Source organism: Kribbella sp. NPDC002412 (assembly GCF_053592935.1).
The window spans coordinates 168,776-223,977 of sequence record NZ_JBSFBL010000004.1; the positions used below are offsets into that span (position 1 = coordinate 168,776).

Sequence of the window (55,202 nt, forward strand, 5' to 3'; positions counted from 1 at the left end):
ATCGACATCGGGCTGGCCGGTCTCGGCGACCGGCGTACCGGCCGCACAGCTGACCGCGGACGGCACGTGGTTCACCGGCCCGGACGGCAAACTCTGGGGGTACGACGGCTGCCACCTCGTGCGCGTGGATGCGCCAGGACGGGTCACCGTGATCGCGGGACCTAGGCAAGGTGTGCCGCAGGCCGCGGACCAGGTGACCGTGATCGGCCAGGCGCTCTACTTCCAGCTGGGCAACGACCTCATCCGCCTGGAGACGGCGCGATGACCGACTTCCCGGACGAGGAGCTCCCCCGCCGGCTGGACGCCGCCGAGGCCGAGCTGGCCCGGTCCGAGCACCGATGGTTCGCTCGAGCGACCCTGCTCGTTGCGATCGCCACCGGCGGGACGCTCTTCCTGCCCTGGACCTACAGCAGGCGCTACGGCCTCTCGGTCTGGCAGCTGGGCATCGAGGTCCAGCCCACACTCGCCTTCACTTGCCTGGCCGGCGTCATCACCTCTGTCATCGCCTTGCTTCTCAAACCAGGCATCTGGACGCAGACAGCCACTGCCATCACAGCCGTCGTCGCGATCGTCGGTCTGGCCACGGCCTGGCAAGCCACCACCATCGACACGCTCACCGACAGCTGGCCCGGACCGGGTCCCGCGTTCACCCTCGCCACCTCCCTGCTCTGGCTCCTCGCCGCCACCGCCGAACTGGTTGCCCAGAACAACCACCCTGATCGGCCCACCCAGGCGGCCGTTTCCGACGCGATCAGCCGGCTGCGCCGTACGCGCTGATTCCCCCGCGGGAGGGAGCGCGAACACTCTCGCGGCTGAAGCGGGTGCGGGCCCTCCGGCCGGACAGTGAGAGCACTGACGGCTGGAGGAAGCGATGGGCGTTGTGGAGACGCGGGACCGGACCAAGAGTGTCTTGCCGGTTCTGGTGGCGGTGTTGTCGTTGGCCTACGGGATCGCCGGTGTCGCCTGGCTGCTGGGAGCCGGTGGGTATGCGTTCGGGCCGGTGCCGCCGGACGACGAGCGGTTGTCGCTGCTGGGGCACTTGCCGGACCAGATCGGCGCTGGGCTGATCGCCGTACTGGGTGTGCTGGGAGTTCCGGCGGCGGTCGCGCATGCGCGGACCGAGTGGAGTGCTTCGGCGTACCGGCCGCTGCTGGTCTTCACGGCGGTGCAGGTGGTGCTGTTCGGGCTCCTGGCACCGAGTGTCACCGTCGTGGTCCTGGCCGGGTATCTGCTCGTGCTGCTCGGCCTGCCGGCGGGCGTTGTCTGGTTGATCGTCGGCGCGTGGAAGCAGCCGGCGACGAGGGTGCTGCTGGTTGGGGTGGCGGCGGCCGTGGTCGTGGTGGAGCTGACCACCGGGCTGTTCAACTGGGCTGCGTTCCGCGAGCTGGCCGAGGGGCTTGCGGGTGTGCCCGCGAAGGTCGGGACCACGCCGCTGTTCGTGTCCGGCGCCTTCCTGCTGGGCTCCGGCTGGGCCATCCTCGGCGTCCGCGGGCTGCGCGGTGCCCGTGGCAGGTGCCTGCGCTGTGGCCGGCCGGGCGCGAGCTGGACGCGGCCGCAGGCGGCTCGGCGGTGGGGGTTCTGGGCCACGATCGTGGCGGTGCTCTGCCCGATGCCGTACGCGTTGCTGCGGATGACCTGGCTGCTGCCGAACCCGATCGGTTTCGACGCCGACGAGCTGAACGCCGAGCCCGGGCTCAAGCTGTTCGGCCTGGGACTCGGGCTGATCGCGCTGACCTCCGGCATCGTCACGCTCGGGCTGATCCGGCCGTGGGGTGAGGTGTGGCCGCGGTGGATCCCGATCGTCGCCGGCCGGCCGGTGCCGCTCCAGGCGGCCGTCGTCCCGGGCGCGGTGGCCGCCACCTTGCTGCTGGTCGCCAGCGCCTCGCTGGTCGGCCTGCTCTGGCGCCCGGACTCCTCGACGGTCGAGAACCTCCTCGACCTGCTCGTCCTCCCGTTCCCGCTCTGGGGCGCCTCCCTGGCCGTCGCCACGGCCGCGTACTACTACCGCCGCCGTACCGCCTGCTCGACCTGCCACCAAGGGTGACGAACGGCAGAAGGCCCCCGCGCGGTCTGCGCGGGGGCCTTCTGTGGGTTGGTGCGGGTTACGAGTCCTGCAGGCCCGTGGAACCGCCGGCCGTCAGGTCGGTCAGCTCCAGGTCGGGCGTGGTGGACTTCTGGTTGCCGACGAACGTGAAGTACTCGGCCAGGCCGTCCTCGTTCACCGTGCCCTCGGGAGCGACGTCGACCAGGACGATCTGGCCGGGCCGCAGCTCGCCGAACAGGATCTTCTCGGCCAGCACGTCCTCCACGTCGCGCTGCAGTGCGCGGCGCAGCGGGCGGGCGCCCAGGACCGGGTCGAAGCCCCGCTTGGCGACCAGTTCCTTGGCCGCCGGGGTGAGCTCGATGCCCATGTCCTTGTCCTTCAGCCGCTCCTCCACCTGCGCGACCATCAGGTCGACGATCTTCACGATCTCGTCCATGCCGTGCTGGTGGAAGACGACGATCTCGTCGACGCGGTTCAGGAACTCCGGCCGGAAGTGCTGCTTGAGCTCCTCGGTGACCTTCGCCTTCATCTTCTCGTACGAGCCGCCGGTGTCGCTGGCCTGGGCGAAGCCGAGGCTCACCGCCTTGGCGATGTCCTTGGTGCCCAGGTTCGTGGTCATGATGATCACGGTGTTCTTGAAGTCGACCACGCGGCCCTGGGCGTCGGTCAGGCGACCCTCGTCCAGGATCTGCAGCAGCGAGTTGAAGATGTCCGGGTGGGCCTTCTCGACCTCGTCGAACAGCACCACGCTGAACGGCTTGCGGCGCACCTTCTCGGTCAGCTGGCCACCCTCTTCGTAGCCGACGTAACCAGGAGGCGAACCGAACAGCCGGGACGCGGTGTGCTTCTCGGAGTACTCCGACATGTCGAGGCTGATCAGCGCGTTCTCGTCGCCGAACAGGAACTCGGTCAGCGCCTTCGACAGCTCGGTCTTACCGACGCCGGACGGGCCGGCGAAGATGAACGAGCCGCTCGGGCGGCGCGGGTCCTTCAGGCCGGCGCGGGTACGCCGGATCGAGCGGGACAGCGCCTTGACCGCGTCCTCCTGGCCGATGTACCGCTTGGCCAGCTCCTTCTCCATGTCGAGCAGCCGGGACGACTCCTCCTCGGTCAGCTTGAAGACGGGGATGCCGGTCGCGGTGCTCAGCACCTCGGCGATCAGCTCCTCGTCCACCTCGGCGACGACGTCCATGTCGCCGGCCTTCCACTGCTTCTCGCGCTCCGACTTGGCGTTGATCAGCTTCTTCTCGTCGTCGCGCAGGCTCGCGGCGCGCTCGAAGTCCTGCGCGTCGATCGCCGACTCCTTCTCCCGGCGCACGTTCGCGATCTTCTCGTCGAACTCGCGCAGGTCCGGCGGAGCCGTCATCCGGCGGATCCGCAACCGGGCGCCGGCCTCGTCGATCAGGTCGATCGCCTTGTCCGGCAGGAACCGGTCGGAGATGTAGCGGTCGGCCAGCTGCGCGGCCTGCACCAGGGCCGGGTCGGTGATCGTGACCCGGTGGTGCGCCTCGTACCGGTCCCGGAGGCCCTTGAGGATCTCGATCGTGTGCGCGATCGAGGGCTCGGCCACCTGGATCGGCTGGAACCGGCGCTCCAGCGCGGCGTCCTTCTCGACGTACTTGCGGTATTCGTCGAGGGTGGTCGCGCCGATCGTCTGCAGCTCACCGCGGGCCAGCATCGGCTTCAGGATGCTCGCCGCGTCGATCGCGCCCTCGGCCGCGCCGGCCCCGACGAGGGTGTGGATCTCGTCGATGAACAGCACGATGTCGCCGCGGGTGCGGATCTCCTTGAGCACCTTCTTCAGGCGTTCCTCGAAGTCGCCGCGGTAGCGCGAACCGGCCACCAGGGCGCCCAGGTCGAGGGAGTAGATCTGCTTGTCCTTCAGCGTCTCCGGGACGTCACCGCGGACGATCTGCTGGGCCAGACCCTCCACGATCGCGGTCTTGCCGACGCCCGGCTCACCGATCAGGACAGGGTTGTTCTTGGTACGGCGGGACAGCACCTGCATGACCCGCTCGATCTCGGTCTCGCGCCCGATCACCGGGTCGAGCTTCGATTCGCGGGCGGACTGGGTGTAGTTCCGGCCGAACTGGTCGAGCACCAGGGAGCTGCTGGGAGCACCTTCGGTGGCCCCGGCTCCGGCCGACGCCGTCTCCTTGCCCTGGTACCCGCTCAGCAGCTGGATGACCTGCTGCCGGACCTTGTTCAGGTCCGCTCCGAGCTTGACCAGGACCTGCGCGGCGACACCCTCACCCTCGCGGATGAGGCCGAGCAGGATGTGCTCGGTGCCGATGTAGTTGTGGCCCAGCTGCAGGGCCTCGCGCAGGGAGAGCTCCAGCACCTTCTTGGCGCGGGGGGTGAACGGGATGTGCCCGCTCGGTGCCTGCTGCCCCTGGCCGATGATCTCCTCGACCTGGGAGCGGACGGCCTCGAGCGAGATACCCAGGCTCTCGAGAGCCTTGGCGGCGACACCCTCACCCTCGTGGATCAGGCCGAGCAGGATGTGCTCGGTCCCGATGTAGTTGTGGCTGAGCATCCTGGCCTCTTCCTGAGCCAGGACGACTACCCGACGGGCGCGGTCCGTAAATCGTTCAAACATCGCCAAAGCGCTCCTTGCCTCAGAGGAGTCGGACGTGCCGTGTAGGCCGACCCCCGTACATGCATGCTAGTCCCCGGTGCCGACAGGCTCGCTCTCGGCGAACAAATGCTCACGGCTCGACCGGCGGCCGGGGAGGCATCACAAGGGAACAACCGCACAGATCACCAGCGTGTTCCCGCCCGGGGCGGATCGGCGAGCATGTTCGCCACCAGCGAATTCCTGGAGCTGCCTGCCGAGTCAGTCACCCACGGCCGAGTCGCACACACCTGACTGTCCACACTGTGAAACAACCGGAATGCGGACGGTCCCGGCACCCTCAACGGGGCCGGGACCGGCAGTCCGAGCGGAATTACTTGGCTTCGTTGTACGCCGCGCGCACCTCGGCGGAGATCCGGCCCCGCTCGCTCACGTCGTACCCGTTCTCCTTGGCCCAGGCCCGGATGTCCGCGGAGTCCGACGCCGACCGGCCACGGCCGCGCCCCCGGGCCGCGCCGCCGCGGCGGCCGGACACCCGGCGCCCGGCGCCGACGTAGCCGGAGAGGGCGTCGCGCAGTTTGGCGGCGTTCTTCTTCGACAGGTCGATCTCGTACGTCGTCCCGTCCAGCCCAAAGGTCACGGTCTCGTCGGCCTTACCACCGTCGAGATCGTCCTCGAGAACTACCTGCACCCTTTGCGCCATCGATGACAGTCCTTTCCGCGCCCGTCACCGGGCCGCAATCCCCCTGCCGTTTTGTTTGCACCTGATTTGTACCGCACAAACCGGGTTCGTGTCATTCACCGTCCACAATATGCGGGAAAGATGTGACTAAACCCTCCGGATCACGAGGGGTCCGAGCGACGCTGTGCAGCGGTCGTGACCTTGAGTATTCGCAGGCCCTGAAACCGGCTGGACCGGAATAATTCGGCCCCGGGATTCAAAGTGACAGTCCGTTGTGCTATGCAACGATCCTGCGACCGAATCGCGGAATCACTCCGGGCGCAGCAACGGGAACAGAATCGTCTCCCGGATACCGACCCCGGTGAACAACATCACCAGCCGGTCCAGGCCCATCCCCATACCACCGGCCGGCGGCATCCCGAACTCCATCGCGCGCAGGAAGTCCTCGTCCAGCTCCATCGCCTCGGGGTCGCCGGCGGCGGCCAGCAACGACTGCTCCACCAGGCGTTCGCGCTGGATCACCGGGTCGTTCAGCTCGGAGTAGGCCACTCCCAGCTCGACCCCGTTGATGATCAGGTCCCAGGCCTCGACCAGCCCCGGAATTTCCCGGTGCGGCTTCGACAACGGGCGCACGGACTCCGGATAGTCGCGCACATAGGTGGGCTGGATCAGAGTGTGCTCGACCAGCTTCTCGTACAACTCCAGCGCGATCTCACCGGCATTCCAGCCCGGCTGCAGCTCGACCTCGTGCTGCTCGGCGAGCTTGGTCAGCGTGGCCACGTCGGTGGTCTGGTCGACCGGCGTGCCGACCGCTTCGGAGACCAGCCCGAAAAGCGTCGCGTGCCGGAACGGCTGGTCCAGGTCGATGGTCGAACCGTCGCGCGCAGTGATCACGGTACGACCGATCGCCCGGGCCGCGTTCCGGATCAGCTCCTCGGTGAGTTCGGCCATCGAGTCGTAATCGCCGTACGCCTGATAGGCCTCGATCATCGAGAATTCCGCCGCGTGCGTGGAGTCCAGGCCCTCGTTGCGGAACGTGCGGCCGATCTCGAAGACCCGGTCGACACCGCCGATCATGGCCCGCTTCAGGTCCAGCTCGAGCGCGATCCGGAGCTTCATCTCCTGGTCGAACGCGTTCAGGTGGGTGGTGAACGGCCGCGCCGCGGCGCCGCCGTTGGTCAGCTGCAGCACCGGCGTCTCGACCTCGAGGAAGTCGTGCGAGTCGAAGGTCTGCCGCAGCGACTTCAGCACGGCGGCCTTGGCCCGGACCATCTCGCGGGCCTCGGCCCGGACGATCAGGTCGACGTAGCGGAGCCGGACCCGGGCCTCCTCGTTCAGCGGCTTGTGCTCGTTCGGGAGCGGGCGCAGCGTCTTGGCGGCCATCTGCCAGCCGGTCGCCTGCACCGACAGCTCACCGCGACGGCTGGTGATCACCTCGCCCTGGACGGCCAGCAGGTCGCCGATGTCCACCAGCGCCTTGAACCGGGCCAGCTCCTCCTCGCCGAGATCGGCCAGCGACAGCATCACCTGGAGCTCGGTCCCGTCACCCTCGCGGAGCCGGACGAAGCACAGCTTGCCGGTGTTGCGCAGGAAGATCACCCGGCCGGCCACGGACACCTGCTCGCCGGTCCGGGTGTCGGGCTCCAGCTCCTGGGCGTCGTACTTGGCCCGGAGGTCCTTCAGCAGGTGCGTGCGCGGCACCGAGATCGGGTACGGCGACACACCCTCCGCCAGCAGGCGGTCACGCTTCTCCCGGCGAACCCGCATCTGCTCGGGCAGGTCGTCCTGCCCGCTGTCGGGGTTCACCGGGTTCACGTGTGCGTCAGTCATGGCTCAAGGCTAGTGAGTGAGCACCTTTTCGGCCGAATCGATTGTTCCAGGAGCCGGCCGACGGCCGGGAGCGGCGTGGCGGGCGGCGGGTCAGCAGGCTGCCGGCCGTCGTACCGGCGGGGAAGCCGCCACAAGAAAGCTGAACCGTTAGGTCAACTTCGGCGTATCCGGAGGTACCTTCGAAAAGAGAGGTACTTTTCCGCCGCCGGGTGGTCGCCATGCAGTCCTGGTTCCTGTGGTTGATCCTCGCCGCCGTCCTCGGCACGGCCGAGTTGATGACGGCGACCCTCGATCTGCTCCTGCTCGCCGTCGCCGCGCTGGCCGCGGCCGGGGTGGCCGGCCTGGGGCTCGGGATCGGGTTGCAGCTGCTCGCCTTCGCCGTCACCGCCGCCGCGATGATCACGCTGGTCCGGCCGGTCGCCCGCCGGCACCTGATGTCGTACCCACAGCTGCGGTCCGGGGTGGCCGCCCTGGTCGGGCGCGAGGCCGTGGTGCTGCGCGAGGTCGGCCGGGAGCCGGGCCGGGTCCGGATCGGCGGCGAGGAGTGGAGCGCGCGGTCCTACGACCCCGACCTGGTCATCCCCGAAGGGACCACGGTCGACGTCTTCGCCATCGAGGGGGCCACCGCCCTCGTCCATCCCCGGGAGGATCCATGGCCGAAATCATCTTCGGGCTGATCGTCGCGCTGCTCGCCGTCGTGCTGGTGATCCGGACGGTCCGGATCGTGCCGCAGGCCCGGGCCAGCAACGTCGAGCGCCTCGGCCGGTACCTGCGCACCCTCGAGCCCGGCCTGAACATCGTCATCCCGTTCATCGACCGGCCCCGGCCGCTGATCGACCTGCGCGAGCAGGTGGTCTCGTTCGAGCCACGCTCGGTGATCACCGAGGACAACCTGGTCGTCCACATCGACACCGTGCTGTACTGCCAGGTCACCGATCCGCGGGCGGCGGCGTACGAGATCGCCAACTACATCCAGGCGATCGAGCAGCTGACCGTGACCACGCTGCGGAACGTGATCGGCAGCCTGGACCTGGAGAAGGTGCTGACCTCGCGCGAGCACATCAACTCCACCCTGCGCGGGGTGCTGGACGAGGCGTCCGGCAAGTGGGGCATCCGGGTGAACCGGGTCGAGCTGAAGGGCATCGAGCCGCCGCCGTCGATCAAGGAGTCGATGGAGAAGCAGATGCGGGCCGAGCGCGAGAAGCGGGCCGCGATCCTGGCCGCGGAGGGCCAGCGGCAGTCCCGGATCCTGACGGCCGAAGGCGACCGGCAGGCCGCGATCCTGCGGGCCGAGGGCCAGGCGAAGGCGATCGACACCGTGTTCGAGGCGATCCACCGCAACGACCCGGACCCGAAGCTGCTCGCCTACCAGTACCTGCAGATGCTGCCCGAGCTCGCCAAGGGCCCCGGCAACACCTTCTGGGTGATCCCGTCCGAGGTCACCGCGGCCCTGCAGAACGTGACCAAGGCCTTCAACGGCACGACCCCGGAGGTCAGCAACGGCAAGAACCCTGAAATCACCCCCGACTAGGGCCCTGAGCACCTAAATCGGTTGTCGGCGGGTGCAAACATGGAGGCATGGGGGAACTCGCGCTGGCGATCGCCGTCCCTGCGGGTGGGATGGCGATCGTTGCCTATCTGGTCGTCGGGCTGGTCATCGGGGTCGAGAGCATGGGGGTGCCGTTACCGGGTGAGACCACGCTGATCGCGGCCGCGCTGCTGGCCTCACAGGGACACCTGCGCCTGGAACTCGTGATCGGCGCGGCCGCCGCCGGGGCGATCATCGGTGACTCGATCGGCTACTACATCGGCCGCAAGGCCGGCCGCGGCCTGTTCGACCGGCTGGGCCGGCGGTTCCACCACTTCTCCGCGGACCGGATCGTCCGCGCCGAGAGGTACTTCCAGCGGTACGGCGTCTGGACCGTCTTCTTCGGCCGGTTCGTCGCGCTGCTGCGGATCTTCGCCGGCCCGATGGCCGGGACGCTGCGGATGCCCTACCCGCAGTTCCTGGCCGCGAACGCCGGCGGCGGGATCGCCTGGGCGACCACGATCGGGATCGTCGCGTACAACATCGGCGACAACGCGGACAAGATCTTCGGCCAGCTGTCGATCTGGGCCCTGGTCGTCCTGGTGCTGGCCGGCGTCGCGGCGTACACCTACTACAAGATCCGCCGCAAGCAGCCGGCGCCCGGGCCGGTGCCCGAGCCGGAGTCAGCGGACGTTCAGGGGTAGCTGCGGCGTGATGGTCCCGCCCATCGGCCGCCCGAACATCATCGCCCCGGGGATGACGAACCGGTACGAGAACGAGCCCGCCTGGGACGCCTTGAACAGCAGCGAGGCCTGGCCCTTGCGCATCGCCACCGCTTTGAGGTTGACCCACCTGCGGGTCTGCCGGTTCCAGGACTGCAGGACCACGGTCGTGTTCATCGTCGGCGTGACCGTCGTGTAGACCATCACGTTGTCGCCGCGCCGCTTGGCCGGACCGCCGACGAACCCGGCGGTCGCGACCCGGACCACGCTCTTGGTGTACACCGGCCGGTCGCTCGACGGACCGGTCAGCACGCCGAGGCGGGTGTACTCCGGCACGGTGATCTTGTACGGACGGCTCGGCCCGTTGACCATCGGGATGTCGTAGTGCCCGCCGGCGGTGGTCGAGCCGCGGGCCGCCGGGGTCCAGCGGGCCCCCGGGGTGACCTGGGTCAGCACCACCACCGGCACACCCGCCGGGGTGGCCCGTCGCTGGACGCACGGGTTCTCAGCCGGGCAGACCGTCTCCTGCAGGACGACACGACCCCGGACGTGCACCTGCACGCTGTACTGGGCCAGCGCCGGCACGACTCCGTTGACCGAGCTGGTCAGGCCGAGCACCTCACCGCCGAGCCGGGTGCTCCACTCGTTCTGCGCGCTGAGCTGGAACAGGTACGGCGGCTTGATGCTCTTGATCAGCTGCCGCGTCGACGTCGTCCCCGGGCCGATCGCCCGCATCAGCTCGCCCGGCCGCCCGATCATCGGCACGTAGCGCTGGGTCTTCGGGCCCTTCACGTCCAGCGGGTCGTTCGGGGTGAAGTCCTGCGGCGCCGCGGGCACCGTCCACTTCATCAGCACACCCCGGCCGATCGGGGTCGCGCTGGCCGCGCCCGGGCGGACCGGGCCGTCGGTGTCGAACACGTCCGAGCGCGCGACCTTGCTGGTCACCCCGCCCTGCGACGTCCCGGTGGCCACCGCGACCCGGTAGTTACCGTCCGGCGGGAAGACCGAGGTCGGGATGTCGAAGGTGTTCGGCTCGCCGGCCGGGATGTACTTCACGTACGACGGACTGCTGCTGAGCACACCCTCGATCGTGATCCGGTTCGGCGCGTTGTCGTCCTTCCAGCTCACCTGGACCGCGGTCCGGCCGTCACCGGCCCAGGAGACCGCGACGTCGGTCGGCATCGGATCCGACTGACAGGCGGTCAACGCCGTGGTGCCCACCAGCACCGCCAGCGCCACGGCGAACGAACGCCGCACTGCGACCACCTCGATTCAGCTGCCTCACAACCGACCCGGGTGAACCATACCCAGTACCAGGTACCCATCCCGCAGCGCCGTTGCCGGATCGGTATGCCGCATCTACCGTGAAAGTGCCACGGAGGGGGAACCGGCATGGCCTACATCGACTCGCCGTCGGACCAGGAATTCTTCGACAGCAACCGGGCACCGGCGGGCCACGTACCGAACTTCGTCAGGACCTTCGCCGCGCGGCCCGCGGTCTACGACGCCTGGAAGCAGCTCGCCGGGGCGATCAAGGCGTCCATGGACCAGCGCCGCTACGAGCTGGTCACGCTGGCCGTGGCGACCGCGCTGAAGTCGAGCTACTGCAGCCTCGCGCACGGCCAGATCCTGGCCGACAAGTTCTACACGTCCGAGGAGGTCGCCGCGCTGGTCGAGGAGCCGGCCCTCGATCCGGTCGACCGCGCGGTGATGGCGTTCGGCCGCAAGGTCGCGCTGGCCGCCGACACCGTCACCCAGGCGGACGTGGACGAGCTGAGGTCGGCCGGCCTGAGCGACGCCGACGTCCTCGACGTCACGGTCGCCGCGGCCGCCCGGTGCTTCTTCTCCAAGACCCTGGAGGCGACCGGCACCCCGCCGGACGCCGCCTTCAACACCCTGCCGGAGGCGCTCCGCCAGGCGCTCACCGTCGGCCGCCCGATCGAGCGGGCTCACTCCGGCTGATTGCTCGCCGACCCGCCGAGGTGGAACTTGGTGTTCACGCCGCTGTACATCAGGTGCGTCACCAGGCCCTGCGCCGCGTGCGGCAGGTTGTGGCAGTGGTCCATCCAGATGCCCGGGTTGTCCGCGACGAACGCGACCTCGTAGGACTCGTCGTCCTCGACGTTCAGCGAGTCGGTCCACCAGGGGCTGCCGGTGGCGGCGACCCCGTTCCGGCTCAGGACGACGACGTGGTGACCGTGCAGGTGCATGGGGTGGACCTGGCCGGAGGAGTTCTTGATCGTCATCCGGACCACGTCGCCCTCGGTCACCATGAACATCGGCACGTCCGGGTACTGGTGCCCGTTGATCGTCCACCACAGCCCCGGGCGCCCGTCCAGGAACCCGGGCCGCCGGCCGATGTCGTAGCGGAACACGCGGGTCGCCTTGGCCGGGTCGAACCCGAGCTCGCCCGGCTTGCCGTAGGACAACAGGTCGACCCGTTCCCGCGGCTCGGCGCCGGCCGGGGCGTTGCCCTCGCCGATCACCAGTGACGTCGGCCCACCGCCGAGCGCGATCCGGACCGCCGACCCCTGCGGCATTGTCACGAGCAGATCGACCCGGCCGCCCGCGGTGACCAGCACGGACTTGTCGCTCACCTCCGGAGGCGCGTTCACCTCGGTCCCGTCCACCGCCACCACTCGGTACGGCGCTCCGTCGACCCAGGCGGCCCACGGTCCGTTGTCGGTGTTGATCAGGCGGACGCGGACCGTCGATCCAGGTGCTGCCACCCGGCGTTCGCCGTACCCGCCGTTGACCGTGCGGACCTTGTCGTACGTGTGCACCGCGGCGACCACGTCGGCGGCCGTCGGTTCCACGATCAGCACGCCCCACAGGCCCTTCTTCACCTGCTCGTGGGACACCTGGTGGGAGTGGTACCAGTACGTGCCGACGTCCTTCGCGACGAACCGGTACACATGCGACTGCCCGCGCAACACCGCGTCCTGCGTGACCCCGGCGACACCGTCCTCAGCCGCCGGTACGTCGACGCCGTGCCAGTGCAGCGTGATCCCGTCGGGCACGGACTCGTTCTGCAGCGTCACCTGGACCAGATCGCCTTGCTTCGCGACGATCTCGGGCCCCGGGGACGTGTGGTTCAGGGTGATCCCGTCCATCGGGCCACGGCCGGGGATGTCGAACCGCTCCTGCCGGGCTACGAGATCCACGACCACGTCGGCCGGACCGGTCGGGCCTTTGAGCGTGCTGACGTCCTGGCCGTGATGGGCGTGCGTCGCCGGCCCGCCGCCGTAGTCGGCGAACCCCATCTCCATCGCGGACAGGTCCCCGGGCACCAGGCTGCGTTGCCAGAACCACGCGATCGGCGCCAGCACGACGATCGTCGCCAGCACCGCGATCGCAGTGCGGCGACGTGGCCGCCCGGCCATCAGCCCGCGGCCACGCGCACGTCAGTTGCCAACAGCATCTACCTGGCCGCCTCGGTCGGCGTCGCCGGCGTCTCCGCCGCGACTGCCGGCGGTGGGCCGGACGCCTTCCGTACGGCGACAGTCGCGGCCCAGAGCAGCGCGAAGGCGTTCAGACCGTGCAGCGCGCCGACCGCGGGGGCGCCGAAGAACGCGACGAAGGCCAGCGCGATCTGCAACGCGACCAGCCCGACAACGATCAGGGCCCACTTGATCCCGCCGGCCACCCGTGCGAAGAACGACACGATCAGCAACAGCAACGCGAGGGCCGGGATGACCATCATCCCGATCAGGCCGTGCATGCTCTGGCCGAAGTTGAACTCGGTGTTCTTGTCGATGACGGCGCCGTCGTCCAGGTCCTTGATGGCCGTGAACCACCCGAGCGCGACCGACATCGCCTGGAGCAGCACACCGATCGCGATCAGGCCCGCGAGTACGCGATAAACAGACTTCATATTTCCCCCCACCCCGGAAGTCGTTCACCTCATAGTGATCCCGGCCACATCAGCGCACAAGGGGTTTTGCCCGTTAGGGCATTTTTGGCACCTGGGGGTCTAGTTGTTGCGGGCAAACGCCCGGTACAGACCGTGCAGTGTCAGTAGCGGTTCGTTGCGGACCGGCGTCACCAGCTGCTCGGCGATCAGCGGAGCGAGCGCGCCGGTCAGCACCACCGGGGTCTCCGCGGCCAGCGACTGCTCGGCCCGGATCCGGGTGACCAGGCCGTCGACCAGCGCCGCGAAGCCGTGGATCGCTCCGGACTGCAAGGCCTCGACGGTGTTCTTCGCGACCACCGACCGCGGCCGGACCAGCTCGACCCGGCGAAGCTGCGCCGCCGCGTTGCCGAGCGCATCGGTCGCGGTTTCGATGCCAGGGGCAATCACTCCCCCGACGAAGGCGCCGGCCTCGGTGACCACGTCGATGGTGATCGCCGTGCCGACGTCGACGACGAGGCAGGGAGTGCCGTACAGGTGGACCGCGGCGAGCGCGTTGGCGATCCGGTCGGTGCCGACCTCACGCGGGTTGTCGACCAGCACCGGCAGCCCGGTCTTCACACCGGGCTCGACGACAACACTCGGTACGTCGTGGTAGTACCGGCCGACCACGTCGCGTAGCTCGTGCATCACGTGCGGTACGGCGGAGCACACCGCGATCCCGGACACCGGCGACTCACCGCTCAGCAAACCCTGCAGCAGTACAGCCCACTCGTCCGCCGTACGGCGGGGATCGGTGCCGACCCACCAGTGCCGCTTGACCGTGCCCTCGAAGACCAGGCCCACCAGGGTCCGGGTGTTCTCGACGGCCACGGCGAGCAGCATCAGGCCTCCTGCAGGTCCAGCGCGATGTCGAGCACCGGCGCGGAGTGCGTCAGCGCGCCGACCGCGAGATAGTCGACGCCGGTCTCGGCCACTTCCCGGGCCCGGTCGAGGGTCAGGCCGCCGGAGGCCTCGAGCTTCGACCGGCCGGCCACCTTCTCGACGGCTTCGCGCAGCGACGGGACGTCCATGTTGTCCAGCAGGATCAGCTCGGCGCCGGACTCGACCGCGATCAGCGCGTCCTCGACCGAGTCCACCTCGACCTCGACCGCGAGGTCCGGGTACGCCTTGCGGACCAGGCGGAACGCCTCGGCCACCCCGCCGGCCGCGATCACGTGGTTGTCCTTGATCAGCGCCGCGTCGGACAGGCCCATCCGGTGGTTCTTGCCGCCGCCGCAGCGTACGGCGTACTTCTCCAGCGACCGCATCAGCGGCATCGTCTTGCGGGTGTCCCGGATGACCGCGCCGGTGCCCTCGACCGCGTCCACCCAGCGCCGGGTCAGCGTGGCCACGCCGGACAGGTGGCACAGCAGGTTCAGCATGGTCCGCTCGGCGGTCAGCAGCTGCCGGGTCTTGCCGCGGATCGTCATCAGCACGTCACCCTTGGCGACGCGGGCGCCGTCGGTCACGGAGTACTCGAGCTCCACCTCGTCCGGGGCGGCCACCAGCCGGACCACCAGCTCGGCGATCTCCAGGCCTGCGACCACGCCGCCGGTCCGGGCGATCAGCTCGGCCACCGAGACCTGGTCCGCGTCGACCGTGGCCGTGGTGGTGACGTCCACCCCACCGGCGAGGTCCTCTTCGATCGTGGCCCGCACGAGGTCACTGACCCATTGCCGGTCGACAGTGTCATCCATGCCGGTCATTCTCCTCGGTTTCGTGCGGTACAAACGTCGTCCGCGGAACTGCCTGGCCGTTCTCGGCGGGCAGCGTCAGGTCCAGATTGCCCGACCAGTGGCGATCGTCGCGATCCGGGTGGTCCTCGCGCCAGTGCGAGCCGCGGCTCTCCTTGCGCTCGGTGGCGGCGGCGATCAGCGCGGACGCGACCGTGACCAGGTTGGTCGCCTCCCAGCCCGGTGTACCCGGCTCACCGGCCGGCTGCTCGATCAGCTTGCCGAGCGCGGCACCCGCCTCGGCCAGTCCGGCCGCGCTGCGGATCACGCCGGAGCCGACCGTCATCACCCGCTGCAACTCGGGTACGACGTCCGCGTCGACCAGACCGGGGACGCGGGTGTCCGGGGCCGCCTCGCGCAGCTCGGGCAGGCCGTGTTCGAGGTGCGCGGCGATTCGGCGGGCGAAGACGAGCCCTTCGAGCAGCGAGTTCGACGCGAGGCGGTTGGCGCCGTGCACGCCGGTGCAGGCGACCTCCCCGCAGGCGAACAGGCCAGGCACGGACGTCTCGCCGTTCAGGTCGGTCCACACACCGCCGGACGAGTAGTGGCAGGCGGGAGCGACCGGGATGAGTTCGCGGACCGGGTCGATGCCGTGCGAACGGCAGGAGGCCAGGATGGTGGGGAACCGCACCCGCCACTTCTCGTCGCCGAAGTGCCGGGCGTCCAGGTACACATGATCATTGCCGGTGGCAAGCATCTGCCGCATGATCGCCTTCGCCACGATGTCGCGCGGCGCCAGGTCGGCCAGCTCGTGCTGACCCTGCATGAACCGGTTGCCCTCGTGGTCGACCAGGAACGCGCCCTCGCCCCGGACCGCCTCGGACACCAACGGCTGCTGGCCTTTCGCGCTCTTGCCCAGCCACAGCACCGTCGGGTGGAACTGCACGAACTCCAGGTCGCGCACCTTCGCCCCGGCCCGCAACGCCAACGCCATGCCGTCACCAGTCGACACGCTGGGGTTGGTGGTGGCGGCGTACAGCTGGCCGATCCCGCCGGAGGCGAGGATCACCACCCGGCTACGGATCGCGCCGACGCCGTCCAGCTGGCCCTCACCCATCACGTGCAGGGTGACGCCGGCGACGGAGCCGTCCTCGGCGGTCAGCAGGTCGATGACGAGCGCGTGCTCGATCAGCCGGATGTCGTCGGCCCGCTTCACCGCGGCGACCAGCGCCCGCTCGATCTCCGCGCCGGTCGCGTCCCCGCCGGCGTGCGCGATCCGGTTGCGGTGGTGCCCGCCTTCGCGCGTCAGCGACAGATCGCCGTCGACGGTGTCGAACCGGGCGCCCAGGTCGATCAGGTCGCGGACGGCGTCCGGCCCTTCGGTGACCAGCGCCCGTACGGCGTCCGGGTCGCACAGCCCGGCGCCCGCGACGAGCGTGTCCTGGAGGTGCTCCTCGGGCGAGTCCTCCGGGCTGAGGGCGGCGGCGATCCCACCCTGGGCCCACTGGGTCGAGCCGGACGCGACCACGTCCTTCGTCACCACCAGCACGGAGCCGAGCTCACGGGCCTTCAGGGCAGCGGTCAGGCCGGCGATACCGGATCCGATCACCACCACGTCGACGGTGTCGGTCCAGCCGGGCTCAGGCGCGGCCAACCGTTGCGGGACAGCGGGACCGGTCACGGGGCCTCCCGGCCTGGGCTGAGGAGCGGAAGGAGCGAAGCGACTGGAGTGACGAGGGAAGGCCGGGAGCCAAAGCCCCGTGACCCGCCGCGCCGGAGGCGTGGCATCAGCACGGTCATCCCGCGACGGTATCAATCGATTTCATCGGAGCGTGATGGAAATGTTGTCAATGAGACGGGTGGTCCCGACTCGCGCGGCGATCAGCATCCGGGCCTCGCCGGGGCCGATCACCGGGCCGAGGTCCGGCGCCCGCAGGGCGAGGTAGTCGATCTTCACCGACGGGACCGCCTCCAGCTCCGCCTGGGCCGCGGCCATCACGGCGTCCGGGCCGTTCATCCCCGCCTTGGCGCCGGCGGTGAGCGCCCGGTACAGCACCAGCGCCTCGTCACGCTCGGTCTCGTCCAGGTACCGGTTGCGTGAGGACATCGCGAGACCGTCCGCCTCCCGGACGGTCGGCACCGGCACGATGTCGACGTCCCAGTCCAGGTCGCACGCCATCTCGCGGATCAGCGTCAGCTGCTGGTAGTCCTTCTCACCGAACAACGCCAGGTCCGGCGCGGTCAGGTGCAGCAGCTTCGCCACCACGGTGAGCACGCCGGAGAAGTGGCCCGGCCGGAACACCCCCTCGAGCTCGTCGGCCAGCGGACCCGGGTGCACGGTGATGGACGGCTCGTTCGGGTACAGCTCGTCGCGGGACGGGTTGAACACCAGGTCGACGCCCTCGTTCTTGGCGATCGCCAGGTCGCTGGCCAAGGTGCGCGGATAGCGGTCGAAGTCCTCGGACGGCCCGAACTGCAACGGGTTCACGAAGATGGTCAGGACGACGCTGCCGTCCGGGCCGACGCGTTCCCGGGCCTCGGCGAGCAGGGCCGCATGGCCTTCGTGCAGGGCGCCCATCGTCATCACGACCGCCCGGGGCCGGATCGCGGCCGCCGCCCGCAGCTCGGCCTTCGTCTGGGTGAGTCTCATCGCGGTGCCTCCCCTGTCCGATACCGCTCGCCTGGTTCCCCGTTCAGCACCTTCTGGAACCGTGCCGCCGTGTCCGGGTCCAACCGTCCGTCCGCCGCGGCCAGCTCGACCGTCGCCCGGGCCAGCTCGGCGTACGTGCTCGCCGTCCGGTCCTGCAGCCCGGCCAGGTGTGCCGCCACCGTGTCGACATCGCCCCGGGCGATGGGCCCGGTGAGCGCATGATGACCGGATCGCAGCGTGTTGTCGAGGGTTGCGGTCACCAGTGGCCGGAGTGTCGCGGCCGGATCCTGCACACCGGCCTCCCGCAGTACGGCGAGGGCCTGCGTGACCAGCGTTGTCAGGTGATTCGCGCCGTGCACGAGGCCGGCGTGGTAGTGCGCGCGTTGCTCGTCGGCCACCCACTGCACCTGCGCCCCGAGGGCCTTCACCAGCCGCTCGACCAGCTCTCTGGCCTGGTCCGGTGCCGTCGCCGTGAACATGGCGTCCTCCAGCCGCACAGCGCCGCCGGGGAACGTCATGGCCGGGTGCAATGCCACTGGGATCGCCTCAGACCCTTGCAGCGGCTTCAGGCCGTGTGCCCCGGACAGGTGTACGACGTACTGGCTGCTGGTCAGAGGCAGTTGCTGGACGACGTCCTCGATCAGGTCGTCGGGTACGGCGACCAGCACGACGTCGGCGCGGGTCGCGACCTCGTCGGCGGTCAGCACCGGCACATGGGGAAGAAGCCGGGCGGCGCGGTCACGTGACGCGCCGGACCGAGCGGTGACACCGACCAGGGGATGCCCGGCTGCCGCCAAGGCTGCTCCCAGGGCGGTTCCGGCCCGGCCGGCTCCGATCAAGCCGATCCGTTCCATACTCACTCTCTTCGTTCCAGTCCCACGGCGGGGTACCAGACGATCCAGCTTTCAGCGTAGGTGATGAGAGCATGCCGTGGTGAGCGATGCATGGGCTGCGAAGACCGGATTGTCCGCGATTCTGATCACAGTGCCCGAGCTGGCCGACTACACCGACCGCTGGCGCTCGGTGTCGCACTCGACGGCCCGTCCGCACGTCCCGTTGACCGAGCTGATCCCACCGCACGTCACCGTGCTGGTGCCGTGGGTCGACGAGCCGGGCGGTCTCGCCGTCCGGCGGCTCGAGGACGCGCTGTCGTCGTTCGAGCCGTTCGACCTCAGCTTCCCGACGGCCGGACAGTTCCCGAACGGCACGGCCTGGCTGCGGCCCGAGCCCTTCGACACCGTCCGCGCACTGCTGCTGGCGGTGTTCGAGGCATTCCCGGAGTGTCCGCCCTACGGCGGTGAGTTTCCGGACCCGCATCCGCACCTCACCATCTCGTCGGCCGCCCAGGGCGGGCCGGACGTCGTCGCCGAGGCGACAGAAGCGCTGGCTGCCGCACCTGCGCCCACTGTCCGGCTGACCGAGGTTGGGCTGTGGCGTGAAGGCGAGGACGGTGTCTGGCGGCAGATCGGCGCGGTTCCGTTGTGATCAGCTTCCGGGAGGGCTGGGAGAACGCGCTGTACGGCCCTGAGGGCTTCTACCGGCGAGAGCGGCCGGCTGCGCACTTCCGGACCTCTGTGCACGCGTCAGAGCTGTTCGGCCGTGCGCTGGCGCGGCTGGCTCGCGCGGTGGGCGCATCGGAGGTCGTCGACATCGGCTCGGGGTCGGGTGAGCTCGGCAAGGTGCTGCGGTCCGAGGGCCTGACGGTCGTCGAGTTGGAGCTGGACGACGAACTGCCTGCATCCATCACCGGTCTGGCAGTCGCCAACGAGTGGCTGGACAACGTGCCGTGCGAGCTCGCCGAGCTGGACGAGGACGGCGTACCGCGCTATTTGCTGGCCGACCTGTCGTTGGGTGCGGTTGTCTCGGGCAACGATCTGCAGTGGCTCGAGGAGTGGTGGCCGCTGCAGGAGCCAGGAGATCGGGCGGAGATCGGCCGGGCTCGCGACCTGGCGTGGGCATCGGTGGTGGAGCGACTTGCCGAGGGCGGGATGGCGGTCGCGATCGACTACGGGCACGAGCGGGCAGGGCGACCGCCGTACGGGACTGTCACGGGCTTCCGGGACGGCCGCGAGTGTGACCCGGTGCTGGACGGCTCCTGCGACGTGACGGCGCATGTCGCGCTGGACTCGCTGGGTGGATCGCTTGTGCTGCAAAGGGACGCGTTGCGGGCGCTGGGCGTGAGCGCGTCCCGTCCGAGCCTCGTGCTGGCTCAGACGGACCCACTGCGCTACGTGGCCGAGCTGTCGTCGGCTGGTGAGGCTGCGGAGTTGCTGGACCCTTCCGGACTCGGCGGGTTCGGGTGGGTCTGGACAGCAATCGGCGAAGGCACCGTACGACGAGCCTCGCGAGCCCTGTCCGCCTGAGCCTCCAGCAGCTGCCCGGCCTCGAACTGGTCCCGGTGCAGCGCGATGGCATCGGTCGGGCCGAGTGGCGTGTCCACGTGCACGTTTGCCAAGCCCAGCCGCCGCTGCAACGGCCCCTGCTCCAGCCGCACCGACTGCGTCTTGTGGTGCAGGACGATCGACGTACGGCGGCTCACCCAGCCGCGCGTGGTCACGAGCACCTGCCCGTCGAAGCCGTACGACAGGTAGCGCCAGCCGATCGGACGCAGCCACTTGGCCCGCTCCGGTGCCTGGTGCATCTGGATCTGGGCGAGGTCCAGGCCGGGCAGGATGCGGGCCAGCACGAAGGCCACCTCGCCACGGTCCCCGACCGGCAGGAGCTGTGCGCCCTCGCGGTCGTCCTCGCCCTCGGCGGGGTTGCCCGCGACGCCGGCGATGTCCAGGTCCACGCGGGACCAGCCCAGCAGCCGCCAGATGATCGGCTCGGTGATCAGCAGGCCCTGCACGCGACCAGGCGGGACAGTCTGCCGCTGGACGTCGAACAGGCCACGCTTGGTGCGCAGCCCGTCGTGGCTCTCCGACAGCGTGAAGCCGTGGTTGCCGACGACCTGCTTCCAGATCGGCTGCACGACACCGAGCAGCAGCGGCAGACCGGCGAACAGACCGATGTGGAATTCCAGCACGGTGGTGGCGATGATCAGCCAGACCAGACCGCCGGCACTCGCGATGACTGTCGAGGACAGCAGGGTCGCCCCGAGCAGGCGGTTCGTCGGGACGGTCAGGATCGGTTCCGGCTCGGGCTGCTGGGCGGAGTGCTCGACTGCGTGCTCGCCCTTGGCCCGGACCAGCAGGATCGTGCGCAGCTTCACGGCTTCGTCGAACGTGAAGTAGCTGAGCTTGCCGTCGCTCTTGCCGCCGCCGGCCACGTCCATCCGCAGCTCGGCCATCCCGAACAGCCGGGCGACGAACGGCTGCGCGACGTCGATCGCCTGGATCCGGTCGAACCGGATGATCCGGGTCCGGCGGAACAGGAACCCGCTGTCCACCCGGATCGCGTCGTCGGTCAGCTGCCACTTGGTGAACCACCACGACAGCGCGCCGAGCAGGATGCCGCCGACCAGCACCGCGACCAGCCCGAAGCCGGCCAGCGTCAGGTTGCTGCGCAGGCTCTCGTTGTTCACCATCGCGATCGCCGCGACGACGAAGTACCCCCAGCCCTTCACGAACGGGGTCAGCGGGTGCAGCCGCGCACCGGACGGCTCCGGTGGCGGCTGGACGGGTGGCGCCTGCACAGGCTGCGGCTGCTCGGTCACAGGCCCCACGCCTGAGCCTGGCCGAGGGCGGAGAGGCGGTCCCGCAGGCGGCTCGCCTCGTCCGGGTGCAGCCCGGGGATCTTCGCGTCAGTGGCCGGAGTCGCGGTGTGCAGCTCCACCGTCGCGATCCCGAACGCCCGCTCCAGCGGCCCGGCCGTCACGTCCACGAACTGCATCCGCCCGTACGGCACCACCACCAGCTCGCGGAACATGATCCCGTGGCTGACCAGCAGCTCGTCCTCGCGCTCGGCGTACTTCCAGGACCGCTGGTTCCGCCCGATCAGCGCCCACGACCAGCCGAATCCGGCCGCGAACACGACCAGCGCCAGGACGCCGTACACCCAGCCCAGCGTCAGCCCCAGGATCAGCAGGGCCGCCAGTCCGAGCACACCGAACGTGATCGCCGCGTTCACCCGCCGGACCGACGCCAGCTTCGGCGAGACCGGCGTCCAGCTGACATCCGAGGGTGCGAAGAGGTCATCCACGCACCAAGCCTGTCACGAAAGTGCGCCGTGGGTGGTGCAGGTTGAGTGCTGCTGGCGTCCAGGCAGCGCCAAGCTGCGCCGCCCACGGCACACTAGGGTCATGAGTACCGAACGAGTGGTGGGTATCGGCGCGGGGGCGGCCGGATTCGACCCTGCGTACGAGCGGGGCGGGACCGGGACCGGCTCGGAGCTGGCGACCACGGACATGGTGCTCAACATCGGCCCCCAGCACCCGGCGACGCACGGCGTGCTGCGGCTGCGGCTGACCCTGGACGGTGAGCGGATCGTCGGCTGCGAGCCGATCGTCGGCTACATGCACCGCGGCGCGGAGAAGCTGTTCGAGGTCCGCGACTACCGCCAGATCATCGTGCTGGCGAACCGGCACGACTGGCTGTCCGCGTTCAGCAACGAGCTCGGGGTGGTGCTCGCGGTCGAGCGGATGATGGGCCTGGAGGTCCCGGTCCGCGCGGTCTGGCTGCGCACGCTGCTGGCCGAGCTGAACCGGATCCTCAACCACCTGATGTTCCTCGGCTCCTACCCGCTCGAGCTCGGCGCGATCACCCCGGTCTTCTACGCGTTCCGCGAGCGCGAGACCCTGCAGGCGGTGATGGAGGAGCTGTCCGGCGGCCGGATGCACTACATGTTCAACCGGGTCGGCGGCCTCAAGGAGGACCTGCCGTACGGCTGGCTCGGCCGCGCCGCGGCCGCCTCGGCCGCGGTCCGCAAGCGGCTGCCGGACATCGAGGACATTGTCATGGGCAACGAGATCTTCCGGGCCCGGACCGTCGGCGTCGGCCGGCTCTCCCCCGAGCTGGTCGCCCAGTACGGCGTGTCCGGCCCGATCGCCCGCGCCTCCGGCGTCGACGCCGACCTCCGCCGCGACGAGCCCTACCTCGCGTACGACGAGTTGCTGCGCGACGGCGTACTCCGGGTCGTCACCCGGCCGGACGGCGACTGCTTCTCCCGGTTCTGGGTGCTGCTCGAGCAGGTCAAGGTGTCGCTGGACCTGGTCGACGCCTGCATCGGCAAGCTGTCGGCGCTGCCCGCCGGGCCGGTGAACGTGCGGCTGCCGAAGATCCTCAAGGTCCCCGAAGGCCAGACCTACGCGTGGACCGAGAACCCGCTCGGGATCAACGGCTACTACCTGGTCTCCCGCGGCGACAAGACGCCCTGGCGGCTGAAGCTGCGGTCGGCGAGCTTCAACAACATCTCGGCCCTGCCCGCGCTGCTGCCCGGCACCGTCATCCCCGACATGATCGCCATCCTCGGCAGCATGTTCTTCGTGGTCGGGGACATCGACAAGTAGGTCAGCCGGTCGCCTGGGTGATGAGCTCCAGGACCGGCTCGCGGATCCCGGCCGCGACGGCGAAGGTGCCGCGCGACTCCGGGCTGTGGTCCGAGCCGTCCAGGTCGAGGACGACGACCCCTGCCTCGCGGGCGATCGCCACGCCGGCCATCGTGTCCCAGGGCTTGTTGGAGAACATCACCATCGCGTCGAAGTGCCCGGCCGCGACCCAGGTCAGCGCGGTGGCCGCCGTACCGATCATCCGGATCCGCTGCACCCGCGGGTAGAGCAGCTGGGTCAGTGCCAGCCGCTCCGCGTTCTGGGCGGCCGCGTCCGGGCCGACGGCAAAGTCGCCCACGGCAACCAGCGCGTCGGCGAGCCGGGTGCACTCACTGCCCCGGATCGGCGTGCCGTTGCAGGTCGCGCCGAGCCCTTCGGCGGCGGCGTACCTGGTCCGGAGCGCCGGGTGGTCGATGACGCCGGCGATCGCCCGGCCCTCGTGGATCAGGCCGAGCGAGATCCCCCACAGCGGGGCCCCGTGGACGAAGTTCACCGTCCCGTCGATCGGGTCGAGGACCCACCGGGTGCCGCCGGTCGCGCCACCCTCCTCCTCGCCCAGCACCCCGATGCCGGGCGTCTCCCGCTCCAGGAACGCCCGGACCGCGCGCTCGACCGCGAAGTCCACCTCGGAGGCCATGTCCCGGTCCCCCTTGGACGTCAGCTCCCCCGGCGCCCGGGTGTCGGTCACCTTCCGGCCCTCGTCGACGGCGGCCTCGGCGACCTTCAGCAGTTCGGAGATATCCACAGGTCAGAACCTACGCGACCTCCTCAAGCCGGGTCAGGCGAGTCCGATCTGCGGCGCCAGGACCGAACCGCCGTGAAGACACCGGCCGCCAGCACCCCCGCGGCCGCGGCCTGGCCGGCCTTGCGGCGGCAGCCGACGCTGCGGCACTCCGGGATCGGGTACGGCTGGCCCGGGTTCAGCTCGTGCGTCTCGTCGGCCGAGACGTAGGCGGCGGACGCCGGGTAGTCCCAGCCGTCCGGGTTGAGCAGCCGGTACCAGTACGCGTCGTTCCACGCCTCCCGCAGGCAGGTCACATTCACCGACGGTGACTCGTACGGCGTTGGCCCGAGCCGGCCGATCGGGAAATGGTCCTGGTCGTAGACCGTGACGTGCCCGTTCGGGTCGTTCATCGTCACGGCCGGATAGTTCGCGTCCAGCCCCATGGACATCACCCCCACACCGCAGTATGGGCGCGGAGTCAGGACGCGGCCAGACCTCGCAGCTTGAGGTCGACGACGGTCGGGGCGTCGGCCTGGGAGTGTTTGTCGCCGGCGGCAACGACCGTGGCGACCTCCTGGTCGATCTTGTCCAGCCGCTGGTCGATCTTGTCCAGCCGGCGCTGCATCAGGTCGACGAACTCGGCGTTCTCGACCACTCGGGCACTGGTGATCCGGGAGTACTCCTGGGCCACCTGGGCGCGTTCCTCGGAGTGGGCCAGGCGTTCGACCAGGAGCTGGTGGCGGACCAGCAGTGAGGCGCCGACGGCGACCAGGACGGCGACGACGGCGGCCGCGCGCAGAATCCACTGGTTCTGCGAGAACAGGGCGATCGAGACGCCCACGCAGACGACCACCAGCAGTGAGTTGGCGACGGCGAGAACAGTGGCCCTGGTTCGACGGCGGTTACCCCTTGAGCCCATGGGTCGCCATGTTAGGGGGTGTCGTCCGGGTCCTCGGGAATACGACACGCGCGTTCGAGCAACAATCCGGCCGTGACGACCAGCACTGAGACCACGGCCGCGGCACCGGCCATGATCACACGGTTACGAGGCCCTGAGGAGCCCACCGCTTCCAGGAAGGATAACGCGAACCCTGCGTAGACACCGGTGCACAACGCGCCGACGAATGCGCTCGCCTTGCCGATCAGCAGCAGGAACACCGCGCGGGACGGCTCGACCCGTTCCCGCCGTACCTGGATCCGCTGGTGGGTGTTGCGGGCGGCGACGAACAGCAGCGCGGCCAGGAAGGCCCACGCGACCAGCGTCAGCCAGGACACCGCGGGCGCCACCCCGCCGCCGGACTCGATCGCCTGGACCATGGTCAGCCCGATCGCCGCCCCGAGGACGGCGATCGCGACCAGCAGCCAGCGCGAGGTCGGCCGGACCGAACCGGGGCGCGGCGGCTCCTTGCCAGGCCCGTTGCCGGGCGCCCGGCCGGACTCGGGACCGCCGGACACCACTACTGCAGCTCGATGTCGAGCTTGGTCACGCCTTCGGAGCCGACCTTGGCGAGCAGTTCGCTCACCGGGCCCCGGCCGGGCAGCACCGCGTCCGGCTCGATGTCCAGCCACGGCGCCAGCACGAACGCGCGCTCGTGCGCCCGCGGGTGCGGAACGGTCAGCTCCTCGGACTCGATCGTCTTCTGGCCGTAGGTGATCAGGTCGACGTCCAGCGTCCGCGGCGCGCCCGGCACGCTGCGCTCGCGGCCGAACGCCTGCTCGATCGCGTGCGCGCGGTCCAGCAGCATCTCGACCGGCAGCGTGCTGTCGGCGAGCAGCACGATGTTCAGGTACGGACCGGACTCCTCCGGCCCGCCGATCGGCTGGGTCTCGTAGACCGGGGAGACCTCGACCACGACCACGTCCGGGGTGTCCCGCAGCGCGTCGACCGCGCCCTGCAGGTTCGCTTCCCGGTCGCCGAGGTTGCTGCCGAGCGACAGGATCACCTGGCGGATCGGCTTGAGGCCACCGCTCAGGGTGTCCGCGTCGATGACGTGGGGACTAGGGGTCTCAGTCACGAGGATTCTCCGGCTCTGCGCTGCACGGTCAGGACAACGTCGTCGAACGGCACCGTGATCGGCGCCGAGGGTTTGTGGATCGTCACCGCGGTCGCCGTCACCCGCCGGTCGGCGAGGCACAGGTCCGCGATGCGCTGGGCGAGGGTCTCGATCAGGTCCACCGGGTCACTCTCGATCGCCTTGTGCACCTGCTCGGCCACCACCCCGTAGTTCACGGTGTCGGCCAGGTCGTCGGAGGCCGCGGCGGGCCGGGTGTCCAGCTCCAGCCGGACGTCCACGACGAACTCCTGCCCGTCGGCCCGCTCGTGCTCGAAGACACCGTGCCGCCCGAAACCGCGGATGCCACGGATCTCGATCACGTCGGCAGGAGGTGGAGCGCTGTGTTGAATGGTGACCTCGCTCCGCTCGCTCACGGCGCCTCCTCCTGTCGGCCCCCAGACGACGACAGTACCGGGGAGGCATGGTGGATCCACAACCGCCAGCCGGACGAAGTTCTGCGGAAGACGTTCGTGGCCAGCGCCTTGCCCCCGGCGAACCCCTCCTCGGGAGCGCCCTCCCCCGACGACAGGACATTCTCCGTACACGTGACGTAAGCCACGTCTTCATCCACCCGTACCTGGACATCGGTCAGGAAGAACTGGATGTACGGCGTGTTCGCGAAGATCATCGCCCAGGCCCGCATCATCTCCGAGTACCCGGAGATCGCCGCGTTCCCCGGATGGATGCAGACCGGGTCCGGCTCCGGCAGCCAGACTGCCGCCATCAGGTCCAGGTCGCCGGCCTCGAACGCGTTGTAGAACGCGGTGTTGGCGGTCAGCACGACGTCCTCGACCGTGGCGCCGCGCGCACCCTCACCGTTGGTGCCGTGCCGCGGACCGCCGCCGGTTCCGTCCGTCATACCGTTCCCCATCTCTTCGCCACCCGGACCGCGTCCGCGCTGGGCGCCACCGCGTGGGCCCGGACACACCAGGCTCCCGCTGCGGCGGCCAGGGCGGAAACAGCCGCGCTCGCGTCGTCTCGTCGTACGGCCGGTCTGGGTTCACCGGTCTGCTCGTCGGCGAGCAGCCTACCGAGGAACGTCTTCCGGGACGCACCGATCAGCAACGGTCTACCCAGTACGGCGAATTCCCGCAGCCGGCGCAGAATCTCCCAGTTGTGGTCCGCGTTCTTCGCGAAACCGAGCCCGGGGTCGAGGGCGACCCGGCTCAGGTCGAGGCCGGCCCGGCGCATCACGTCGATCCGCTCGGCGAGCTCGGCGATCACCTCGGCGACCACGTCGTCGTACTCGGCCTTGTTCTGCATGTCGATCGAGTGCCCGCGCCAGTGCATGCAGACGTAGGGCGTACGGCGTTCGGCCACCAGCGGGAGCATGTCCGGGTCGGCCTGGCCGCCGGACACGTCGTTGATCATCACCGCGCCGGCGTCGAGCGCGAGCTCGGCCACGTTGGCGCGCATCGTGTCGACCGAGATCAGCGCGCCTTCGGCCGCGAGCGTCTCGATCACCGGGAGCACCCGGCGGATCTCCTCCTCCGGGGCCGGCCGCTCGGCGCCGGGGCGAGTCGACTCCCCGCCGACGTCCAGCAGGTCGGCGCCCTCGGCCAGCAGCTCCCGCCCGTGCTTGATCGCGGCCGCCGGCTCGTACCACTCCCCGCCGTCGGAGAACGAGTCGGGCGTGACGTTGACAACACCCATCACCAGGCACCGGTTCAGCTTCGGCAACCCGTCGACGTCAACCCACGGCTCAGTTCCCACCCACACACACTAGTAGCCCCCACCGACCCCCGGGGAGCCACCCGCATCAGTTACTGAGAACCAACCTGGGCTTGGTGGCCTCTCAGTTGCTGAGGACGAGCCGGGACTTGGTGGCTTTGAGGGCCTCGGCGACGGCTCACCCCACCACCCGCCGGCTTGCCGGCGGAGAGCTTTCAGTTGCTGAGGACGAGCCGGGACTTGGTGGCTTTGAGGGCTTCGGCTACGGGTTGCGCATAGGACTCGTTGGTCTGGCCGTGCTTCTCCAGGCACTGGCCGTTGATCAGCGCCGCGCCGCTGGAGATGCCCTGGGCGTAGTTGCCGGTCATGTTCGCCCCGCCGGAGTCGCCGCCCTCGGTGCATGCGGTGTGCTGGAACAACCCGCGGACGACCTTGTTGTTCCCGTAGTTCACAGTCACGTTGCGCGCGACGATCCGCCCACAGGTCCAGCCGGTGCTCTTGCCCGACTTGCACAGCGTCGAGCCGATGGTGGCGTTCCCGATCCCCTTGACCGCGACGTTCCCGGCTCCCCAGCCCTCGACGTACCCCTGCTGGTCCCAGCCCTCGATCACACCGACCGTGCCGAAGTCGTTGCCCGGGAAGCTGGAGGTCCGGGTGTTGCCGAGCACGTACCCGTTCCGGGAGAACGACGGCTTGCCGGCCGTGCAGTGCCCGGCGGTCAGGAAGATCCGGGTGCCCTTGGTGGTCCGGGCGTTGAACCCGAGCGAGCAGACGTACCCGGTGTTCTTGTCCACCTGCAGCCCGCCGCGCAGGCCGAAGTCGTCGGCGGTCGTCGTCACCTGGCCGGTCACGGTCCGGATCGTCACCTGGTCGCCGTTCGCCTTGGCCCGCTCGAGGAACCGCTCGGTGATCAGGTCGTGCGCGCCCTTCGGCACGCTGACCACCACGGTCCCTGAGATGGGGTCGACGTACCAGGACCGGACCTTGCCGGCGCTGGAGCTGCTGGCCAGCCGGTTCAGCTCGCCCTGTACGGCGTTCAGTTGGTCGGCGGTGAAGCGGACCAGCTTGGGGATCGCGCCGGCGTCGCGGACCAGCTGTGCGGCGGCGAGGTCGGACACCGCGACCACGAGTTCACCGGCGTCGTCGTAGTAGCTCCCGACGGCCTTGGACCCGAGCTGCGACTCCACCGTCTCCGCCAGCAGCGGCGACTGGCCCGTCACCTGGCCGACCGGGCCTGCCTGTGCGGTCTGCCGATCGCCGCGGGACTCGGCGTTGGCCCAGTTCGCCGCGACCAGCCCAGCCGCCGTCAGTACGACGGCTCCGGCAAGTGCGGCGCCGACCCGGTAACGCCCTGACATCCTGTCCTCCTCACGCCGGTGCCCGATCCCCGTCGACCGAGCGCCACTACGGAAAGTAAACGCTCGGCGACAGAATGTCCACAGACATCGGCTCTCAAACCCCAACGAACGAGGACCTTCGGGGGCTACGGTCAGCCGACGATCAGGCTCATCGCCTCGGCGCGGGTGACCGGGTTGCGGAGCTGGCCGCGGACGGCGGAGGTGATGGTCTTGGCGCCGGGTTTGCGGACGCCGCGCATGGTCATGCAGAGGTGCTCGCACTCGATCACCACGATCACGCCGCGCGGCTCGAGGAGCTCGAGCAGGGAGTCGGCGACCTGGGTGGTCAGGCGCTCCTGCACCTGCGGGCGCTTGGCGTACACGTCGACCAGCCGGGCCAGCTTCGACAGGCCGGTGATGCGGCCCTCCCGGCTCGGGATGTACCCGACGTGCGCGACCCCCGTGAACGGCACCAGGTGGTGCTCGCACAGGCTCCATACCTCGATGTCCTTGACCAGGATCATCTCGTCGTGACCGATGTCGAACGTGGTGGTGAGCACGTCCTCGGCGCGTTGTCCCAGTCCGCCGGTCATCTCCGCGTACGAGCGGGCCACCCGGGCCGGGGTGTCCATCAGGCCCTCGCGGTCGGGGTCCTCCCCGATCGCGATCAACAGCTCCCGCACGGCCCGCTCAGCCCGCGCATGGTCGAACTTCGGCGACGTCATCCCGCCACTCTAGACAGCGGAAAACACGAACGCCGCCACCTCTGCGGGTGGCGGCGTTCGCATCAGAACTCAGTCCTTCGGAGACGATCTCACTCCATCCCCGTCTTTTCTCAGTCCTTCGGCGACGGCGGGGTCGGGCCGCTCCCGTAGTTCGGGGGCTTGACGGCCTCGTCGGGGCCGACCGCTCCGCCCGGCAGCACGTCGGACAGCGAGCCGTTCTGCTCGGCGCGCGACGGCACCGGCATCACCGGCGGCTGGTCCGAGGGAACCCGGGTGGACGAACCGGTCCAGGCCGGCCGCCGCTCCCGCTTGACCACCGGCGCGAACACCCGGGCGATCTCGTGCTTGTCCAGGGTCTCCTTCTCCAGGAGCTCCTCGACCAGGTGGTCGAGCACCGCGCGGTTCTCGACCAGGATGTCGAAAGCCTCCTGGTGCGCGTTCAGGATCAGCTTGCCGACCTCCTCGTCGACCGCGGCAGCGATCTCCTCGGAGTAGTTCCGCTGGCTGCCCAGGTCGCGGCCCAGGAACGGCTCGCTGCTGTCCTGGCCGAACTTGATCGCGCCGAGCCGCTCGGTCATGCCGTACTGCGTGACCATGGCGCGGGCCAGCGCGGTCGCCTTCTCGATGTCGTTGCTGGCGCCGGTGGTCGGGTCGTGGAAGACCATCTCCTCGGCCGCGCGGCCACCGAGCATGTAGGCCAGCTTGTCCAGCATCTCGGACCGGGTGGTCGAGTACTTGTCCTCGTCCGGCATCACCATCGTGTAGCCGAGCGCCCGGCCACGCGGCAGGATCGTCACCTTCTGGACCGGGTCGGAGTGCGGCAGCGCGGCGGCGACCAGGGCGTGCCCGCCCTCGTGGTACGCCGTCAGCACCTTCTCCTTGTCCGACATCAGCCGGGTCCGGCGCTGCGGGCCGGCGATGACACGGTCGATCGCCTCGTCCAGGGCCTTGTTGTCGATCACCTGCATGTTCGAGCGAGCGGTCAGCAGGGCCGCCTCGTTCAGCACGTTGGCCAGGTCGGCGCCGGTGAAGCCCGGCGTACGGCGGGCGACGGCGGTCAGGTCCACGTCCTGCGCCATCGGCTTGCCGCGGGCGTGCACCTTCAGGATCTGCTCGCGACCGGGCAGGTCCGGCGCGTCGACGGCGATCTGCCGGTCGAACCGGCCGGGCCGCAGCAGCGCCGGGTCGAGCACGTCGGGCCGGTTGGTGGCCGCGATCAGGATCACACCGCCGCGGACGTCGAAGCCGTCCATCTCGACCAGCAGCTGGTTCAGGGTCTGCTCGCGCTCGTCGTGACCGCCGCCGAGGCCCGCGCCACGGTGCCGGCCGACGGCGTCGATCTCGTCGATGAACACGATCGCCGGGGCGTTCGTCTTGGCCTGCTCGAACAGGTCGCGGACCCGGGAGGCGCCGACGCCGACGAACATCTCGACGAAGTCCGAGCCGGAGATCGAGTAGAACGGCACCCCGGCCTCGCCGGCCACCGCGCGGGCCAGCAGCGTCTTGCCGGTACCGGGCTGGCCGTAGAGCAGCACGCCCTTCGGGATCTTCGCGCCGACCGCCTGGAACTTGCCCGGCTCCTGGAGGAACTCCTTGATCTCGCCGAGCTCCTCGATCGCCTCGTCACAGCCGGCCACGTCCGCGAACGTGGTCTTCGGGGTGTCCTTGGTGATCAGCTTGGCCTTGGACTTGGCGAAGCTCATCACCCGGGAGCCGCCGCCCTGCATGGAGTTCATCAGGAAGATGAAGACGACCGCGATCAGCAGGAACGGGATCAGGGTGGAGAACACCTGGCCGATGAAGCTCGGCTTCGGGTTCTCGACGTCGTACCGCTCGATCTTCTTGTCGTCGTAGAGCTTCTGCACCGCCTGGCCCAGCGTGTTGGCCTGGCCGTCGACCCAGTGCGCCCGGACCTTGGTGCCGTCGGTCTTCTCGACCCGGATCTCCTGGTCGGGGTCGATCAGCGTGACCGACTTGATCGTCTTGTCCGACGAGCTGGTGGCCTGCTGGATCAGCTGCACGACCTGCCCGGTCGGCTCGGTCTTGTACCCGGTCGAGCCGGTCAGGAGCTGTCCGATCACCAGTACGCCCAGGAAGGCGACGACGATCCAGAACAGGGGTCCGCGGAAGATGCGCTTCACGTCCATGATCGAGGCCTACGCCCCGTCCCTCCTAGCTCGGCAGGCCCGGGTATGCGGGCTTGAGACGGTAACACCAGTCCAAGTGTCTCGTGCCGCACAAGACAACACAGCACGAGGGTCACCAAAGGACGGTACGACCTGTTGTACAGGCTGTCACCAAGTCTGCCCTGCGGCACCGATCAGGAGTAGACGTGCGGGGCCAGCGTCGCGACGCAGCGCAGGTTCCGGTACTTCTCTGCGTAGTCGAGCCCGTACCCGACGACGAACTCGTCCGGCAACTCCAGGCCGACGTACTTCACCGGGACCGCCATCTTGGCGGCGTCCGGCTTCACGAACGCGGTGCAGAGCTCCAGCGAGGCGGGTTTGCGGGACTCCAGGTTGCTGACCAGCCAGCTCAGCGTCAGCCCGGTGTCGATGATGTCCTCGACGATCAGCACGTGCCGGTTGGTGATGTCGGTGTCCAGGTCCTTCTGGATCCGGACCACACCGGACGACTTGGTGCCCGACCCGTACGACGAGATGGCCATCCAGTCCATCTCCACGTGCCGGTTGAACGACCGGGCCAGGTCGGCCATCACCATCACCGCGCCGCGCAGGACGCCGACCAGGAGCAGGTCCTTGCCCTCGTAGTCCCGCTCGATCCGGCCGGCCAGCTCCCGCAGCTTCGCCTGGATCTGGTCCTCGGTGTAATGGATCTTGGTCAGGTCCTTCTCGATGTCCGCCGCATCCACGCGATCAGCCTGTCACATCCGGGCCCAGGACGATGAATCCGCCCCTTCGTGCCGCCCGGACGCCCTGCGGCAGGTCGATCCAGCGCTGCCCGCGCCAGCCGGTGACCAACGCGTCGACGGCCGCGATGTGCCCGGCGGTCAGGTCCGTCGCCCGGCACCCGGCTTCCAGCGCGGCCTGCCGCAACACTCTGGTCCGTACGGCGTCCGGCTCGGCAGCCAGCGTGCCGATATCGCAGTGCACCTCGTTGTCAGTACGGCGTACCGACGTCTCCGCAGCGTCCGCCGCGAGCATGTCGAGCGCATCCGCGTCGGCCCGCAGTAGCCCCGCCGTACGGGCCAATGCCTCCATCACCCCCGGACCGAGCGCCTCCTCGAGCACCGGGAGCACCTCGTGGCGCACCCGGACCCGGGTGAACTGCGGGTCCTCGTTGTGCGGGTCGTGCCACGGCCGCAGCCCGGACGCGATGCACGCGGCCGCGGTGGTCGCCCGCGGGAGCTCCAGAAAGGGCCGGCGCAGCAGACCGGCGACCGGGGCCATCCCAGCGAGCGATCGGGCCCCTGAGCCCCGCGCCAGCCCCAGCAATACAGTCTCGGCCTGGTCGTCCCGAGTGTGAGCCAGCAGTACGACGTCCGCCCCGAGCTCGTCGGCCGCGTCGCGCAGAGCGTCGTACCGGGCCGTGCGGGCGGCTCCCTCGGGGCCGCCATCGCTGCCGACCTCCACGGGTCGGACCTGGACCGGATCGAGGCCCAGCGACCGGCACTGGTCGGCGGCGATCTCCGCTGTGTGGGTCGAGTCAGCCTGCAGCCCGTGGTCCACGACGACGGCACCCGCCCGCAGCTTCAGCTTCGGGGCCTCGAACGCAGTCGCGGCCGCCAAGGCCAGTGAGTCGGTGCCGCCGGAGCAGGCCACCAGAACGGTGGTGCCCTGGGGCAGCTCGGAGAGCATGACGCGCACCGCCTCCCGCGTTCGGGCTACGGCGGGGTGCAACTTCCCCCTCCGGTGCTCGACGAGCTCCTCGGCCGCCGTCCGGCTCGGCGGCTCAGCCGTGGAGTCGGGTGACCCAGGCATCGGGATTCGCGATCTCGTGCTTGGTCGGCAGGGTGTTCGGCCCGGTCCAGACCCGGTTGAAGCCCTCCATGCCGACCTGGTCGACCACTCGGCGGACGAACGCCGCGCCGTCCTTGTACTGCCGCAGCTTGGCGTCCAGCCCGAGCAGCCGCTTCAGCAACTGGTCCACCGGGTTGCCGCTCTGCCGGCGGGACGTGAACTTGGACCGGATGGTGTCCACAGTCGGGATCACCGACGGCCCGACCCCGTCCATCACGAAGTCGGCGTGCCCTTCCAGCAACGACATGACCGCGGTCAGCCGGTCCAGCACGGCCCGTTGCTCGGGCGACTGCATCAGGTCGACCAGGCTCAGCTCGGCCTCGCCCCGCACCGACCGCCCCAGCCGCTGCACGGCCTCCCGGAACATCGCCGCGTACGCCGACGGGTCCAGCTCGGCCTGGTCGAGGAACAGCGCGATCTCGGACCGCAGGTGGTCCCGCAGCCACGGCACCGCGGTGAACTGCACCCGGTGGGTCTCCTCGTGCAGGCACACCCACAGCCGGAAGTCCCGCGGTACGACGCCCAACTCGGACTCGACGTGCATCACGTTGGGCGCGACCAGCAGCAGCCGGCCGGTCAGCCCGGGCCGGTCAGGGTCGGGCTGCGCCGGGTAGAACGGGTCGAACTGACCCAGCACCCGGGAGGACAGGAACGCGAGCAGCGCACCGGCCTCGATCGCCGTCACCCGCGAGCCGACCGCGGACGACAGCCCGCCGGCCCGCTCGGCCTTCTCGCGCAGCTTGTCCGCCAGCGGCTGCAGCACGGTGCGGAAGCCGTCCGCGTTCGCCTGCACCCAGCCCGGCCGGTCCACGATCACCACGGGCGCGGTGGCCGAGGTGGCCTGCAGCCCGGTGAACTCCCGCACGTGGTGCTCCGAGTCGGCCGCGAACTGGCGCAGCTCGGCAACCACCTGGTCCGCCTCGGCGCGGCTGACCGCCGGGCCGGGCCGCAGCAACTTGCGCGCAACTCCCGTCGCCAACTGCCAGTCGACCATCTCCGCCGCAGTCGGGCCTTCCGTACTCATGTGTCGACCCTAGTCGCATGTCCCAACATGCGCCCCCCGATCAGACCGCGCAGCCGCAATTGGCCAGGGCTGCGGCGGCTCTGTCGAGGGCTGCCCGGGCAGCCAGCGTCTTGGGAACCGGCACGCTGTCGGACGCGACGGCGAACACCAAGAGCGTGCCAGTGCGGTCACGGACCATCCCGGCCAGGCTGTGGACTCCGGTCAGCGTGCCGGTCTTCGCCCGGACCAGTCCGGTGCCCGTGCCCGCACCGGCCCCGCCGAACCGGTCCTCGAGGCTGCCAGTGAACCCAGCGACAGGCAGGCCGGTCAGCAGGTGCCGCAGCTCCGGGTGGTCCTCCGACGCGGCCACACGGACCGCACCGGCCAGCAAATCCAGCGGCACGTGGTTCGTCCGCGACAGCCCGCTGCCGTCCTCGATGGTGGCCTTGCTGACGTTCAGGCCGAGCTTGGTCAGCGTCGCCTTCACGCCCAGGACCCCACCGGCGGACGACCCGCCGTTCTTGGTCGCCAGGCCGACGTGCCGGAGCAGGACCTCGGCGCCGTCGTTGTCGCTGTGCAGGTTCACGTACTCGACGATCTCGCCGACCGTGGGCGACGCGACCTGCGCAAGCGGCTCAGCGGAAGTCGGCGCGACCGCGCGCTTCACAGCACCGGCCACCTTGATCCCGGACGCCTTGAGCTGAGCAGCGAACGCGGTGGCCGCGGCCTGCGACGGGGAGGCGGCCCGCTTGGCCATGCCTGGACTCAATCGGCCCTCGTTCACCCAGAGCGCCGACGTGGGAGCTGCGATGCCTTCGGTGATGTAGTTCGGCTCCCAGTTCGCGTTCGCCGCCGGTCCGGTGAACAGCGAGGCGTCGTACCCGAGCGTGACGCTGGTGACGCCCTGCGCCTTGAGCGCCTTCGCCGTACTGGCCGCCAGGGTCTGCAGGGACGCCCGCGTCGGGTAGTCGGTGGGATCGGTCTGGCGCTTGACGGTCAGCAGCGGGTCGCCGCCGCCGACCAGGACGATCGAGCCCTTCGCCGCGCTGACCACCTTGGTGGCGAACGTGTGGTCGGCGCCGAGCGTCTCCAGCGCCGACACCGTCGTCAGCAGCTTCAGCGTGGAGGCCGGCACGTACGGCGTCGCGGACCCGACCGAGAACACCGCCTTGCCGCGCGAGGCGTCGTACACGTAGATGCCCCGGTGCTTGCCCAGCGCCGGGTCCGCGAGGATCGCCGCCAGCGCCTTCTGCACGCCGGCCGCGGTCGGCGCGACGCCCTCCGCCTTCGCCGGGGCCAGCACAGCCGGCGCCTGGACCTGCGCGATCGGGAGAGATCCGGGTACGGCGCCTGCTCCGCCCGCCAGGCTCACGCTGAGCGCTGTGGCGAGCAGCGTGACGAACGCCGCACGAGGAGGACGGACCACCGGGCTGCTCCTGTCAATTCGTCGGTCGGAACCGTGACAGTATCTGCCGTATGGAGTTCGACGTCTTCATCGAGATCCCCAAGGGCACCCGCAACAAGTACGAGCTGGACCACAAGACGGGCCGGCTGCGGCTGGACCGGACCCTCTTCACGGCGACCCAGTACCCGTCCGACTACGGGTTCATCGAGGACACCCTGGGCCAGGACGGCGACCCCCTGGACGCGCTGGTGCTGCTCACCGAGCCGACCTTCCCCGGCTGCCTGATCCGCGCCCGCGCGATCGGCATGTTCCGGATGACCGACGAGAAGGGCCCGGACGACAAGGTCCTCTGCGTCCCGGCCGGCGACCCGCGGCAGGAGCACCTGCGCGACATCCACCACGTGCCGGAGTTCGACCGGCTGGAGATCCAGCACTTCTTCGAGGTCTACAAGGACCTGGAGCCGGGCAAGTCCGTCGAGGGCGCCACCTGGGTCGGCCGGACCGACGCCGAGACCGAGATCAGCGCCTCCTTCGAACGCCTCAAGACCGAAGGCCACTGAGCGCCGTCGCGCCTACCAGCCGATCAGCGAGTACGGCGTAGCGTCCGGCCGCGCGGCCGGGTCCGGGCGGCCCGGCACTTCGTTGCTCACGGCGCTCGACGGCGTACCCGCCTGACTCGCCTCCACGCCCGGCCGGCGACGCCGGACCCGGGACATCGCGGAGGCGAGTTTCGCCTTGCTGCGCAGGGGTTTCATCACGGGCGGCCGAAGAAGTCCGGCGGCTCCCAGTAGTACACGCTGTCGATCTGCACCGGCTTGCCGGAGCGCGGCGCGTGCACCATCCGCCCGTCGCCGATGTACATCGCGACGTGGTGGATCGTGCCCGGGTCGTCGGGGTCGGTCGACCAGAAGATCAGGTCGCCCGGCCGGAGCTCGTCCTCGTCGATGTGCCGGACCTGCTCGTACTGCGCGACGCTGTAGTGCGGCAGGTACACCCCGGCCTTCGCCCAGGCGCCTTGGGTCAGGCCGGAGCAGTCCCAGCGCGACGGCCCGGTGCCGCCCCACAGGTACATGTCACCGATCTGGTCGAGCGCGAACTCGATCGCGGCCTGAGCGCCCTTGCGGGCCGGACGGTCGTCCTCACGCGGCCGGTCGGGCTGCTTCTTCTTCGGCGGCTTCGTGCTGGGCTTCTCCCGCTGCTCCTCGCGCCGCTCGCGCTCCTCCCGGGCCCGCTCGCGCTCCTCCCGGGCCTGCTCGGCCGCTTCCCGGGCCCGCTCGGCGGCCTCCCGGGCGGCGATCCGGCGGCGCAGCTCGGCCGCCTTCTTCGCGGCGATGGCGGCGGCGCGCTGGCGCGCAAGCTCCTCGAGTCCCCGCTGCCGCTGGGCGGCCACCTGGACCGACGTGTTCTGCAGTACGGCGAGCTGCGTGATCGCCTGCGTGCGCTGAACGCCCATCGCGGTCACCGCGGACGCCTGCGCCCGCTCGGCCGCCTCAGCCGCGGCCTTCGCCTTGGCCGCCTCGTCGGTGGCCTTCTTCACCTTCTTGACTGCCTCGTCGGCCTGCACCTTGAACAGGTTCGCCATCACCTGGGTCGCGGTGAAGCGCAGGTACGAACCCTGCATCGCGGCCGACACCGAGCGGGCCGCGCCAGCCGAGTCGAGCAGCTGCTGCGGACCCTCCGCGGTGAACAGCGGCGCAAGCTTCGCCACGTCGCCACCACCTTGGTACGACGCCGCGGCGAACCGGCCGATCTGCTGCCGCTGGGCCGTCAGCGTCTTCTGCGCCTTGGCTGCCCGGGCCGCCGCCTGCGTGGCCTCCGCCTTCGCCTGCTGCAGCCGGTAGACGGCGCCGTTGTAGGCCTCGGCGGCGATCCCGGACGCGACCCCGAGCTGCTCGAGCCGGGCGTTCGCGGCGGCCAGCTGGTTCTCGATCGCCTTGACCTGGACGGCCTTCGCGGTGGCGGCCTGCTTGGCCCGCTCGACCGCGGCCTTGGACGGAATGACCGGCGGCTTCGGCTTGGCCTCGGCCTGGACCGGAATCACGGCCATCGAGCCGGCCAGACAGACCGCGAGCACGCCGGAGAGCAACGCTCTGCCGGTCTTCCCGGTGCTCGCGACCCGCCCGCCGGACGTGGCCCCTGGAGGCGTCCGCATCGGGTCGTTCCTTCCGCCGGTCACGAACCCCTTCCCCAGGGTTCGTGAACTTTTGGTCCTCCTGGACCTCATACGTGACACTAGTTGCCTGCAGCCCCATTGGGAACACTTTTCACACAAGTAACTTTGTTTCACCTGCGTGTCGACTTGACAAACTACAAGCTTGTAATTTCGCGCAATTGGTCACCCGGAGCAACAGAACGGCGCCCGTCCGGCATCAGCCGGAGGGCGCCGTCTTGGCGGTAGGTGCGGTCAGCGAAGGGTGTAGGAAGCGACGACCGGGAGGTGGTCGGACGCCGGCGAGACCGGGACCGAAGCCTTCGTCGGCCGCAGCTGCGAGCTGTGCAGCAGGTAGTCGATCCGGGCAGTCGGGTTCTCCGCCGGGGAGGTGTACCCGGGCCCGGTCCCGACGGCCGGCCAGGTGTCGTTCAGTAGGGCCGTCAGCGTCTTGATCTCCGGGGTGTCCGGCCGGGCGTTCAGGTCGCCGACCAGCATCGTCGGCTTCCTCGAGCCGCCCAGGAGCTCGACCACCTTCTGGGCCTGCTCCAGCCGCTCGGCGTTGTTGTTGTGCGTCAGGTGGGTGTTCGCGAACCGCAGCTCGGCCCCGCGCACCTTCAGCGTCGCGACCGACAGTCCACGCTGCTCACCGGTCGGGTAGAGCGGCAGCAGGGTGTTGGTGAAGTCCTTGATCGGGTACTTCGACAGGATCGCCGTACCGTACTGACGGCGCGGCTCGCCCGGGTTCAACGGCGGCAGGTCGAGGTTGGCGGCGTACCCGTAGTGCATCTTCAGCCGCTTGGCGAACCAGGCCGGCTGGTCGACCCAGTTGCTCCGCTCGCTCCAGTGCCGATCCACCTCCTGCAGCCCGATCACGTCCGCGCCGGTCTCCTCCAGCAGTACGGCGATCCGTTCGAGGTCCAGGACGCCGTCGATCCCGGCGCCGTGGTGGATGTTGTAGGTCGCCACGGTCAGCGGGCGACCGGGCACGCCGGTCGTGCCCGCCTCGGCGGCGGCCGCGGTAGGTAGGAGCATCAACAGTCCCGCAATAGTCCCCAGCACCAGTTTGCGCATGCCCTCATCCTGTCGGGTCGTCGGCGACCCCCGCACGACGTACGAGTGTCGCCGACCTGAACATCAGCGCGTCAGCCGAGCGACCGCGCCCTTGGCCCCGGACGCCCAGCAACCCGCCTTGCTCCCGTGCCCGGCGCACTCGACGCTGTCGAAGCTGCCGTCGTAGAACTGCTTCCAGCTGCGTCCGCCGTCGTAGCTGACATCGCTGCCCGACGGACCCACGGCGATGACGGTACCGGGGGTGTTCGGCACGAACGCGGACCCACTCCGGTAGCCCTTCGGCGCCTTGTCGGCCGGAACCAGCTTCCAGCTGCGACCCCCGTCGTACGTCACCGACGCGGCCTTCACCGCCTCGGTCGGCTTGAGGAAGTCACCGCCGACCGCGACCCCGAACAGCGAGTTGCGGAAGGCGAGGCTGAAGATGCCGGCCGCCTCGCCACTGGCCATCGGCGAGTCGGCGACCGTCCAGTGCTTGCCTCCGTCAACGGTCCGGAACACCCGCGGCCGGTCCCCGCCGCCGGTCGCGAACCACGCCGTACGGCCGGGCCCGGCGACCAGGCAGGTCCCACTGGCCGCGAACGCGAACTCACCCGGCAGCGCGGCCGGCATCCCCGCCGTCGGCTGCACCTGCCACGACTTGCCGCCGTCCGCGGTCGCCAGGATCCGGAACTTCCCGTCGACCGGGTCGCTCAGCGCCAGACCGCGCTTGTTGTCCCAGAAGTCCAGGCAGTCGTAGAAGGCGTTCGGGTCGGGGTTGCGGAACGTCTCGGTCCACGACTTCCCGCCGTCCACGGTCCGGTAGACGCGCGAGTCCCCGCCGTTCCCGATCGACAGGACGACGGCGCGCTTCGCGTCGAACGCCTCGACGTCGCGGAACTGCACGGTCTCGGCCCCGGCCGGGCTGACGTTCTGCCAGCTCTTCCCGCCGTCGACGGTCCGCAGCACCTGCCCGCCCGACCCGCCGACCCACGCGACGTCCTTGCTCACCGCAGCCAGCCCGCGGAACTGCGCCGTACTCCCGGTCGGCGTCAGCTCCCACTGGTACGACGGCTGCCCGCCCGCCTGGGCGGCGGGGACGAGCTGGGACATCAACAGCAGACCTCCTGCCGCAACAGCGGCCACACGCAGGATTCTCATGCCGGGAACCTAGCCCAGATTCACATCCCGGTCAGCCGGAAAGACTGAGCAGAATTTCCGGTGCAGGTCAGTTGCACCAATTGGGTGCTGTCGGCGGTGGAGCCGTTCGGGACGGTCAGGCATTTGTTGCTCAGCCGGCTGACGAAGTGGAAATAGCCGTCGCCTTCGGCGACTGCCTTCCACTGCTGGTTTGCGCCACCGCCATACGTCCACAACTGCAGGCCGGCATTGTCGGCGGACGACACGTTGGTGACGTCGATCGACTTCGTGGCGTCGTTGCGGTTGTTGACCCGGGTGAATCCGTCGGACGTCGGCTGGAACTGGTACTGCTGCGCCTGCGTGCCGTTGCAGCTGTACTGCTGGATCACCGTGCCGTTGGCGGTCCCGGCGGCGCGGGCGTCGACGCACTTTCCGTTGCCCTTGTTGGCGATCGAGTACCAGGTCGTCGGCGACGGCTGGTCGACCGGCGGCGTCGTACCGGCGCCGCCGAGCCACTTGAGCGCGTCCATCATGAACTGGTTCTGCGCCGGGCTGTCGAAGGTCGACGAGAGCCGGGTGTTGGTCTCGTAGTTCATCGCGTTGTGGCCGAAGTTGGCGTAGATCATCTTGTAGTTCTTGTTGGTCCAGACGATCGGGTAGTAGCCGCTGTACCAGGTCTGGTTCGGGTCGGTGCCGACCGGGAAGCTGGACGGGTCGATCGAGGCCAGGATCTGGATGTCGGCGTTGGCCCGCAGGTCGTTCTGCCAGCTGTACCACTCGCTGACCGACGAGCGGAACGTCGCGCCGGTGTTGACCAGCGACGGGTGCGTCCGGTTCTCGGTCTTCAGCGTGACCGCGGTCGGTCCCCAGGTGTTCGACTTGAACCGCCCGGTGCCGAGGAAGGTGTTGTTGAACCACGCCCAGCCGCCGCTCGCGTCGTTGTACGCGGTCACGTGGAAGCCGAAGAACGCGCCGCCGTTGGTCATGTACCGCTGGAACCCGGTCCGCTGCGCGTCGGTGTGCGGCGAGTCGTCCAGGAACATCGCCACCTGGTACTGCGAGGCGCTCAGGTTGTTCAGCTGGTCCCAGTTGTTGGTCGCGGTGTAAGTGAACCCGTGCTGGGCCCCGAACTGCGGGAACCGCTGGTTCGCCTCCTTCACGAAGTCGATGTGCGCGGCATCCCAGGTGCCGCTGTAGAACGCGAGCACGTTGAAGGTCGCGGCCGGCTGCGCGGCCGCCGTACTGCCCGAGACCAGGCAGAGCAGGAGCGCGAGCAGGGCAGGCAGCAGTTTCCGAGCGGGCATGGGCGGATCCCCTCAGTCACGAAGCGGTTACGCAATGAGATTTCAGAACTTAAATTAACTCATGGCGAAAAGCCGGGTAAAGGGTCCGCCGGTCCCGGAACTCTTGCCGTCCGACCGTCCCGCTGTCACCCTGAGCCACCAACGTTCGAAGGGGGCCTGCCGATGGACGACTCCGTGCTCACCTCGGTGCTGCTGCCGATCGCCCTCGCGATCATCATGCTCGGCCTCGGCCTGACCCTGACCGTCGCGGACTTCAGCCGGGTACTGCGGATGCCGCGAGCCGTCCTGGTGGCACTCGGCGTCCAGGTGCTCCTGCTGCCGCTCATCTGCTTCGGCCTGGTCAAGCTCTTCGGGCTGGCGCCGGCCCTGGCCGTCGGGATGATGCTGCTGGCCGCCTCCCCCGGCGGCACGACGGCGAACCTCTTCAGCCACCTGGCCGGCGGCGACGTCGCCCTCAACGTCACCCTGACCGCGGTGAACTCGGTGCTCGCCGTGATCACCCTGCCGATCGTGGTGAACCTGTCCCTCGACCACTTCCTCGGCGACGGCGAGATCGGCCTGCAACCGGTGAAGATGCTGCAGGTGTTCGCGATCGTGCTGGTCCCGGTCGCCCTCGGCATGCTGATCCGCAACAAGCTGCCCGGGTTCGCCGACCGGATGGCCCGGCCGGTGAAGATCGGCTCGATCCTCGTGCTGGCGCTGGTGATCTTCGCCGCGATCTACAGCGAGCGCGACAACGTCCTCGACTACATCGCCGCCGTCGGCGTGGTCGCCGTCCTGCTGAACGTCCTCAGTCTCGCTCTCGGGTACGCCGTACCGCGGCTGGCCAACCTGGGTGAGCGGCAGTCGATCGCGTGCTCGATGGAGATCGGCATCCACAACGCGACGCTGGCGCTCACGATCGCGCTGAGCCCGAGCCTGCTCGGCAACAGCGAGATGTCCATCCCGGTCGCCGTCTACGGCATCGTGATGTTCTTCCCGACCGCGCTCTTCGCCTTCTACCTGAGCCGCCGTACGACGGTTCAGCGCGCCGGATCGAGTGTCTGACTTCCCAGCACCGACAGGAGTTGCAGCTTCTCCGCGCTCTCGCTGCCAGGGGTCGCGGTGAAGACTACGAGCGTCTGCTGCTGATCCCGGTTGTCGATGACCTCGCAGTACAGCTCGAGCTCGCCGACGACCGGGTGGTTGAAGTGCTTGGTCCGGCTGTGCGCGATGCCGACCTCGTGCCGCTCCCAGATCTCGGCGAACTCAGGGCTGGTCTTCTGCAGGGTCTTGACGAGGGTGGCGGCGTACGACTTCGGGCCGTCCGCGGTGGCGACCGAGCGGAGCATCGAGACCAGCATCCGGCTGTGGGTCGCGACCTCCTGCTCCACGTACAGCGTCCGGGACGCCGGATCGGTGAACCAGCGGTAGGCCTCACTGCGCTCGAAGCCTTCGTAGTTGGTCTGCTCACCGGCGAACGCGACGTGCGCCGGGGTCTGGGCGAGGGTGTCGCCGCACCGGTTGAGCAGCATCGCGGGTGTGTCCTGCAGCCGGTCGAGGATCCGCAGCATCCCGGGGTCGACGTGACAGTTCCGCGTGGTCCGCGGCGGCGTGCCGTGGCCGGCGAGCACGAACAAGTGGTCGCGCTCTTCAGTCGTCAGCCGTAGCGCGCGGGCGATCGCGCCCAGCATGTCGACCGACGGCTGCGGGCCCCGGCCGCCCTCGAGCCGGCTGTAGTAGTCGGCCGACATCGATGCCAGCGCCGCGACCTCCTCCCGCCGGAGACCAGGCGTACGGCGACGCCGGCCGCGCGGCATCCCGACGTCCTCGGGCTGCAGGGCCTCGCGTCGTTTGCGCAGGAAATCTGACAGGTCGCCGTACTCCATGTACTCCAGTCTGTCGGACGGATCCGCGTTATCCAGGGCCTGCCAATCCGTGGCTAAGGCGAGCCTGGTTACCGCCGCCCGGCTCGCGAAGGCTGGAGCCATGAAAACGACTGGCAACACGATCTTCATGACCGGCGGCACGTCGGGAATCGGCCTCGAGCTGGCCCGGCGGTTCCGCGACCTCGGCAACACCGTGATCATCAGCGGCCGCCGCAAGGACCTGCTGGACGAGATCGCCGCCGAGGACGGCATCGCGGGGATCACCCTCGACGTCGCCGACCCGGACTCGATCAAGGCCGCCTTCGAGACGGTCACCACCGAGCACCCCGACCTCAACGTGGTCGTCACGATGGCCGGGATCATGGTCGAGGAGGACCTCCGCGACCCGGCGCACCTGGCCACGTCCGAGCAGGTCGTCGACATCAACCTGCTCGGCACGATCCGCACGCTCACCGCGTTCACGCCGTACCTGCTGGCCAAACCGGACGCGGTGATCATGACCGTCTCCTCCGGGCTCGCATTCGTCCCGCTTGTGGACACCCCGACGTACAGTGCGACCAAGGCGGCCGTCCACAGCTACACGCAGAGCCTGCGGATCCAGCTGGCCGACACCGGCGTCCAGGTGATCGAACTGGTGCCGCCGGCGGTCCAGACCGGGCTGCTGAACGGCGTGCCGGACCCGGAGTGGATGCCGCTCGACGAGTTCGTCGACGAGTCGGTCAAGCTGCTCCAGGACCAGCCGGACGCCGAGGAGATCCTGGTCAACCGGGTCCGGTTCCTCCGCGACGCAGAGCGGGAGAACCGCTACGACACGACGGTCGCTGCCCTGAACCCCGCCCGCTGAACCATACTTTTGAGTACGCGAGTCGGGGGCGGTGGTACGGGTGACGGAGACGATCGGAAGACACGCTCCTGCCCGCCGCCTGCTGCGCCGGTGGAGGCGTCGCTCGCCTGATCCACCCTTCGACACCGTGTGCAGGGAGCTCATCGACGCCAACGGCGGTCCGGCGTTGCGTGCTCACCTGTACCGGAACGACCTCGGCCCCGAGCGGGACGTGGAGCAGCGAGTAGTCGCCGACCTGGCCTTGCTCGTGCTGCACCCGGCCGAGGACGAGCTGACCGCGGAGATGCGCCGGGTCGTGGTCGTGGCCGCCGCGCTGGGCGATCATCCGGTCGCCAGGATCGCCCAGCGCAAGATCCTGGCCGCCGAGGACCAGACCCTCGTCGACGAGGTGTACGAGCTCGCGGACCAGGTGCCAAGGCTCGCCGACTTCTGCCGGGAGCACGAACTGACGCCGTCCGAGCCGGCCCGCCGGGCCGTGGTCTGGCTGCTGACGGGCAAGTACGAGCGGTACCGCCGCGCCGATCCGTACGGCGCGGCGGCTGCTGCGGCCTATGCGGCGGCCGACAGCGCCGGGCGAGCCCAGTTGCGGAGCGCAGCGATCGACGGTGGTCTCTTCGAGTTGCTGCGCCGGATGGTGTCGGACCCCGGCGAGTTCGCCGGGCTGCTGCGCGGTGAGCAGTTCACCGAGCTCAGCGCCGGCCTGGCGAAGCACGAACGCTGGAGCCTGCTCTGGGAGCTGCTCTCCGAGGTACCGCTCGCCACGGCCGTCGAGCGTTCCCGTCTGTTCCCAGCCGACTGGCGACCCGCGACTCAGGAAGGCCGACGCCGGCTGGACGAGCTACGGTCGGCGAACAACTAGTCGGACAGCTCTTGCTCGATGCGTTCGACCTTGGCGGTGAGCTGGCCGGTGAACCCGGGCCGGATGTCGGCCTTGAGAACCAGGCTGACCCGGGGCGAGACGGCCGCCACCGCACCCACGGCCTGCTTGACCACGGCCATCACCTCGTCCCACTCACCCTCGATGTTGGTGAACATCGCGTTGGTCTCGTTCGGCAGCCCGGAGGCGCGAACCACGCGGACGGCCTCGGCCACCGCCTGACTCACGCCCCCGGTCTCGTCACCACCGGAAGGGCTGATGCTGAATGCAACGATCATGCGTCTAGCGTCCCACTGGCGACGTCGTTTGCACGATGGCGGCGCCATCGTGCAAAGGACGTTGTCAGTGGGGCGCTGGCTTGCCAGCCTCCTCGTCCTCGGCCGCGCGGCGCTCAGTTGCCGAGGTGGTGAGGAGGGCCTTCTCCTTGATGAAGAGGATGGCTACCAGCGCGAGGACGGCGATCGGGACCGAGATCAGGAACAGGTCCGCGGTCGCGTTCCCGTACGCCTCCTGCACCGCCACCTTCACCTCCTCCGGCAGCGTGTTGATGTCCGGTACGGCGCCGCCGCCCTGCGAACCGTCCATCCCGAGCGACGCGGCGATCTTGTTCGCCAGCACCGCACCCAGCGCGCTGACGCCGATCGTGCCGCCCATGCTGCGGAAGAAGCTCACCACCGACGTCGCCGCACCGAGCTCGCGCGCCGGTACGTCGTTCTGCGCGGCGAGCACCAGGTTCTGCATCACCAGGCCGACGCCGACACCGAGGACGGCCATGAACACCGACATCCGGACCGTCCCGGTGTGCGCGTCGATCGTGCCGAGCAGCGCCAGCCCGACCGGCAGCAGCACGCCACCGATGACGAGGTAGATCTTCCACTTGCCGTACTTCGTGATCAGGCCACCGGCGATCGTGGACGAGATCAGCATGCCGAAGATCATCGGCAGGCTCATCAGCCCGGCCGACGTCGGCGAGTGCCCCTGGGCGATCTGGAAGTACTGCGACAGGAACACCGAGCCACCGAACATCGCCAGGCCGACCAGCATGCTGGCGACCACGGACAGGGTGACGGTGCGGTTGCGGAACAGGTCCAGCGGGATGATCGGCTCCGGGTGCCGCGCCTCGACCACCACGGCGATCGCGAGCGCGACCACGGCGATACCGACCAGCACGAGGCTCCAGCCCGACACCCAGTCGAACTTGTTCCCGGCGAACGTCGACCAGACCAGGACGATGCTCACGCCGCTGGTGATGAGCAGTGCGCCCCACCAGTCGATCCTGACGTTCCGCCGTACCGTCGGCAGGTGCAGCGTGCGCTGCAGCAGGATGATCGCGGCCAGGCTGAACGGGACGCCGACCAGGAAGCAGGCCCGCCAGCCGAGCGGCGAGTCGACCAGGAAGCCGCCGAGCAGCGGGCCGCCGACGGTCGCCGAGGCGAAGATCGCGCCGAAGATGCCGGAGTACCGGCCCAGCTCCCGCGGCGGGATGATCGCCGCCATCACGATCTGCACGAGCGCGGTCAGGCCGCCGGCGCCGATGCCCTGGACGACCCGGCTGGTCAGCAGCAGCTCGACGTTCGGGGTGAGGCCGGCGACCAGCGAGCCGATCACGAAGAACGCGAGCGACAGCTGGACCAGCAGCTTGTTGTTGTAGAGGTCGGCGAGCTTGCCCCACAACGGCACGGTGGCCGTCATCGCGAGCAGCTCGACGGTGACCACCCAGGTGTAGACGGACTGGCTGGCCTCCAGCTCGGAGATGATCCGCGGTAGCGCGGTGGACACGACCGTGCCGGCCAGTACGGCGACCAGCATGCCCATCATCAGGCCGGAGATGGCCTGGGTGGTCTGCCGTGGCGTGAGTGCGACCGGCGCCTCCGGTTGAGGTGACGAGGTCGTTGTCATGAGGGACCTTTCGCGGTGCTGTCGAAGCCAGGGTCGATGCCCTCGGCAAGTAGTCGGAAGCCTTCGCCGACCAGTTCGCTGACGCGCCGGTCGGGAGATTGTTTGTGCAGCTCCATCGCCACCCGGCAGGCGGCGCCGGACGCGCTGACGACGAGAGCGGGACGTACGGCGGTCACCGGCTCGCCCATCCGCTCCGCGAGGGCGGCGGTGAGCTGGCGTTCGTCGTCGAAGCTGGACACCATCAGCTGGTAGACCAGGTTCGGCGACTGCATGATCAGCTCACCGCGACGCGACAGCTCACCGTCCCTCTCCAGGTCTTGCAGGACCTCGCGGACGACGTGCCACATCACGGTCAGCGGGGAGACCTCGGCGGGCGCGGTCCGCATCCGCTCCAGCGCACGCTCGAGGTGCTCGGGGTTGCGCCCGAGGATCGCGTGCTCCTTGTGCGGGAAGTAGTTGAAGAAGGTCCGCACCGACACGTCGGCCGCCTCGGCGATCTCCTCGACCGTGACGTTCTCCGGGCCCTTCTCCAGCGCCAGCCGCAACGCCGCCTCGGCAAGCGCCGCCCGCGTCTCGCGCTTCTTCCGCTCCCGCAACCCACCCTCTGCCTGTTTCACCCGACCAGGCTAGGAACAAACTTGCACTCACTGCAAACTATTAACCCTGAAACTTTGCACCCATGCACAAATCAGCCGACCGACCCGTCAGCGCTTCAGACGCGGTAGCCAGGCGGGGACCGTACGGCGGTACTGCTCGTACTGGGCGCCGTAGCGGCTGAGGAGGGCGGGCTCCTCGTACCAGCGGACGAAGGACGCCATCACGGCCCACGCGAGGACGCCGTACCCGAGGACCCAGGGATCCAGGAAGGTGAGGGCCTGGCCGAGGATCGCGGTGACGACGCCGACATACATGGGGTTGCGGACGTAGCGGTAGTCGCCGCCGACCACGAGCTGCTCGGTGGGCGCGACGGGCGCCGGCGTACCGCGTCCCTCCCGGACGAAGCGCACGAACGCACGCAGTACGACGTACGCGCCGGCGGCCACCAGCACCAGCCCGGGCCAGAACCGGGGCGCGGCCCACCCGCTGATCCACCAGGGGATCAGCCCACCGACCACACAGGGCGCGGCGAAGAAGAAAGCCGTACTGCCCAGCACGGCCTTAAGCATCGTCGAGTCTCGCGATCACCCGGCCGGACAACTCGCAGAAGGTCTCGAGCTCGGCCGGACTCAGGTCGGCGAACCAGTCGGCCACCGCGGCGAAGTCACCGGCGTCACGCTCCCGCCAGTACTCCGCGCTGTGATTCGTTGCTGACAGCAACTTCCGGCGCCGGTCGGCGGGATCGGGCTCGACCTGCAACAGATCCTTGCGGACCAAGGCGGCGACGATCTGCGCGACGTTCTGATGCGTGCTCCCCAGCGCGGCGGCCGCCTCGGCCAGCGACGGCTTCCCTATCGCCGTCACCGCCGTGATCAGGGCCGCCTGCTGAGTGGTGAGCCCATCCACCCGCAGCCGCTCGTCCATCGCATACCGCAGCTTCTGGGCGAGCATCAGCGTCGTCCGGAACGCCTGGACCGACGGTGCCAGTTGTGAGCCCGCGCCGATTCCGAACAGCTCCGGGGTCTTGTTCGATGACGACATAGGCAATATATTACCTATCATCGTCGAAGGGGGCAATGATGATCTGTCTGCTGCCGCACTGCGCCTACCTGTCCGAGACGTCCCGGATGCTCGAGCTCCATCGGGCCCTGACCGCGCTCGGCCTCCCGGTCCGCGTCGCCACCCATGGCGGCCCGCACGAGCGGCTGCTCGCCGCGGCCGGCATCGAGTACGACGTCCTCGGCCCCGGCATGTCCGCCGCCCGCGCGGCCGCCTTCGTCGGCTCGGCCGCCGGGCTCGGCGATCCCCGGCAGAGCATGTACGACGACGCCGAGATCCGCATGTACGTGACCGCCGAAGCGGACTACTTCCGCGCGCACGGGATCACGGTCGCCGTCACCGGCTTCACCGTGACCACCTTGCTCTCTTCGCGACTGGCTGGCGTACGCGTCATCACCGAGCACGCGGGCAGCTTCGTCCCGCCGGTCTTCGAGCACCGCCTGCTGCCGGCGCCGACGCATCCGGTGGACCCACGCCTGGCGCACGCGCCCGACTGGCTCGCCCGGTTCCTCGTCAACAGGACGACCAACCGCACCACGGCGTACTGCGGCGGCTTCAACCGAGTGGCCGCATCGCTCGGTGTCGAAGGGATTCCCAGTCTCGCCGCATTGCTACTCGGGGATCTCTCCGTGGTGCCGGAGATCCCCGAGGTGCTCGGCATCTCGTCCGAGGAGGTCGCCGCCTGGCGGCCCGGGAAGGGCTATCGCCCCGGCTCGGAGCTCCGCACGGCCGGACCGCTGTTCGCCCATCTCGACCTTCCGCTGCCCGCTGAGGTGCAGCAGTTCCTCGACCGGCCGGGCCCGGTCGTCTACCTCGCGATGACCTCGACCCCACCGGCGGCGGTCCGTACGGCGGTCGCCGAGCTCAGCCGGCTCGACGTACGGCTCCTGGTCGCGGGCACGATCCACGACCTCTCCGACCTCACCACCGACCGGATCATGGTCCAAGGCGTGCTGCCCAGCCATCTCGTGATGCCGCAGGTCGATCTCGCGGTCACCACCGGCGGCCAGGGCAGCGTGCAGACGGCGATGGCCTGCGGTACGCCGCTCCTCGGCATCCCCCTGCACATCGAGCAGGACCTCAACGTCGTACTGGTCGAGCGCCTCGACGCCGCTCGTCGCCTCGGTCGATCCGGAAGCCTCGCCGACCTCGCGGCACGGATGCTCGACGACAAGACCCACCTCGCCGCCGCCGAGCGGATCCAGAAGCTGTACGCCGCCGTCGACGGGCCGAGCGCGGCCGCGGAGATCATCGCCCGGCAGCTCTGAGCGCTTCCTGTCCGAATCGCCGACGATCCTTCGACGTCTCTGCTGACAACCCCAGCAGAGAGGACGAGATCATGAACGTCACCCCACTTCGCGGCCTGCGGCATCGCAGCCGGGCCGCTCTTCCTGGCCGTGTGGGCCGTACAGGCCTTCACCCGGGACGGGTTCGACCCCAGCCGGCATCCGCTCAGCCTGCTCGCACTCGGCAGCGCCGGCTGGATCCAGATCGCGAACTTCGTCGTCACCGGCGCCCTGTTCATCGCTGCAGCGATCGGGCTGCGTGACCAAGGCCGCTGGCTGCCGCGCTTCGTCGCCACCCTCGGCTTCGGCCTCATCGCAGCCGGCGTCTTCGTCACTGACCCAGGCGCCGGCTTCCCCACCGGAGCACCCGAAGGGCGAGTCGATCCGAGCTGGCACGCCGTACTGCACGAGGCCGGTTTCGCCATCGTCCAACTCGCCTGGCTCGCGGTTGCCATCACCGTCGCGAAGCGCAACACCCTCCAGTTCGCCTTGCTGGCAGCAATCTGCAGCCCGCCGGTGACTCGGGTCACGATGGTGGCCACTGGAGATGCATAGTATTGCTATGTATATTTGGGGGATGTGAGTGAGACTGAGCTGACGCAGCTGGGTGTGGACATGGTGGTCGCCTCGGCGCGGTTGACGCGGTTGGCGGCGCGGGACGTGAGTGCGTTGCCGCACGCGGCGATGCGGTTGCTCGGGCGGCTGGACGAGCTCGGGCCGACCCGGATCAGCGAGCTGGCGAAGGCCGACCGGTGCTCCCAGCCGACGATGTCCAACCTCGTGCAGCGCCAGGAAGACCAGGGCTGGGTACGGCGCGAGCCCGACCCGGCCGACTCCCGCGCCAGCCTGATCAGCCTCACCGACGCCGGGTACGCCGAACTGCAGCGCGCCCGCCAGGAAGCCGGCGCGGCCGTCGCCGCCCGCCTCCGCCAACTCCCCGCGACCGACCTCGCCACCCTCGAAGCCTCGGTCGCCATCGTGCACAGGATTCTCACCCTCGATCCGTTGGAGGCCTCGGCCCGGTGAGCAACTCGTTTCTGAAGCAACCCAAGTCCGTCTGGGCGGTCGCGTTCGCCTGCGTGATCGCGTTCATGGGCATCGGCCTGGTCGACCCGATCCTGAAGCCGATCGCCGAGCAGTTGCACGCCAGCCCGTCGCAGGTGTCGCTGCTGTTCACCAGCTACATGGCGGTCATCGGTGTCGCGATGCTGATCACCGGCGCGGTCTCCAGCCGGATCGGCACCAAGCACACCCTGCTGATCGGCCTGGCCATCATCGTCGTGTTCAGCGCCCTGGCCGGCCTGTCCGACTCGATCGGCGCGATCGTCGCCTTCCGGGCCGGCTGGGGTCTCGGCAACGCGTTGTTCATCGCGACCGCGCTGGCCACGATCGTCAACTCGGCCAGCGGCTCGGTCGCCGAGGCGATCATCCTGTACGAGGCCGCGCTCGGCGTCGGCATCGCGGCCGGCCCGCTGGTCGGCGGCGAGCTCGGCACGATCTCGTGGCGCGGCCCGTTCTTCGGCGTCGCCGTACTGATGACCATCGCGCTCGCGGCGACCGCCTTCCTGCTCCCCGCGTCACCACCGGCAGCCCGCCGTACGTCGATCCTCGAGCCGCTGAAGGCGTTGCGGCACAGGTCGCTGGCGACGGTCGCGATCACGGCGCTGCTCTACAACTTCGGGTTCTTCACGTTGCTCGCGTTCACGCCGTTCCCGCTGGCGATGTCGGCGCGGCAGATCGGGCTGATCTTCTTCGGCTGGGGCATCGGCCTCGCGGTCACCTCGGTGTTCGTGGCGCCGCGGCTGCAGCGGTGGTTCGGCACGCTGCCGGTGGTGATGACGGCGCTGCTGCTGTTCGCCGCGGACCTCGCGGTGATGGGTGTCTACGCACACCACAAGGCCGTCCTCGCGGTCGGCGTGATCGTCGCGGGCCTGTTCCTCGGCATCAACAACACCCTGATCACCGAGGCGGTGATGGCAGCCGCGCCGGTCGAACGCGGCACGGCGTCGGCGGCGTACTCCTTCGTCCGCTTCTCCGGCGGCGCCATCGCCCCCTGGCTGGCCGGCAAGCTCGGCGAGGAGATCAACGTCCAGATCCCCTTCTACGTCGGCGCCTTCGCCGTCGTCCTCGCCGTAGCCACCCTGGCCACCGGCTGGAAGCCCCTCTCCCACCTCCGCACGCCCGAGACCCATTCCAAGGTGGAAGCCGAAGCCCTCACCGCCGCCGACGCCTGATTACCTGGGACCATACCAAACGGTATGGTATGGTCCCAGCATGGTGACGCGGAGCGAATGGCTCGAGGCGGGGCTGGAGCTGCTGGCGGCGGAGGGCGCGCCGGCGGTGACCATTGAGCGGCTCACCGGGAAGCTCGGGGTCACCAAAGGGTCGTATTATCACCACTTCAAGGGCGCCGCCGGGTTCCGGACGGCGCTCTTGGCGTACTTCGAGGCGCAGTTCACCACGCGGTTGATCGACACCGTGGAGAGTGCGCCCGACGCGGAACCCCGGGCCAAGTTGAAGCACCTGATGAAGCTGGTGCTGTCGGATCCGGACAGCGCTGAGCTGGAGATCGCCGTACGGGCGTGGGCCCTGCAGGATCCCGAAGTGCGGGCTGCGCAGGAGCGGGTGGATCGGGCCCGGACGGAGTACCTGAAGGGTCTCTGCCGTGGGCTGAAGACGGACGTGGATCCGGACCGCTTCGCCGAGTTGCTCTACCTGATCCTCATCGGGGCCGAGCAGGTGCTGCCGTCGGTCCGGAAGGACGACCTGCGCGAGATCTACGCGATGACCCTGCGCCTCGCGACGGGCGAGACGCTGATCGACTAGGAGGCCGCGATGCCTGCGCGTACTGACCTACCTGAGATCGACGACCTGCTGGCTGACGTCGACGTCGTCGATGTGAAGACCGTCCGTGGCCCGGTGTCGCTGCGCGAGTTCACCGCGGGTGCGCTGGGGTACTCACCGCTGTGGATCAAGGGGTTGTTCGCGGTCCGGATGGTGGTGGCGCTGGCGCTTCGCCTCGACACGACGGGAATCCCGGACTCGCGCCGGCTGCGTCCGGAGACCGTGAGCTTCACGCCGGGCGACAAGGCGTCGTTCTTCACGGTCGTCCGCGGCGCGGAGGATCACTACCTGCTGCTGGAGGTCCAGGACAATCACCTGACCGGCTGGCTGGCGATCATCACCGACAACGCGCAGCCTGCCAGCGAGTTCAAGGTCGTGACGCTGGTCAAGTACCTGCGGCCGGCCGGGCGGTTCTACTACAACCTGATCCGGCCGTTCCACCACGTCGTGGTGCAGAGCATGGCTCGCGCGGGCGCCAGATCATTCTCGTCCCGCTAGCAGGGAGATCGGCTGCGGACTGGTGGCTCGGTGCGCGGTCACGGCCGCCGCGGAACCGACCACGACGATCGCGGCGGCGAGGATCAGGCCCAGCAGACGCCACGGAATCGCCAATGCGGCAAGTCCGTACGGGCCTGCGGCGATGCCGGCCAGCGCTGCTCCGGCGACGAGAGATCCGAGCAGTACGCCGACAACCACGACGGCTGTGGACTCGACCAACGCGACCTGGACGACCTGGACTCTGGTCAGGCCGGCCATCCGGGCGAGGGCGAACTCGCGGCGGCGGTCCGCGGTGGACATCACCACGGCGTTGACGACGGCAACCGCGGTGAAGATCCCGGCGAGGCCCATCAGCGCGGCGAAGAGGCCGGAGTTGCTGCGCTGCTGGGCTTCGCCTCTGGCTTCGGCCCACTCCTTCACGGTCTGCGCGCCGGCGATCTTGTGGCCTGGCGCAACCTTCACGAGGGTCTCGGTGCGTCCGCCGGCGGGCAGCAGGGTGCGCGGGACGAAGAAGTTCTCGCTGACGTCCAGCGTCTCAGGCATGATCGCGACCACCTTGACCGGGAGCTTTCTGTTGCCGAGAGCAATTGTCAGGGTCGCGCCGAGCTTGTACCCCTCGGCGGCCATGCCGGGGCCGATGGCGATCGTTCGCCCGGTGAGGCGGTCGAGGGAGCCCTTGCGCGGCCGGAGCCTGTGCGTCTGCTGGTACGCGGCCGGATTGATCCCGATCGCCTCGGAGTAGACGGTTCGCTTTCCGCGCGTGACGGCAACCGGTACGGCGGTCTGCGGTGAGGCGACCTCGATCCCCGGCCCGGGTTGGATCGCGTGGTCGACCACGAGATCCGCGGTGATCAGTCTCTCCTGCTCCACGCCGACGGCCTTGGCCAGTGACCCGAACGTTCCCCACAGACCGACGACGAGACCGACGAGGACGATCAACGGCGCTGCGGTGGTGGCGCTCCGCCGTACTGCGTGCAGGACGCCGGCTCGGGCGAGGTCGGTGATCAGGTTGCCGCGGAGGACGGCGGCGGGGAGACGGCCGGTCAGCGGTACGACGATCGGGCTGAGCTGGCTGAGGGCGATCGAGCCGCTGATCATCACGACGAGACCGACCATCAGGCCGGCGACGAGATCACGGGCCGCCTGCGCGGCGATCACCAGCAGAACCGTGCACGCGGCTGCGGAGAGTCCCCAGAACCAGCGCCACGCGGTCATCACTCGCGTCGCCTTGGGTGAGTCGGTGATTGCTTCGAGTGCGCTGACTCTCGAGGCGCGCCAGGCGGCGGTGAGTACGCCGACCAGCGCCGTACTCATCCCGACGATCATCGCGGACCACATCGCGCCTTGGTCCCAGGGCGCGTGGAACCAGTCCGGGAGCATGCCCAGTGTGATCAGCAACTTGGACTGCGCCCAGGTGCCTAGCAGCCCGATGGGCACGCCGATCGCAGTCCCGAGCAGGCCGAGCAGCACCGCCTCACACAGCAGCATCAAGCAGACGTAGCCACGCTGAGCGCCGATGAGCCGCAACAGCCCGAGCTCCCGCCGCCGCTGCACCACCGTGAACCCGAACGTCGTGCTGACGATGAACACGGTCAGGAACACCGCGAGCATCACCGACATCCCCATCAACGTCGCCGCCCCGACGTACCCCTCCCGCACCCTCGCCCGCTCGTACGCCGACAACCCACCCGGCAACACCGGCCGATCCGTCGCCGCCAGCACCTGCAACCCGGACTGCACCAGCCCGACCCCGAGCGCCACGGCGACGACCGCCCCAGCGAACAACTGCCACCTGTCCCGCACCGCC

Annotated in this window: 59 protein-coding genes and 1 pseudogene (2 of these 60 running past the window's edge); 20 read left to right on the top strand and 40 right to left on the bottom strand. The window is 69.5% G+C overall.

The genetic code is table 11. The features are described from left to right. From ACWCOV_RS05095 to ACWCOV_RS05105, 3 genes are all read left to right on the top strand, one after another. A protein-coding gene (locus tag ACWCOV_RS05095) for a hypothetical protein (RefSeq protein WP_449827929.1) crosses the window boundary here: on the top strand, window positions 1–265 show its 3' portion. It extends 2,450 nt beyond the left edge of the window; the window shows 265 of its 2,715 coding nt (coding positions 2,451–2,715); the start codon falls outside the window, past its left edge; its stop codon occupies window positions 263–265. Beyond that, entirely contained in the window at window positions 262–777 is a 516-nt protein-coding gene (locus ACWCOV_RS05100) for a hypothetical protein (protein ID WP_449827930.1), read from the top strand. The genes ACWCOV_RS05095 and ACWCOV_RS05100 overlap by 4 nt, the downstream gene beginning before the upstream one ends. A 94-nt stretch (window positions 778–871) precedes the next feature. Next, window positions 872–2,044: a hypothetical protein gene (locus ACWCOV_RS05105; protein ID WP_449827931.1), complete on the top strand. Its 1,173-nt coding sequence runs from the start codon at window positions 872–874 to the stop codon at window positions 2,042–2,044. Between the two features lie 58 nt (window positions 2,045–2,102). Here the strand turns inward: ACWCOV_RS05105 and ACWCOV_RS05110 are convergent, their stop codons facing one another. The 3 genes from ACWCOV_RS05110 to lysS form a co-directional block, all read right to left on the bottom strand. After that, window positions 2,103–4,643, bottom strand: coding sequence for an ATP-dependent Clp protease ATP-binding subunit (locus tag ACWCOV_RS05110; protein WP_449827932.1), 2,541 nt, complete (start codon window positions 4,641–4,643; stop codon window positions 2,103–2,105). Between the two features lie 349 nt (window positions 4,644–4,992). Then, complete coding sequence (locus ACWCOV_RS05115; protein ID WP_449827933.1) at window positions 4,993–5,322, bottom strand: histone-like nucleoid-structuring protein Lsr2; 330 nt, start codon at window positions 5,320–5,322, stop codon at window positions 4,993–4,995. Between the two features lie 288 nt (window positions 5,323–5,610). Further along, complete coding sequence (lysS, locus tag ACWCOV_RS05120) at window positions 5,611–7,131, bottom strand: lysine--tRNA ligase (protein ID WP_449827934.1); 1,521 nt, start codon at window positions 7,129–7,131, stop codon at window positions 5,611–5,613. A gap of 218 nt (window positions 7,132–7,349) precedes the next feature. Between lysS and ACWCOV_RS05125 the strand changes: the two genes are divergently transcribed. The 3 genes from ACWCOV_RS05125 to ACWCOV_RS05135 are packed head-to-tail and all read left to right on the top strand — an operon-like array spanning window position 7,350 to window position 9,363. After that, window positions 7,350–7,808, top strand: a complete 459-nt coding sequence (locus tag ACWCOV_RS05125) for an NfeD family protein (protein ID WP_449827935.1) — start codon at window positions 7,350–7,352, stop codon at window positions 7,806–7,808. Next, on the top strand, window positions 7,784–8,662 hold the full coding sequence (locus ACWCOV_RS05130; RefSeq protein ID WP_449827936.1) for an SPFH domain-containing protein: 879 nt from the start codon (window positions 7,784–7,786) through the stop codon (window positions 8,660–8,662). Before ACWCOV_RS05125 ends, ACWCOV_RS05130 begins: the two co-directional genes overlap by 25 nt. A gap of 47 nt (window positions 8,663–8,709) precedes the next feature. Next, a complete protein-coding gene (locus tag ACWCOV_RS05135) occupies window positions 8,710–9,363 on the top strand; it encodes a DedA family protein (protein ID WP_449827937.1) in 654 nt (217 codons plus the stop codon). Here the strand turns inward: ACWCOV_RS05135 and ACWCOV_RS05140 are convergent. Beyond that, on the bottom strand, window positions 9,343–10,638 hold the full coding sequence (locus ACWCOV_RS05140; RefSeq protein ID WP_449827938.1) for a hypothetical protein: 1,296 nt from the start codon (window positions 10,636–10,638) through the stop codon (window positions 9,343–9,345). The two genes, ACWCOV_RS05135 and ACWCOV_RS05140, sit on opposite strands and share 21 nt — an antisense overlap. 135 nt (window positions 10,639–10,773) lie before the next feature. Here ACWCOV_RS05140 and ACWCOV_RS05145 point away from each other — a divergent pair, with 135 nt between their 5' ends. Further along, window positions 10,774–11,343, top strand: a complete 570-nt coding sequence (locus ACWCOV_RS05145; protein ID WP_449827939.1) for a carboxymuconolactone decarboxylase family protein — start codon at window positions 10,774–10,776, stop codon at window positions 11,341–11,343. On the opposite strand, the gene ACWCOV_RS05150 is transcribed toward ACWCOV_RS05145, so the two are convergent. From ACWCOV_RS05150 to ACWCOV_RS05180, 7 genes are all read right to left on the bottom strand, one after another. Continuing rightward, the gene (locus ACWCOV_RS05150) at window positions 11,331–12,764 is read right to left on the bottom strand and encodes a multicopper oxidase family protein (RefSeq protein ID WP_449827940.1); all 1,434 of its coding nucleotides are present in this window, start codon (window positions 12,762–12,764) and stop codon (window positions 11,331–11,333) included. The two genes, ACWCOV_RS05145 and ACWCOV_RS05150, sit on opposite strands and share 13 nt — an antisense overlap. A 38-nt stretch (window positions 12,765–12,802) precedes the next feature. After that, on the bottom strand, window positions 12,803–13,255 hold the full coding sequence (locus tag ACWCOV_RS05155) for a hypothetical protein (protein ID WP_449827941.1): 453 nt from the start codon (window positions 13,253–13,255) through the stop codon (window positions 12,803–12,805). Between the two features lie 99 nt (window positions 13,256–13,354). Beyond that, entirely contained in the window at window positions 13,355–14,116 is a 762-nt protein-coding gene (locus ACWCOV_RS05160) for a type III pantothenate kinase (RefSeq protein ID WP_449827942.1), read from the bottom strand. After that, on the bottom strand, window positions 14,116–14,970 hold the full coding sequence (gene nadC, locus ACWCOV_RS05165) for a carboxylating nicotinate-nucleotide diphosphorylase (RefSeq protein WP_449827943.1): 855 nt from the start codon (window positions 14,968–14,970) through the stop codon (window positions 14,116–14,118). The genes ACWCOV_RS05160 and nadC overlap by 1 nt, the downstream gene beginning before the upstream one ends. Beyond that, window positions 14,963–16,627 (bottom strand): L-aspartate oxidase, encoded by a 1,665-nt coding sequence (locus tag ACWCOV_RS05170; RefSeq protein WP_449827944.1) that lies wholly within the window; start codon window positions 16,625–16,627, stop codon window positions 14,963–14,965. The genes nadC and ACWCOV_RS05170 overlap by 8 nt, the downstream gene beginning before the upstream one ends. A gap of 141 nt (window positions 16,628–16,768) precedes the next feature. After that, complete coding sequence (gene panC, locus ACWCOV_RS05175) at window positions 16,769–17,596, bottom strand: pantoate--beta-alanine ligase (RefSeq protein WP_360517653.1); 828 nt, start codon at window positions 17,594–17,596, stop codon at window positions 16,769–16,771. Next, a complete protein-coding gene (locus ACWCOV_RS05180) occupies window positions 17,593–18,450 on the bottom strand; it encodes a Rossmann-like and DUF2520 domain-containing protein (protein ID WP_449827945.1) in 858 nt (285 codons plus the stop codon). The genes panC and ACWCOV_RS05180 overlap by 4 nt, the downstream gene beginning before the upstream one ends. Before the next feature lie 79 nt (window positions 18,451–18,529). On the opposite strand from ACWCOV_RS05180, the gene ACWCOV_RS05185 reads away from it, so the two are divergent. Further along, window positions 18,530–19,081, top strand: a complete 552-nt coding sequence (locus tag ACWCOV_RS05185) for a 2'-5' RNA ligase family protein (protein WP_449827946.1) — start codon at window positions 18,530–18,532, stop codon at window positions 19,079–19,081. Between the two features lie 194 nt (window positions 19,082–19,275). Continuing rightward, a pseudogene (locus ACWCOV_RS05190) lies at window positions 19,276–19,716 on the top strand (SAM-dependent methyltransferase); the annotation flags it as partial. A 107-nt stretch (window positions 19,717–19,823) separates the two neighbouring features. Here ACWCOV_RS05190 and ACWCOV_RS05195 read toward each other — a convergent pair. Together ACWCOV_RS05195 and ACWCOV_RS05200 are read right to left on the bottom strand one after the other, a co-directional pair. Further along, a complete protein-coding gene (locus tag ACWCOV_RS05195) occupies window positions 19,824–21,251 on the bottom strand; it encodes a PH domain-containing protein (protein ID WP_449827947.1) in 1,428 nt (475 codons plus the stop codon). Beyond that, window positions 21,248–21,736 (bottom strand): PH domain-containing protein, encoded by a 489-nt coding sequence (locus ACWCOV_RS05200; protein WP_449827948.1) that lies wholly within the window; start codon window positions 21,734–21,736, stop codon window positions 21,248–21,250. Before ACWCOV_RS05200 ends, ACWCOV_RS05195 begins: the two co-directional genes overlap by 4 nt. 100 nt (window positions 21,737–21,836) lie before the next feature. Here ACWCOV_RS05200 and ACWCOV_RS05205 point away from each other — a divergent pair, with 100 nt between their 5' ends. After that, a complete protein-coding gene (locus ACWCOV_RS05205) occupies window positions 21,837–23,042 on the top strand; it encodes an NADH-quinone oxidoreductase subunit D (protein ID WP_449827949.1) in 1,206 nt (401 codons plus the stop codon). A 1-nt stretch (window position 23,043) separates the two neighbouring features. On the opposite strand, the gene ACWCOV_RS05210 is transcribed toward ACWCOV_RS05205, so the two are convergent. The 15 genes from ACWCOV_RS05210 to dacB form a co-directional block, all read right to left on the bottom strand. Then, window positions 23,044–23,826, bottom strand: a complete 783-nt coding sequence (locus ACWCOV_RS05210) for an inositol monophosphatase family protein (protein WP_449827950.1) — start codon at window positions 23,824–23,826, stop codon at window positions 23,044–23,046. A gap of 23 nt (window positions 23,827–23,849) precedes the next feature. Beyond that, window positions 23,850–24,248 (bottom strand): hypothetical protein, encoded by a 399-nt coding sequence (locus tag ACWCOV_RS05215; protein WP_449827951.1) that lies wholly within the window; start codon window positions 24,246–24,248, stop codon window positions 23,850–23,852. A gap of 35 nt (window positions 24,249–24,283) precedes the next feature. After that, window positions 24,284–24,724: a hypothetical protein gene (locus tag ACWCOV_RS05220; RefSeq protein WP_449827952.1), complete on the bottom strand. Its 441-nt coding sequence runs from the start codon at window positions 24,722–24,724 to the stop codon at window positions 24,284–24,286. Window positions 24,725–24,735: 11 nt separating this feature from the next. Beyond that, window positions 24,736–25,260, bottom strand: a complete 525-nt coding sequence (locus tag ACWCOV_RS05225) for a DUF3180 domain-containing protein (RefSeq protein WP_449827953.1) — start codon at window positions 25,258–25,260, stop codon at window positions 24,736–24,738. 2 nt (window positions 25,261–25,262) lie between these two features. After that, complete coding sequence (folK, locus tag ACWCOV_RS05230) at window positions 25,263–25,820, bottom strand: 2-amino-4-hydroxy-6-hydroxymethyldihydropteridine diphosphokinase (protein ID WP_449827954.1); 558 nt, start codon at window positions 25,818–25,820, stop codon at window positions 25,263–25,265. Continuing rightward, window positions 25,817–26,233 carry a dihydroneopterin aldolase gene (gene folB / locus ACWCOV_RS05235; protein ID WP_449827955.1) on the bottom strand — a complete coding sequence of 139 codons (417 nt, stop codon included), beginning with the start codon at window positions 26,231–26,233 and terminating at the stop codon, window positions 25,817–25,819. Before folB ends, folK begins: the two co-directional genes overlap by 4 nt. Then, window positions 26,230–26,718 carry a nuclear transport factor 2 family protein gene (locus ACWCOV_RS05240; protein WP_449827956.1) on the bottom strand — a complete coding sequence of 163 codons (489 nt, stop codon included), beginning with the start codon at window positions 26,716–26,718 and terminating at the stop codon, window positions 26,230–26,232. Before ACWCOV_RS05240 ends, folB begins: the two co-directional genes overlap by 4 nt. Further along, on the bottom strand, window positions 26,715–27,512 hold the full coding sequence (folP, locus tag ACWCOV_RS05245; protein WP_449827995.1) for a dihydropteroate synthase: 798 nt from the start codon (window positions 27,510–27,512) through the stop codon (window positions 26,715–26,717). Before folP ends, ACWCOV_RS05240 begins: the two co-directional genes overlap by 4 nt. A 233-nt stretch (window positions 27,513–27,745) precedes the next feature. After that, a complete protein-coding gene (locus tag ACWCOV_RS05250) occupies window positions 27,746–28,888 on the bottom strand; it encodes a S1 family peptidase (RefSeq protein ID WP_449827957.1) in 1,143 nt (380 codons plus the stop codon). A gap of 131 nt (window positions 28,889–29,019) precedes the next feature. Beyond that, window positions 29,020–29,592, bottom strand: a complete 573-nt coding sequence (gene folE / locus ACWCOV_RS05255; protein ID WP_449827958.1) for a GTP cyclohydrolase I FolE — start codon at window positions 29,590–29,592, stop codon at window positions 29,020–29,022. A 110-nt stretch (window positions 29,593–29,702) separates the two neighbouring features. Further along, window positions 29,703–31,739, bottom strand: coding sequence for an ATP-dependent zinc metalloprotease FtsH (gene ftsH, locus ACWCOV_RS05260; RefSeq protein WP_449827959.1), 2,037 nt, complete (start codon window positions 31,737–31,739; stop codon window positions 29,703–29,705). A gap of 173 nt (window positions 31,740–31,912) precedes the next feature. Further along, the gene (hpt, locus tag ACWCOV_RS05265; protein WP_360517698.1) at window positions 31,913–32,464 is read right to left on the bottom strand and encodes a hypoxanthine phosphoribosyltransferase; all 552 of its coding nucleotides are present in this window, start codon (window positions 32,462–32,464) and stop codon (window positions 31,913–31,915) included. 4 nt (window positions 32,465–32,468) lie between these two features. After that, window positions 32,469–33,410: a tRNA lysidine(34) synthetase TilS gene (tilS, locus tag ACWCOV_RS05270; protein WP_449827960.1), complete on the bottom strand. Its 942-nt coding sequence runs from the start codon at window positions 33,408–33,410 to the stop codon at window positions 32,469–32,471. A gap of 94 nt (window positions 33,411–33,504) precedes the next feature. After that, the gene (locus ACWCOV_RS05275; protein WP_449827961.1) at window positions 33,505–34,596 is read right to left on the bottom strand and encodes a zinc-dependent metalloprotease; all 1,092 of its coding nucleotides are present in this window, start codon (window positions 34,594–34,596) and stop codon (window positions 33,505–33,507) included. A 40-nt stretch (window positions 34,597–34,636) separates the two neighbouring features. Beyond that, a complete protein-coding gene (gene dacB, locus ACWCOV_RS05280; protein ID WP_449827962.1) occupies window positions 34,637–36,001 on the bottom strand; it encodes a D-alanyl-D-alanine carboxypeptidase/D-alanyl-D-alanine endopeptidase in 1,365 nt (454 codons plus the stop codon). 50 nt (window positions 36,002–36,051) lie between these two features. Here dacB and ACWCOV_RS05285 point away from each other — a divergent pair, with 50 nt between their 5' ends. After that, the gene (locus ACWCOV_RS05285; RefSeq protein WP_337001929.1) at window positions 36,052–36,540 is read left to right on the top strand and encodes an inorganic diphosphatase; all 489 of its coding nucleotides are present in this window, start codon (window positions 36,052–36,054) and stop codon (window positions 36,538–36,540) included. A gap of 12 nt (window positions 36,541–36,552) precedes the next feature. Here the strand turns inward: ACWCOV_RS05285 and ACWCOV_RS05290 are convergent, their stop codons facing one another. The 5 genes from ACWCOV_RS05290 to ACWCOV_RS05310 all read right to left on the bottom strand — a co-directional run bounded on the left by ACWCOV_RS05290 (window position 36,553) and on the right by ACWCOV_RS05310 (window position 41,623). Next, entirely contained in the window at window positions 36,553–36,735 is a 183-nt protein-coding gene (locus ACWCOV_RS05290) for a hypothetical protein (protein ID WP_449827963.1), read from the bottom strand. After that, entirely contained in the window at window positions 36,735–38,132 is a 1,398-nt protein-coding gene (locus tag ACWCOV_RS05295) for a C40 family peptidase (RefSeq protein ID WP_449827964.1), read from the bottom strand. The genes ACWCOV_RS05290 and ACWCOV_RS05295 overlap by 1 nt, the downstream gene beginning before the upstream one ends. 252 nt (window positions 38,133–38,384) lie before the next feature. Beyond that, window positions 38,385–39,203, bottom strand: coding sequence for an endonuclease/exonuclease/phosphatase family protein (locus ACWCOV_RS05300; protein ID WP_449827965.1), 819 nt, complete (start codon window positions 39,201–39,203; stop codon window positions 38,385–38,387). 63 nt (window positions 39,204–39,266) lie between these two features. Next, the gene (locus tag ACWCOV_RS05305; RefSeq protein WP_449827966.1) at window positions 39,267–40,340 is read right to left on the bottom strand and encodes a WD40/YVTN/BNR-like repeat-containing protein; all 1,074 of its coding nucleotides are present in this window, start codon (window positions 40,338–40,340) and stop codon (window positions 39,267–39,269) included. 20 nt (window positions 40,341–40,360) lie between these two features. Next, window positions 40,361–41,623, bottom strand: coding sequence for an RICIN domain-containing protein (locus tag ACWCOV_RS05310; protein WP_449827967.1), 1,263 nt, complete (start codon window positions 41,621–41,623; stop codon window positions 40,361–40,363). Between the two features lie 162 nt (window positions 41,624–41,785). On the opposite strand from ACWCOV_RS05310, the gene ACWCOV_RS05315 reads away from it, so the two are divergent. Then, entirely contained in the window at window positions 41,786–42,670 is an 885-nt protein-coding gene (locus ACWCOV_RS05315; RefSeq protein ID WP_449827968.1) for a bile acid:sodium symporter family protein, read from the top strand. On the opposite strand, the gene ACWCOV_RS05320 is transcribed toward ACWCOV_RS05315, so the two are convergent. Further along, window positions 42,646–43,491: a helix-turn-helix transcriptional regulator gene (locus tag ACWCOV_RS05320; protein ID WP_449827969.1), complete on the bottom strand. Its 846-nt coding sequence runs from the start codon at window positions 43,489–43,491 to the stop codon at window positions 42,646–42,648. The genes ACWCOV_RS05315 and ACWCOV_RS05320 overlap by 25 nt on opposite strands. A gap of 100 nt (window positions 43,492–43,591) precedes the next feature. Here ACWCOV_RS05320 and ACWCOV_RS05325 point away from each other — a divergent pair, with 100 nt between their 5' ends. Further along, complete coding sequence (locus ACWCOV_RS05325) at window positions 43,592–44,335, top strand: SDR family oxidoreductase (RefSeq protein WP_449827970.1); 744 nt, start codon at window positions 43,592–43,594, stop codon at window positions 44,333–44,335. Between the two features lie 127 nt (window positions 44,336–44,462). Continuing rightward, entirely contained in the window at window positions 44,463–45,194 is a 732-nt protein-coding gene (locus ACWCOV_RS05330) for a hypothetical protein (RefSeq protein ID WP_449827971.1), read from the top strand. Here the strand turns inward: ACWCOV_RS05330 and ACWCOV_RS05335 are convergent. The 5 genes from ACWCOV_RS05335 to ACWCOV_RS05355 all read right to left on the bottom strand — a co-directional run bounded on the left by ACWCOV_RS05335 (window position 45,191) and on the right by ACWCOV_RS05355 (window position 48,749). Beyond that, window positions 45,191–45,490 carry a thiamine-binding protein gene (locus ACWCOV_RS05335; RefSeq protein WP_449827972.1) on the bottom strand — a complete coding sequence of 100 codons (300 nt, stop codon included), beginning with the start codon at window positions 45,488–45,490 and terminating at the stop codon, window positions 45,191–45,193. The two genes, ACWCOV_RS05330 and ACWCOV_RS05335, sit on opposite strands and share 4 nt — an antisense overlap. A 64-nt stretch (window positions 45,491–45,554) precedes the next feature. Beyond that, window positions 45,555–47,111, bottom strand: coding sequence for an MDR family MFS transporter (locus ACWCOV_RS05340; protein WP_449827973.1), 1,557 nt, complete (start codon window positions 47,109–47,111; stop codon window positions 45,555–45,557). Next, a complete protein-coding gene (locus ACWCOV_RS05345) occupies window positions 47,108–47,728 on the bottom strand; it encodes a TetR family transcriptional regulator (protein ID WP_449827974.1) in 621 nt (206 codons plus the stop codon). The genes ACWCOV_RS05340 and ACWCOV_RS05345 overlap by 4 nt, the downstream gene beginning before the upstream one ends. A gap of 87 nt (window positions 47,729–47,815) precedes the next feature. Beyond that, window positions 47,816–48,277 (bottom strand): methyltransferase family protein, encoded by a 462-nt coding sequence (locus ACWCOV_RS05350; RefSeq protein WP_449827975.1) that lies wholly within the window; start codon window positions 48,275–48,277, stop codon window positions 47,816–47,818. Beyond that, entirely contained in the window at window positions 48,270–48,749 is a 480-nt protein-coding gene (locus ACWCOV_RS05355; protein ID WP_449827976.1) for a MarR family winged helix-turn-helix transcriptional regulator, read from the bottom strand. Before ACWCOV_RS05355 ends, ACWCOV_RS05350 begins: the two co-directional genes overlap by 8 nt. A gap of 38 nt (window positions 48,750–48,787) precedes the next feature. Between ACWCOV_RS05355 and ACWCOV_RS05360 the strand changes: the two genes are divergently transcribed. The 6 genes from ACWCOV_RS05360 to ACWCOV_RS05385 all read left to right on the top strand — a co-directional run bounded on the left by ACWCOV_RS05360 (window position 48,788) and on the right by ACWCOV_RS05385 (window position 53,395). Beyond that, window positions 48,788–50,035 carry a hypothetical protein gene (locus tag ACWCOV_RS05360; protein ID WP_449827977.1) on the top strand — a complete coding sequence of 416 codons (1,248 nt, stop codon included), beginning with the start codon at window positions 48,788–48,790 and terminating at the stop codon, window positions 50,033–50,035. A 102-nt stretch (window positions 50,036–50,137) separates the two neighbouring features. Next, complete coding sequence (locus ACWCOV_RS05365) at window positions 50,138–50,608, top strand: DUF998 domain-containing protein (RefSeq protein WP_449827996.1); 471 nt, start codon at window positions 50,138–50,140, stop codon at window positions 50,606–50,608. 24 nt (window positions 50,609–50,632) lie between these two features. Beyond that, window positions 50,633–51,079 (top strand): MarR family winged helix-turn-helix transcriptional regulator, encoded by a 447-nt coding sequence (locus tag ACWCOV_RS05370; protein WP_449827978.1) that lies wholly within the window; start codon window positions 50,633–50,635, stop codon window positions 51,077–51,079. Continuing rightward, the gene (locus ACWCOV_RS05375; protein WP_449827979.1) at window positions 51,076–52,287 is read left to right on the top strand and encodes an MFS transporter; all 1,212 of its coding nucleotides are present in this window, start codon (window positions 51,076–51,078) and stop codon (window positions 52,285–52,287) included. Before ACWCOV_RS05370 ends, ACWCOV_RS05375 begins: the two co-directional genes overlap by 4 nt. Before the next feature lie 40 nt (window positions 52,288–52,327). Next, window positions 52,328–52,879 (top strand): TetR/AcrR family transcriptional regulator, encoded by a 552-nt coding sequence (locus tag ACWCOV_RS05380; protein WP_449827980.1) that lies wholly within the window; start codon window positions 52,328–52,330, stop codon window positions 52,877–52,879. A 9-nt stretch (window positions 52,880–52,888) separates the two neighbouring features. Further along, window positions 52,889–53,395, top strand: a complete 507-nt coding sequence (locus tag ACWCOV_RS05385; protein ID WP_449827981.1) for a DUF2867 domain-containing protein — start codon at window positions 52,889–52,891, stop codon at window positions 53,393–53,395. On the opposite strand, the gene ACWCOV_RS05390 is transcribed toward ACWCOV_RS05385, so the two are convergent. After that, window positions 53,378–55,202: the 3' portion of an FtsX-like permease family protein gene (locus tag ACWCOV_RS05390; protein ID WP_449827982.1), read on the bottom strand. Its footprint extends 20 nt past the window's final position; 1,825 of the gene's 1,845 nt are visible here — the last part of the coding sequence; its start codon lies beyond the right edge, outside the window; its stop codon occupies window positions 53,378–53,380. The genes ACWCOV_RS05385 and ACWCOV_RS05390 overlap by 18 nt on opposite strands.

Coding starts and splice junctions, on each gene's coding strand:
- folP (WP_449827995.1), bottom strand. CDS start 27,512: ATGGGTGTTGTCAACGTCACGCCCGACTCGTTCTCCGACGGCGGGGAG.
- ACWCOV_RS05100 (WP_449827930.1), top strand. CDS start 262: ATGACCGACTTCCCGGACGAGGAGCTCCCCCGCCGGCTGGACGCCGCC.
- ACWCOV_RS05320 (WP_449827969.1), bottom strand. CDS start 43,491: ATGGAGTACGGCGACCTGTCAGATTTCCTGCGCAAACGACGCGAGGCC.
- ACWCOV_RS05180 (WP_449827945.1), bottom strand. CDS start 18,450: ATGGAACGGATCGGCTTGATCGGAGCCGGCCGGGCCGGAACCGCCCTG.
- folE (WP_449827958.1), bottom strand. CDS start 29,592: ATGACGTCGCCGAAGTTCGACCATGCGCGGGCTGAGCGGGCCGTGCGG.
- ACWCOV_RS05315 (WP_449827968.1), top strand. CDS start 41,786: ATGGACGACTCCGTGCTCACCTCGGTGCTGCTGCCGATCGCCCTCGCG.
- ACWCOV_RS05300 (WP_449827965.1), bottom strand. CDS start 39,203: ATGCGCAAACTGGTGCTGGGGACTATTGCGGGACTGTTGATGCTCCTA.
- ACWCOV_RS05205 (WP_449827949.1), top strand. CDS start 21,837: ATGAGTACCGAACGAGTGGTGGGTATCGGCGCGGGGGCGGCCGGATTC.
- ACWCOV_RS05220 (WP_449827952.1), bottom strand. CDS start 24,724: ATGGGCTCAAGGGGTAACCGCCGTCGAACCAGGGCCACTGTTCTCGCC.
- ACWCOV_RS05125 (WP_449827935.1), top strand. CDS start 7,350: ATGCAGTCCTGGTTCCTGTGGTTGATCCTCGCCGCCGTCCTCGGCACG.
- ACWCOV_RS05240 (WP_449827956.1), bottom strand. CDS start 26,718: ATGACGGACGGAACCGGCGGCGGTCCGCGGCACGGCACCAACGGTGAG.
- nadC (WP_449827943.1), bottom strand. CDS start 14,970: ATGGATGACACTGTCGACCGGCAATGGGTCAGTGACCTCGTGCGGGCC.
- ACWCOV_RS05110 (WP_449827932.1), bottom strand. CDS start 4,643: ATGTTTGAACGATTTACGGACCGCGCCCGTCGGGTAGTCGTCCTGGCT.
- ACWCOV_RS05160 (WP_449827942.1), bottom strand. CDS start 14,116: ATGCTGCTCGCCGTGGCCGTCGAGAACACCCGGACCCTGGTGGGCCTG.
- ACWCOV_RS05295 (WP_449827964.1), bottom strand. CDS start 38,132: ATGCGGACGCCTCCAGGGGCCACGTCCGGCGGGCGGGTCGCGAGCACC.
- ACWCOV_RS05105 (WP_449827931.1), top strand. CDS start 872: ATGGGCGTTGTGGAGACGCGGGACCGGACCAAGAGTGTCTTGCCGGTT.
- ACWCOV_RS05350 (WP_449827975.1), bottom strand. CDS start 48,277: ATGCTTAAGGCCGTGCTGGGCAGTACGGCTTTCTTCTTCGCCGCGCCC.
- ACWCOV_RS05385 (WP_449827981.1), top strand. CDS start 52,889: ATGCCTGCGCGTACTGACCTACCTGAGATCGACGACCTGCTGGCTGAC.
- ACWCOV_RS05380 (WP_449827980.1), top strand. CDS start 52,328: ATGGTGACGCGGAGCGAATGGCTCGAGGCGGGGCTGGAGCTGCTGGCG.
- ACWCOV_RS05145 (WP_449827939.1), top strand. CDS start 10,774: ATGGCCTACATCGACTCGCCGTCGGACCAGGAATTCTTCGACAGCAAC.
- panC (WP_360517653.1), bottom strand. CDS start 17,596: ATGAGACTCACCCAGACGAAGGCCGAGCTGCGGGCGGCGGCCGCGATC.
- ACWCOV_RS05115 (WP_449827933.1), bottom strand. CDS start 5,322: ATGGCGCAAAGGGTGCAGGTAGTTCTCGAGGACGATCTCGACGGTGGT.
- ACWCOV_RS05215 (WP_449827951.1), bottom strand. CDS start 24,248: ATGGGGCTGGACGCGAACTATCCGGCCGTGACGATGAACGACCCGAAC.
- ACWCOV_RS05355 (WP_449827976.1), bottom strand. CDS start 48,749: ATGTCGTCATCGAACAAGACCCCGGAGCTGTTCGGAATCGGCGCGGGC.
- ftsH (WP_449827959.1), bottom strand. CDS start 31,739: ATGGACGTGAAGCGCATCTTCCGCGGACCCCTGTTCTGGATCGTCGTC.
- lysS (WP_449827934.1), bottom strand. CDS start 7,131: ATGACTGACGCACACGTGAACCCGGTGAACCCCGACAGCGGGCAGGAC.
- ACWCOV_RS05155 (WP_449827941.1), bottom strand. CDS start 13,255: ATGAAGTCTGTTTATCGCGTACTCGCGGGCCTGATCGCGATCGGTGTG.
- ACWCOV_RS05305 (WP_449827966.1), bottom strand. CDS start 40,340: ATGAGAATCCTGCGTGTGGCCGCTGTTGCGGCAGGAGGTCTGCTGTTG.
- ACWCOV_RS05360 (WP_449827977.1), top strand. CDS start 48,788: ATGATCTGTCTGCTGCCGCACTGCGCCTACCTGTCCGAGACGTCCCGG.
- ACWCOV_RS05310 (WP_449827967.1), bottom strand. CDS start 41,623: ATGCCCGCTCGGAAACTGCTGCCTGCCCTGCTCGCGCTCCTGCTCTGC.
- ACWCOV_RS05130 (WP_449827936.1), top strand. CDS start 7,784: ATGGCCGAAATCATCTTCGGGCTGATCGTCGCGCTGCTCGCCGTCGTG.
- ACWCOV_RS05290 (WP_449827963.1), bottom strand. CDS start 36,735: ATGAAACCCCTGCGCAGCAAGGCGAAACTCGCCTCCGCGATGTCCCGG.
- ACWCOV_RS05135 (WP_449827937.1), top strand. CDS start 8,710: ATGGGGGAACTCGCGCTGGCGATCGCCGTCCCTGCGGGTGGGATGGCG.
- ACWCOV_RS05325 (WP_449827970.1), top strand. CDS start 43,592: ATGAAAACGACTGGCAACACGATCTTCATGACCGGCGGCACGTCGGGA.
- ACWCOV_RS05150 (WP_449827940.1), bottom strand. CDS start 12,764: ATGGCCGGGCGGCCACGTCGCCGCACTGCGATCGCGGTGCTGGCGACG.
- ACWCOV_RS05335 (WP_449827972.1), bottom strand. CDS start 45,490: ATGATCGTTGCATTCAGCATCAGCCCTTCCGGTGGTGACGAGACCGGG.
- ACWCOV_RS05340 (WP_449827973.1), bottom strand. CDS start 47,111: ATGACAACGACCTCGTCACCTCAACCGGAGGCGCCGGTCGCACTCACG.
- ACWCOV_RS05250 (WP_449827957.1), bottom strand. CDS start 28,888: ATGTCAGGGCGTTACCGGGTCGGCGCCGCACTTGCCGGAGCCGTCGTA.
- ACWCOV_RS05285 (WP_337001929.1), top strand. CDS start 36,052: ATGGAGTTCGACGTCTTCATCGAGATCCCCAAGGGCACCCGCAACAAG.
- tilS (WP_449827960.1), bottom strand. CDS start 33,410: ATGCTCTCCGAGCTGCCCCAGGGCACCACCGTTCTGGTGGCCTGCTCC.
- ACWCOV_RS05275 (WP_449827961.1), bottom strand. CDS start 34,596: ATGAGTACGGAAGGCCCGACTGCGGCGGAGATGGTCGACTGGCAGTTG.